This window comes from Streptomyces sp. NPDC040718, assembly GCF_055593565.1.
The window spans coordinates 331,658-386,659 of the sequence record NZ_JBVIXO010000002.1 but is presented as its reverse complement, the minus strand read 5'-3'; the positions used below and the strand labels follow the sequence as shown (position 1 = coordinate 386,659).

The following is a 55,002-nucleotide window of genomic DNA, read 5'->3' as shown; positions in this document are numbered from 1 at the left end:
CAGCTCGTAGCCCTGGCGCTGGTGGAAGGACTCCTCCTTGCAGATCCGGACCATGGCGCGGGCGTAGGGGCCGTAGGAGCAGCGGCAGATCGGCACCTGGTTGGTGATTGCCGCGCCGTCCACGAGCCAGCCGATGGCGCCGACGTCGGCCCAGGTCAGGGTGGGGTAGTTGAAGATCGAGGAGTACTTCTGCTTGCCCGAGTGGAGCTTGTCGAGCAGCTCGTCGCGGCTGGTGCCGAGGGTTTCGGCGGCGCTGTAGAGGTAGAGCCCGTGGCCCGCCTCGTCCTGCACCTTGGCCATGAGGATCGCCTTGCGGCGCAGGGAGGGCGCACGGGTGATCCAGTTGGCCTCGGGCTGCATGCCGATGATCTCGGAGTGGGCGTGCTGCGCCATCTGCCGGACCAGGGAGGCGCGGTACTCCTCGGGCATCCAGTCCCGGGGCTCCACGCGCTCGTCGGCCGCCACGGCGGCGTCGAAGTCCGCACGGAGCTGTGCGCCGAGGTCCGCGGACTGCCCGTCCACCGCGCCGTCCACCGTGCCTGACGTGCCCGTTTCCGGGGTCACTGCGACCATCCCGGTCCCCTGTCAGAGTGTGCCGTCCGCCCGACCGACCGATCGTTCGGTTCATCCTCTTCAATGGTGAGACGGCGGCCCGTAGGGTGTCAACCTCTGTGGGCAACCCTGTATGAGTCGGATGATCGGGGCGGGATGGATTCGAACGAGCGCGAGGCTGCGGAAGGAACCCTTCCGTCACCCGCTCCGGCGCCGCCCGCACCGCCCCGCGCGCCCGGGATCGCGGGCCTGTCCGCCCCGTACCGGCTGCTCGCGGCCCTCGCCCTGGGGGCGCTGGGCGTCGGCGCCTGCCTGCACCTCGGGCTGGTCTTCCTGCACGTCGCGCCCTCCAACACCGTCGGCAAGCAGAACGCCCGGTTCGTGGACGGCTGGATCTATCCCGAGTTCGAACAGAACTGGAAGCTCTTCGCGCCCAACCCGCTCCAGCAGAACATCTCCGTCGAGGTCCGCGCCCAGGTCCGCACCGCCGGAGGAAAGCTCGTCACCCGCGACTGGCGCGACCTGTCCGCCGAGGACGGCGCGGCGATCCGCCACGACCCCCTGCCGAGCCACACGGAGCAGAACGAGCTCCGCAGGGCCTGGGACTTCTTCACGGGCTCCCACGACGAGGACAACAAGCCCGACGGCGAGCGCGGGGAGCTCGCCGAGCAGTACCTCAAGCGGATCGCCGTGGACCGGCTGAGGGGCGGGAAGTCCGAAGAGGGAAGGATCGTACGGATCCAGCTGCGCTCGGCGACCCGCTCCGTGGCCGCGCCCTCCTGGAGCGGGGAGAAGACCGACACCCAGACGTACTACCGGGAGCTGCCGTGGTGGAACGTGTGAGGAGCGCCCTCGCGCGGGCGGTCGCGAAGGCCACCGGACAGGCGCTGGGCCCCTACCAGAGCGCCGTCGTACGCATCGGCTTCGCCGCGACCTGGCTCTTCTTCCTGCTGCGGGAGTTCCCCCACCGGCACGAGCTGTACGGCCCCGACGGGCCGTGGAGCTGGCAGCTGGCCGAGCGGCTGATCGCCTCCAACCGCGCCTTCACGGTGCTGATGTGGTCGGACTCGACGCCGTGGTTCGAGGCCGTGTACGCGCTCTCCCTCCTCGCGAGCGCGCTGCTGCTGCTGGGCTGGCGGACCCGGGCCACGTCGGTCCTCTTCATGATCGGGGTGCTGTCGCTGCAGAACCGCAGCGTGTTCATGGGCGACGGCGGGGACAACGTCATCCACCTGATGGCGGTCTACCTCGTGCTGACCCGCTGCGGGCAGGTGTGGTCGCTGGACGCCCGCCGGGCCCGGCTGCGGGGCTCGGCGACCGCCGGGGCCGCCGGGCCGGTGCTGTGGGTGGTCCTGGGCGCCGGGTTCGCCTACGGGGCGCTGAACGGGCACCTCGGCGTGCCCTGGCTCGTGGTCTTCGGGACCCTGCTCACCGGGACGGCGCTGTGGTGGCTGGCCGACCGCTACGAACCCGGGGGCGAGCAGCGGGCGGCCCTCGACGTGCTCGCGAACCTGCTGCACAACGCCGGAATGCTGGTGATCACGGCCGAGGTGTGCCTGATCTACGCCACCGCCGGCTGGTACAAGATCCAAGGCTCGCGGTGGCAGGACGGGACCGCCCTGTACTACCCGCTGAGCCTGGACTACTTCACCCCGTGGCCCTGGCTGTCGGATCTGGTGGCGTCCAGCGGGCCGGTGGTGATGCTGCTGACCTACGGGACGGTGCTGGTGCAGGTGGCGTTCCCGTTCACGCTGTTCAACCGGCGGGTCAAGAACGTGCTGCTGGCGGTGATGATGCTGGAGCACGCCGGGATCGCGGTGCTGCTGGGGCTGCCGTTCTTCTCCCTGGCGATGATCGCCGCCGATGCGGTGTTCCTGCCGACCGGGTTGCTGGTGTGGGTGGGGGCGCGGGTCGCCGCCGCCGCGGCGGGTGCGGGTGGCCTGCGGCGCCGGTCCCCTGCCCTCCCCCAGACTCCGTCCGGGGGGACCCCCACTTCCTCCGTTCCCCGGGGCTGCGCCCCGGACCCCCTGGGGGCTCCGCCCCCAGACCTCCGCGCCTCAAACGCCGGCGGGGCTGGGGTTGCCGGTGGGGCTGGAATCGCCCCTTAGGGTCGGGGCATGAGTGAGCAGCTGAGCGGATGGGCCGAGATCGCCGGGCGGGATGACGTGGTGCTGCTCGACGGGTTCCACGCGCTGAAGCACGCCCTGCGCTTCGGGGCGGAGGTGCTGGCGGTCGTCGCCGACGAGCCCGGGCGCGTACGGGGGCTGGCCGCCGAGCTGGCGCCCGACGTGGAGGAGCGGGTGGCCCGCCTCGTGCGGCAGGCACCGCTCAAGCAGCTGCTGCCCCGCGTGCACCCCACCGGGGTCGCCGCGCTCGCCGTACGCCCCGGCCGGGAGGCCGGACGGGCCGCGCTGGCGAGCACGCCCCGGCCCTCCCCCATCGTGCTGCTCGACAATCCGCGCAACCTCGGCAACGTCGGCGCCGTGGTGCGCCTCGCCGCCGGCTTCGGTGCCACCGGTGTGGTCACCCGGGGCGACCTCGACCCCTGGCACCCCAACGTGGTCCGCGCCGGCGCCGGGCTGCACTACGCGACGACCGTGGCCCGGCTGGAGCTGGAGGAGCTCCCGCCGGGCCCGCTGTACGCGCTCGACCCGGAGGGCGAGGACATCCGTGCCCTCGTCCTCCCGGACGACGCCCTGCTCGCCTTCGGCTCCGAGCGGCACGGGATCTCGCCCGAGCTGCGTGCCCGGGCGGACCATCTCGTGTCGCTGCCGATGCGGCCGCAGGTGTCCAGCTACAACCTGGCCACCAGCGTGGCCATGACCCTCTTCCACTGGGGCGGGCCCAAGGGCACTCCCTAGCCCTGGCGGCGGACCTCCACCACGCGGAAGCGGTTGGCGACGAACGCCCCGTCGCACAGCGCGGCGTTGGCGGCCGGGTTTCCGCCGGAGCCGTGGAAGTCGGAGAAGGCCGCGGTCTGGTTGACGAAGACCCCGCCCGTCAGGTTCAGCGACAGCTGCGCCGACTCCTCCAGGCAGACCTCCTCGACGGCCCGCTCGGTGTCACCGGAGGTGGTGTACGCGCCCACGGTCATGGCGCCCTTCTCCCGCACCGTGCGGCGCAGCAGGTCGAGGGCGTCCGCCGTGGAGTCCACCGCCACCGCGAAGGAGACCGGGCCGAAGCACTCGGACAGGTAGGCCGCCTCCGGGTCCGGCTTGCCGGCGTCCAGCTTCACGATCACCGGGGTGCGCACGACCGCGTCGGGGAACTCGGGGTTGGCCACCTCGCGGGAGGCCAGCGCGACCTCGCCGAGGCCGGCCGCGGCCTCCAGCCGGGTCTTGACGTCCGGGTTGACCAGCGCGCCCAGCAGGGCGTTGGCGCGGGCGTCGTCGCCCAGCAGGCCGCCGACGGAGGCGGCGAGGTCGGCGACGACCTCGTCGTACGACTTGTGGCCGGCGTCCGTCTCGATGCCGTCGCGGGGGATCAGCAGGTTCTGCGGGGTGGTGCACATCTGGCCGCTGTACAGGGACAGGGAGAAGGCCAGGTTGGACAGCATCCCCTTGTAGTTGTCGGTGGAGTCGACGACGACGGTGTTGACGCCCGCCTTCTCCGTGTAGACCTGCGCCTGGCGGGCGTTGGCCTCCAGCCAGTCGCCGAACTCGGTCGAACCGGTGTAGTCGATCAGCTTGATCTCGGGGCGGACAGCCAGGGTCTTGGCGATGCCCTCGCCCGGCCGCTCGACGGCCAGGGCCACCAGGTTCGGGTCGAAGCCCGCCTCGGCCAGGACCTCGCGGGCCACCTTCACGGTCAGCGCCAGCGGCAGCACGGCGCGCGGGTGCGGCTTGACCAGGACGGCGTTGCCGGTGGCGAGGGAGGCGAACAGGCCGGGGTAGCCGTTCCAGGTGGGGAAGGTGTTGCAGCCGATCATCAGCGCGATGCCGCGCGGTACGGCCGTGAAGGTCTTGCCGAGCTCCAGCGGGTCCTTCTTGCCCTGCGGCTTGGACCAGGCGGCCTGCCCGGGCACCCGGGTCTGCTCCTCGTACGCGTAGGCCACCGCCTCCAGGCCGCGGTCCTGCGCGTGGGGGCCGCCCGCCTGGAAGGCCATCATGAAGGCCTGGCCGCTGGTGTGCATGACCGCGTGCGCGAACTCGTGGGTGCGGGCGGAGATGCGGGCGAGGATCTCGATGGAGACCAGGGCGCGGGTCTCGGGACCGGCGTCCCGCCAGGCGGAGATGCCGGCCTTCATCGCGGGCAGCAGCACGTCCGGGTCGACGTGCGGGTACTCCACGCCCAGCTCCGGGCCGAACGGCGAGACCTCGCCGCCCGCCCAGCCGTCGGTGCCGGGCTGTCCGAGGTCGAAGCGGGTGCCGCGGACGGCCTCGAAGGCGGCGAGGCCGTCGGCCGGGGCGCTCTCCCCGTAGGCCTTGGGGTGCTCGGGGTGCGGGGACCAGTAGGCGCGGCTGCGGATGGCATCCAGCGCCTGGTCCAGGGTGGTCCGGTGCTTCTCGGAAAGCTGGGGGACGGTGAGCTCGGCGGCCATCAGGGACCAACTCCTCGTTGAGCCGGGCAGGATCAGGCTGGTTCGCAGACTGGGATCAGGCTGGAGTCAGGCTGGGATCGGGCTGGGGCGGGTGAAGAAGAGCAGACTGGAGTTAGAGTAACCGAACGATCGGTCGGTACAAGAGGGCCCGGCAGACCTGTGGACAACCGCGTGCGGGAGGATCAGGACATGACAGCAATCGAGCGGGCTCGCACTGTGGCGGTCATCGGCGCCGGAACCATGGGCCAGGGCATCGCCCAGGTCGCTCTCCTCGCAGGTCATCGCGTACGCCTCTACGACTCCGTGCCCGAGCGGGCCGACGAGGCCGTGCAGACCGTGGCCGGCCGGGTCGAACGGCTGGTCGCCAAGGGCCGGCTGGACCGGGCCGAGGCCGACGACGCCGTCAGCCGGATCGACTCCGCCGGGACCCTGGTCGGGCTCGCCCCCGCCGCCCTCGTGATCGAGGCGATCGTCGAGGACGTCGCCGTCAAGCGCGAGCTGTTCGCGGCCCTCGAAGGAGTGGTTTCGCCGGACGCGCTGCTGGCGACCAACACCTCCTCCCTCTCCGTCACCGAGCTCGCCGCCGGCCTGGCGCACCCGGGCCGCTTCCTCGGACTGCACTTCTTCAACCCGGCCCCGCTCCTCCCCCTCGTCGAGGTGGTCAGCGGCCACGCGACCGACCCGGCCGCCGCCGAGCTCGCGTACCGCACGGTCCTGGGCTGGGGGAAGACGCCGGTCCGCTGCGCCGACACCCCCGGCTTCATCGTCAACCGGATCGCCCGCCCCTTCTACGCCGAGGCCTTCGCGGTGTACGAGGAGCAGGGCGCCGACGCCGCCACCATCGACGCCGTCCTGCGCGAGAGCGGCGGCTTCAGGATGGGGCCCTTCGAGCTGACCGACCTGATCGGCCAGGACGTCAACGAGGCCGTCACCCGCTCCGTCTGGGACTCCTTCTTCCGGAGCCCCAAGTTCACCCCCTCGCTCGCCCAGCGCCGGCTGGTCCAGGCGGGCCGCCTCGGCCGCAAGTCCGGACACGGCTGGTTCCCGTACGGCGGGGACGCGCAGGCGCCCGCCCCGCACACGGCGGGTCCCGAGGACGCCCCGGAGAAGGTCACCGTCGTCGGCGACCTCGGCCCGGCCGCCGCCCTGGCGGACCTGATGGAGGAGGCCGGGATCGCGGTCACCGCCACCGAGCACGGGGGCCCGTACATCCAGCTGCCCGGCGAGGGCCAGCTGGTCCTCGCGGACGGCAAGACCTCGGTCGAGTTCGCCGACGTCGTCTACTTCGACCTCGCGCTCGACTACCGCGGCGCGACCCGGATCGCGCTGTCCGCCAGCGAGGACACCTCCGAGCGCACCCTCGCCGAGGCGATCGGCCTCTTCCAGAAGCTCGGCAAGGACGTCTCCGTCATCGGAGACGTCCCCGGCATGATCGTCGCCAGGACCGTCGCGATGCTGATCGACCTCACCGCCGACGCCGTGGCGCGCGGAGTGGCCTCCGCGGAGGACATCGACACCGCGATGCGGCTCGGCGTGAACTACCCGCTCGGGCCCGCCGAATGGCACGACCGGCTCGGCCGCGACTGGGCGTACGACCTGCTGCACCACCTGGACGAGCGCTGTCCCGGCGGGCGCTACGCGCCCTCGCTGGCACTGTTCAAGCTGGGCTACGCGGCCGGCGAGGACGAGGACGGGGAAGAGGAGGGGACCGAGTGACCACGGCCAGGCGGGACACCTACACCCCGGAGACGCTGCTGTCCGTCGCCGTGCAGGTCTTCAACGAGCGCGGCTACGACGGCACCTCGATGGAGCACCTCTCGAAGGCCGCCGGGATCTCCAAGTCCTCGATCTACCACCACGTCGCGGGCAAGGAGGAGCTGCTCCACCGGGCCGTCAGCCGGGCCCTGGACGGCCTGTTCGGGATCCTGGACGAGCCGGGCGCCGTACGGGGCCGCGCGGTCGAGCGCGTCGAGTACGTGACGCGCCGCACGGTCGAGGTCCTGGTCGCGGAACTGCCGTACGTCACCCTCCTGCTGCGGGTGCGCGGCAACACCCGCACCGAGCGGTGGGCCCTGGAGCGCCGCCGCGAGTTCGACCACCAGGTCGCCGAGCTCCTCAAGGCCGCCGCCGAAGACGGGGACCTGCGCGCCGACGTGGACATCCGGCTCGCCACCCGCCTGCTGTTCGGCATGGTGAACTCGCTGGTCGAGTGGTACCGCCCGCACCCGGGCACCACCCCCGACCAGCTCGCGGACGCGGTGGTCAGCATGGCCCTGGACGGCCTGCGCACCAAGGCCGCGTAACCCGTCCGGCCCGGCCGTCCGGCCCCGCTCAGTCCTCCGTGAGGGCGGGGCCGCCCGACGGGCCCGGGTCCAGCAGATCCGTTTCCTCGAACACCAGCAGCGTGCGCGTGGACAGCACCTCCGGGATGGCCTGGAGGCGGGTCAGGACCAGCTCCCGCAGCGTCCGGTTGTCCGGCGTGTGGACCAGCAGCAGGACGTCGAAATCTCCGCTGACCAGCGCGATGTGCGCCGCACCCGGCAGCTCGCGCAGCTTCTCGCGCACCGTCCGCCAGGAGTTCTGGACGATCTTCAGCGTGATGTACGCCGACGCGCCCTGCCCCGCGCGCTCGTGGTTCACCCGCGCCGTGAAGCCGCGGATCACCCCGTCGTCGATCAGCCGGTTGATCCGTGCATAGGCGTTGGCCCGGGAAACGTGCACCTGCTCCGCCACCGACCGTATCGACGCGCGGCCGTCCGCCTGGAGCAACCGCATGATCGATCGGTCGATGGGGTCCAGGGGGCGTGGCGGCACCGGTGGGCCCGAAGGTGCGCCCCCCGGTGTGACCGGTGCGGAACCCGCTGCGGCCATTTGTTCATCCGGCATTGCCCACTGCCTCCCTCTCCTGGACGTCCTGCACCCATCCCAGGGCCCCGGCGCCACTTTGTCCACAGCCTGGAGCCGCCTGTAGCCAAATTGCGCCAACGACCGAACAATCGGTTGGTGAGGCGCCTCACACCCGGTGGCGCCCCCAGCCCGCTTCCCACGAGGAGGTGTACGCCGCCATGACGGTCCAAGAGCTGCCCGGTGCCGGTGCGCCGCACCGTGACACCCCGCCGCCCGCCTGGAGGCCCCGTATGGAGGCCGCCCCCCTGCTGCCGGACCCCGAGCCCTACCGGGTGCTGGGCACTCCGGCGGCGGAGGAGCTCGACCCGGCGCTCATGCGCCGGTACTACGCCGAGCTCGTCCGGGGCCGCCGCTACAACGCGCAGGCCACCGCACTCACCCGCCAGGGCCGTCTCGCCGTGTACCCCTCCACCGTCGGGCAGGAGGCCGCCGAGATCGCGGCCGCCCTGGTCCTGGAGGAGCAGGACTGGCTCTTCCCGAGCTACCGCGACACCCTCGCCGCCGTGGCGCGCGGGCTGGACCCCGTACAGGCGCTGACGCTGCTGCGCGGCGACTGGCACACCGGGTACGACCCGCGCGAGTACCGCATAGCCCCCCTGTGCACCCCCCTCGCCACCCAGCTGCCGCACGCGGTGGGTCTGGCGCACGCCGCGCGGCTGCGCGGCGACGAGGTCGTCGCGCTGGCCATGGTCGGCGACGGCGGTACCAGCGAGGGCGACTTCCACGAGGCGCTGAACTTCGCGGCCGTCTGGCAGGCCCCGGTGGTCTTCCTCGTCCAGAACAACGGCTTCGCGATCTCCGTACCGCTCGCCAAGCAGACGGCCGCCCCCACCCTGGCCCACAAGGCCGTCGGGTACGGCATGCCCGGCCGGCTGGTCGACGGCAACGACGTCGCCGCCATGCACGAGGTCCTCACCGAGGCGGTGAAGCGGGCCCGCTCGGGCGGTGGACCGACCCTGATCGAGGCCGTCACCTACCGGATGGAGGCCCACACGAACGCCGACGACGCCACCCGCTACCGCACCGACGCCGAGGTCGAGGCCTGGAAGGCGCACGACCCGGTGGACCTGCTGGAGCGCGAGCTGACCGCCCGCGGGATCCTCGACGAGGCGGGCATCCAGGAGGCGCGCGACGCGGCCGAGGCGATGGCGGCGGACCTGCGCGAGCGGATGAACGCCGACCCCGTCATCGACCCGATGGACCTGTTCGCACACGTCTACGCGGAGCAGACCGGGGCGCTGCGCGAGCAGGCCGCCATGCTGCGCGCCGAGCTGGAAGCGGAGGGGGAGTGATGACGACCGTTGCAGCGAAGCCCGCGACGATGGCGCAGGCACTCACCCGTGCCATGCGCGACGCGATGGCCGAGGACCCGACCGTCCACGTGATGGGCGAGGACGTCGGAGCCCTGGGCGGGGTCTTCCGGATCACCGACGGGCTCGTGAAGGAGTTCGGCGAGGACCGCGTCACGGACACCCCCCTCGCCGAGGCCGGGATCCTGGGCACCGCCGTCGGCATGGCCATGTACGGGCTGCGGCCGGTCGTGGAGATGCAGTTCGACGCGTTCGCCTACCCCGCCTTCGAACAGCTCATCTCGCACGTCGCGAAGATGCGCAACCGCACCCGGGGCAAGATGCCGCTGCCGATCACCATCCGCGTGCCGTACGGCGGCGGGATCGGCGGGGTCGAGCACCACTGCGACTCCTCCGAGGCCTACTACACGGCCACCCCCGGGCTCACCGTCGTGACCCCGGCGACGGTCGAGGACGCGTACGGACTGCTGCGCGAGTCGATCGCGAGCGACGACCCGGTGGTCTTCCTGGAGCCGAAGCGGCTCTACTGGTCCAAGTCGCAGTGGTCGCCGGAGGCCCCCACGGCCGTCCCGGGCATCGGCAAGGCCCTGGTCCGCCGGGCCGGTACGAGCGCCACCCTGATCACGTACGGCCCCTCGCTGCCGCTCTGCCTGGAGGCCGCCGAGGCGGCCCGTGAGGAGGGCTGGGACCTGGAGGTCGTGGACCTGCGCTCCCTCGTCCCCTTCGACGAGGAGACCGTCGTCGCCTCCGTACGCCGCACCGGGCGCGCCGTGGTGGTCCACGAGTCCGGCGGCTTCGGCGGGCCGGGCGCGGAGATCGCCGCCCGGGTCACCGAGCGCTGCTTCCACCACCTGGAGGCGCCCGTGCTGCGCGTCACGGGCTTCGACATCCCGTACCCGCCGCCGATGCTGGAGAAGCACCACCTGCCCGGCGTGGAGCGCATCCTGGACGCGGTGGCCCGCCTGCAGTGGGAGAACTGATGCCGCAGGTAATGGAATTCAAGCTGCCCGACCTCGGCGAGGGCCTGACCGAGGCCGAGATCGTGCGGTGGCTGGTGGCGGTGGGTGACGTCGTCGCCATCGACCAGCCGGTCGTCGAGGTCGAGACGGCCAAGGCGATGGTGGAGGTGCCCTGCCCGTACGGCGGCGTGGTCACCGCCCGGTTCGGCGCGGAGGGCGAGGAACTGCCGGTCGGCGCCCCGCTGATCACCGTGGCGGTGGGTGCGGAGTCGGCGCCCGCCGGGGCAGCGGTCGCCGAGGCGGATGCCGAGGGATCCGGAAACGCGCCCCGGCCGCTGATCGGCTACGGCTCGGACCACTCGCGCCCGGCGCGTCGGCGGCGGGTGCGACCCGTCACCGCCGCGGTGTCGGCGCCGGTCGTGGCGGCCCCGGCCCCGGCGCCCGTCGTGGCGGCCCCGGCCGCTCCCGCGGCTCCCGCAGGGCCGGTGCCCGTCATCTCGCCGCTCGTGCGCAAGCTGGCGCGGGACAACGGGATCGACCTGAGGGCGCTGCGCGGATCGGGGCCGGAGGGCCTGATCCTGCGGGCCGACGTCGAAGCCGTGCTCCGGGCCCCCGCGCCCGTCGCCGCGCCCGTGGCGGTGGCCGTGCAGGGCGAGCGGATCCCCCTCAAGGGGCTGCGGGGCGCCGTCGCGGAGAAGCTCTCGCGCAGCCGGCGCGAGATCCCGGAGGCCACGTGCTGGGTCGACGCGGACGCCACCGAGCTGATGGCGGCGCGGGCCGCGATGAACGCCGTGGACGGGCCGAAGATCTCGGTGCTCGCGCTGCTCGCCAGGATCTGCACGGCCGCGCTCGCCAAGTACCCCGAGCTCAACTCCACGGTGGACCTCGCCGCCAACGAGATCGTCCGGCTCCCGGGCGTGCACCTGGGCTTCGCCGCGCAGACCGAGCGCGGGCTGATGGTCCCGGTGGTCCGGGACGCCCACACGCGCAGCCCGGAGTCCCTGTCGGCGGAGTTCGCCCGGCTGACCGAGCTGGCCCGGGCGGGGAAGCTCGCCCCGTCGGACCTGACCGGCGGGACGTTCACCCTGAACAACTACGGCGTGTTCGGGGTGGATGGCTCCACCCCGATCATCAACCACCCCGAGGCGGCCATGCTCGGCGTGGGCCGGATCATCCCCAAGCCGTGGGTCCACCAGGGCGAACTGGCCGTACGGAAGGTCGTACAGCTCTCGCTGACCTTCGACCACCGCGTCTGTGACGGTGGTGCGGCGGGTGGCTTCCTGCGCTACGTGGCCGACTGCGTGGAGAACCCGGCCGTGCTGCTGCGCGGGCTGTAGGGGGCCGGGGTACCGCTGTGCGGGGCTGGATTTTCCAGCCCCGCCGGCGTTCGGGGCGAGAACGGGTGAAGGGCGGGGAGGGGCAGGCTCCGCGCAGCGGCCGCCGCCCCCGGAGGTCAGAGCGTCAGCAGGAGCTTGCCCACGTGCGTGCTGGCTTCCATGACGCGGTGGGCTTCGGCCGCCTCGGCGATCGGGTACGTCGCGTGGACCACCGGGCGGACCCGGCCGGCGGCGATCAGGGGCCACACGTGCTCCCGTACGGCCGCCACGATGGCCGCCTTCTCCTCCAGCGGGCGGGCCCGCAGCGAGGTCGCCGTGATCGCCGCCCGCTTGGCCAGCAGCGTGCGCAGGTCCAGCTCCGCCTTCACCCCGCCCTGGAGGCCGATCACCGCGAGCCGGCCGTTCATGGCCAGTGCGTCCAGGTTCCGCGCGAGGTACTTCGCACCCATGATGTCCAGGATCACGTCCGCCCCGGCCCCGCCCGTCGCGGACCGCAGCTCCTCCACGAAGTCCTGCTCGCGGTAGTCGATCAGGACGTCCGCGCCCAGCTCCGCGCAGCGCGCCAGCTTCTCCTTGCCGCCCGCGGTCACGGCCACCCGCGCGCCTACGGCCTTGCCCAGCTGGATCGCCATGGTGCCGATGCCGCTGGAGCCGCCGTGCACCAGGAGGGTCTCGCCCGGACGCAGGCCCGCCACCATGAAGACGTTGGACCACACCGTCGCGACGACCTCCGGCAGCGCGGCCGCCGTCACCAGGTCCACGCCCTTCGGCACCGGCAGCAGCTGTCCCGCCGGGACGGCGACCTGCTGCGCGTACCCGCCGCCGGACAGCAGCGCGCAGACCTCGTCACCCACCGCCCAGCCGGACACGCCCGGCCCGAGCGCGGCGATCCGCCCGGAGCACTCCAGGCCGGGATACGCGGAGGCACCCGGCGGCGGGTCGTAGAAGCCCTGGCGCAGAAGGACGTCGGCGCGGTTCACGGCGCTCGCCGCGACCTCGACGAGCACCTCCCCCTCGCCCGCCACCGGATCGGGTGCTTCGGCCCAGACCAGGGCCTCGGGGCCGCCGGGCTGCTCGATCGTGATCGCATGCATGGCCCGGAATCTACCGGCCCTACTCGGCGGGGCCCAGGGTTACCTGGGGGCCGGTCGGCGGGACCGCCCGGACGATGGTGATCAGGCGGTCCGTCAGCTGGAGCGGGCTCGCGTGCGGGTCGTCGTAGGGGAGCAGCCGGTGCCCGCGCAGGACGCTGACGACGAGGTCGCCGGTGTCGCGTACGCTGCGGCCCACCTCCGACTTGTTGACGGGCCGTTCGATCAGGTCCAGGCCGCTGCCCTGCTGGATCAGGTCCTCCATCACGGTGCCCGCGCTCGGGCTGAGCACCGACAGGCCCAGCAGCCGGCCCGCCGCGCTCGCGCTCGTGATGACCGCGTCCGCGCCGGACTGCTTCAGCAGCGGCGCGTTCTCCTCCTCGCGGACCGCCGCCACGATCTTCGCGCCCCGGTTGAGCTGCCGGGCCGTCAGCGTCACCAGGACGGCGGTGTCGTCGCGCTGGGTGGCGATGATGATCTGACGGGCCTTCTGGAGTTCGGCCCGCAGCAGTACTTCGGAGCGGGTGGCGTCGCCGACGACCCCGGTGAAGCCCTCCGCGTTGGCGATGTCGATCACCTTGGCGCTGGGGTCGACGATGACGACCTGATCCCTCGGGAGGCCGGTCGCCAGCAGCGTCTGCAGGGCGGAGCGGCCCTTGGTGCCGAAGCCGACGACGACCGTGTGCTCACGCAAGGTTTTCCTCCAGCGGTTCAGCCGCCACTCTTCGCGGGTGCGTTCGGTCAGCACCTCCAGGGTGGTGCCGACCAGGATGATCAGGAACAGCACGCGCAGCGGGGTGATCAGCAGGACGTTGACCAGCCGCGCGCTGTCGCTGTAGGGGACGATGTCGCCGTAGCCCGTGGTCGACAGGGTCACGGTCGCGTAGTAGACGCAGTCGAGGAAGTCGACCTTCTCGTTGGCGTTGTCGTGGTAGCCCTCGCGGTCGAGCCAGACGATCAGCACCGTCAGGCACAGCACGAAGAGGGCCATCAGCAGTCGGCGGGTGACCTGACGCAGCGGCTTCTCGACCACCCGCTTGGGAAGTTTGATGCGGCGTGAGACGAGCTTCTCGTCGGCGCCGCGCGCCATGGCGTCCTGGCCGTGAAGTTTCACGTGAAACATCCCCCCGAGGCCCAGGGCAGGTCGAGGATCTCCAGGTCCTGCCCCGACCGCGCTCCGTGCGGCGGTACGACGGCCAGCGCGTCGGCGCCCGCCACCCCGCGCAGCATCGCCGGGCCGTTGTAGCGCAGCGGTACGGCGTGTTCGTCGGTCAGCAGCACCGGCACGAGCCGGGTGTCGTACGGGTGGCCGGGCACGTCGCCCTCCACCGGAACCGTGTAGCGGGGCCGCTGGCGGCGGCCGGCGAGCGCGCGCAGCAGCGGCTCGGCGAGGGTCAGCAGCCCGGACACGGCGGCGAGCGGGTTGCCGGGAAGGCCGACCACGTGGCGGGCCTGCTCCCGGTCGCCGATCCGGGCCAGCAGCATCGGATGCCCGGGGCGCACGGCGACCCCGTCCACGAGCAGCTCGGCCCCGGCGCGCTCCAGCACGGGGTGGACGTGGTCCACGGGCCCGGAGGCGGTGCCGCCGGTGGTGACGACGACGTCGGCGGTGGAGCCGGTGACGGCCTCCAGCAGGGCCTGGGCCCCGGCCGGGTCGTCGCCGAGCCGGCGCGTGCCGATGACGTCGGCGCCGAGCCGGGTGATCCAGGGGCCGAGCATGGGGCTGAGGGCGTCGCGGATCAGGCCGTCGTGCGGGCGGCCCTCGGTGAGCAGTTCGTCGCCGAGGACCAGGATCTCCACGCGGGGCCGGGGCCGGGTGACCAGCTCGTCGTACCCGGCGGCCGCGGCGAGGCCGAGCACGGCCGGGGTGACGAGGGAGCCCACGGGAAGCAGAAGGTCGCCGGAGCGGCACTCCTGGCCGCGCGGGCGGATGTCCTGACCGGTGTTCACGGGCCGGTCGGAGTACAGCTGGGTGCCGGACTCGCGGGCGTGCTCGCTGCGGATCACGGCGGTGGTGTCGGCCGGGACGCGGGCGCCGGTGGCGATCCGTACGGCCTCGCCGTCGCCGAGCGGCGCGGGCGGTTCGTCTCCGGCGAGGACCCCGTCGCCGGGGCGGACGCGCCAGGGGCCGGGGCCGGCGACGGCCCAGCCGTCCATGGCCGAGGTGTCGAAGGAGGGCAGGTCGCTGAGGGCTTCGAGCGGTGCGGTCAGCACCTCGCCGAGCGCGTCCGCGAAGGGAACCCGGTGGGTGCGGGCCGGCACGGCCGTACCGGCCCGGGCGGCGGTCTCGCGGGCGCGCAGCCAGGGGGCGGCGCGGTGGCCGCCGGCGCCGCCGGGGTCGGGATTGCGGCTGACCAGGGCGAGGGCCTCGTCCAGGGCGCCGTCGGCGTCGGTACGGGTCATCCGGAGCCGGCCTCCTCGGGGTGTGGGGGCTGGGCTTCGGCGGCCCAGCGCAGTGCCAGGTCGGCGGCCTTGCGGGAGGCCTCGGCGACGGCCCGGGCGGGGTCCGCGCCGGTGGCCTCGGCGCGGGCGGCCGCGTAGCCGACGAGGAACGTCGTCAGCGGGGCCGCGGGCCGGGCCACGCCGTGGGCGGCGTCACGGGCGAGGTCGAGCAGGGTCGCGACGTCGACGGGGACGTCGTCGATCCCGAGTTCGCTCTTGGCAGCGGTGATCCAATGCTCCAGCACGGTCCCATGCTCCCTGATCCGGGCGCGGGCCGCTGCCAGGTCCTCCCAGGTGTCGCAGTCGAAGGAGGCGAGTGGCTCAGCGGCGCCGATCCTGGCCAGGTCGAGCTCGCCGGTGAGGGCGCGCAGCGGGAGGCCGTGCAGGGTGCCGTGCTCGGTGGCGAGCAGGGCGATCTCGCGGCGCAGGGGCTCGGCGCGGTAGGCGGCGACGAGGGGCTGGTCGCGGCCGTCGGCGTCCCGCAGCAGGGCCCCGTCGCCGTCGGCGTTCGCGCGGGCCGCGGCGAGCAGGGCGTGGACGGTGTCCCGGTCGAGGAAGGGCAGGTCGGCGGAGAGTACGAGGACCAGCGGGGCGGTGGTCCGGCGGATCCCGGCGTCCAGCGCGGCCACCGGGCCGCCGCCGGGCGGGTCCTCGCGGGTCCAGCGGACGGGGCGGGCCGTCGCCCTGCGGGTGCCGACCACGACGGTCTCGGCGGCGTCCGGGCAGGCCGCGAGGACCCGGTCGAGGAGGGTGCGGCCGCCGACGTGGAGGGTGGGCTTGTCGGCCCCGCCGAGGCGCCGGGCGGCGCCGCCGGCGAGGACGATGGCGTCGTAGCTCATGTCCTTGAGTATGCGCGGGTCATCTCCGCTGCGCGGCCGCCCACTTAACCGTCGCTTATGCCGACCCCGGGCCGGTGCGGGCCCGTCCGGGGGCCGCCGCTGCGCGGGGCTGGTCCCCTCCCCGCCCTTCCTCCGTTCCCCGGGCTCCGCCCGGACCCGCCTGGGGGCTCCGCCCCCAGACCTCCGCGCCTCAATCGCCGGCGGGGCTGGAAGATCCCGCCCCGCCGGCGATTGAGGCGACGGGCGCGGAGCGCCCGTAGGGGACCGCCCCGCGCAGCGGGGATCACCCGCAGGCGACGGCCCACCTCGCCCACGGGAACCGGCCCCGCCCCCGTGCCGCCGGACGGAGTCCGGCGCAGCGGTGCGAAGCCGGTAAGGCGCCCCGGCGCCGCACCGTGCGAGCGGCGCGTCGGGAATTGGGCCCGGCGCAGCGGTGCGAAGCCGGTAGGGCGCTCCGGCGCCGCACCGTGCGGGCGGCGCGGAGATTAAAGGTAGGGGCCCGAGCGGACCGCGCCGTGGGGGCCGTCTTCGTCGTCGTGGGAGCCGCCCGGCGGAAGGGCGCGGCGCATCTGCTCCAGCTGGGCCCGCGCCGCCATCTGCTGCGCGAACAGGGCCGTCTGGATACCGTGGAAGAGGCCTTCCAGCCACCCCACCAACTGCGCCTGTGCGATCCGCAGTTCGGCTTCGGAGGGGACCGCCTCCTCGGTGAACGGCAGGGAGAGCCGCTCCAGTTCCTCGACCAGCTCCGGCGCCAGGCCGTCTTCGAGTTCCTTCACCGACGCAGCGTGGATGTCCTTCAGACGGACCCGGCTGGCCTCGTCCAGAGGAGCTGCGCGGACTTCTTCCAGAAGTTGCTTGATCATGCTGCCGATGCGCATGACCTTGGCGGGCTGTTCGACCATCTCCGTCACCGGGACCTCGCGCGACTCGTCATCGGTGCCGCCGACCGCCGTCCCGTCCTGGCCCACGATCAGCACGTGCGGGGGGCTGTCCTGCGACCGTTCACTCCTCGGCATCTCCATGCCGTCATTCTCTCGCACACCTGCGTACTCACACGGTGTGCCCCCGTACGGGCGTGATCCACCCTGTACGGGGGCACCGGGATCAGCCCGCCGCCCGCCGGGCCAGCGCGCCGCTCGACCTGGTGACCAGCGCGGCCAGCAGCGCCGCGCCCAGCGGGACGAGGACCAGCAGGCCGGCCAGGGTGTCCCACGGCACCGCGATCGGGACGTACAGCTCGGTGTCGCGCGCCGAGGCGTAGCCCATGTCGAGCGCGCTCTGGATGAGCCGCCGCTCCTCCCGCTCCTCGGTGAGGCGGAGTCCGACCGCCGGCAGGACGCCCGCCACCGAACCGAGGACCACGCCCATCAGGGCCACCACCCCGCACTGGAAGCCGCTCAGGGTGCGCCGCACGCGCGGGGCCGCGCCGACCGCCGCCAGGGTCTTCAGATCGGCCTCGGAGTCCGCCTGCGCCAGCCCCGTCGCGATGCCGGCGGCGCCGATGGTGACGAGCCCCGCGAAGACGCTCAGGGCGAGCAGGCCCAGGGTGTGCTGCTCCTGATAGCCCTCCTCGATCCTGACTTCGGCGTCCGTGCCCATCCGGTCGATCTCGCCGTCCAGCCGCTGCCGCTCCTCGGTGCCCGCCTTCCGGTCGAGGCTGAAGTACGCGCCCACCGGGACCGTGTCGATGCCGGCGGCCCTGGCCGCGGCGGGCGGCAGGACCAGTCCGAGTCCCCAGGCGTTGGCGGTGCCGGGCGCCTGGTGGACGGCGAGCACCTTGTCCTGGCCGGGCGGGTCGGTGTGCCGCTCGGAGGCCTTGTCAGCGGCGGCCGGGTCGGTGACGAGGCGCAGGGTGATCTTTCCGTCCTTGACCTGGTTGGCGTCGAAGGAGACGGGCTTGCCCTCCTTCAGCGCTGCCGCCGAGCCCGGGTCGGAGACGGCGAGCACCTGGAGCAGCTTCTCGTTGGCGACGACGACGTCGAACGGGATGTAGCGGCCCTTCTCCTTGCAGCGCGGGTCCTGCCGCAGTGCGCGGGCCTGGTCCGGCGGGAAGGAGCCCGGGCCGTGCTCGGCCTCGAAGAGCGGGCAGCGCTGCTCCTTGGGGACGATGACCTCGACCCGGCCGCAGCCCGGGGCCGAGGAGTGGGAGGAGCAGTTCGGGTTGCCCACGACCAGCCGGTCCACATCGGCCCGTACCGCCACCGGCAGGCTCTTCGAGAGGGTCTCGCGCAGTGCCGGCACCTCCGCGTGGCCGACGTTGTCACGGCTCGTCAGATAGCCGGCGTTGTCCGGGAGTACGGCCTCGTACTCGTGCCGGTACTGGACGTCCCGGCTGTGCTGGTACGTGGACACCGCCACCGTCCCGGCGACGGCGGCCAGTACGGCGGCCACGGCCGGGGCCGTGCGCCCCCGGTTACGGACGGCGTCGCGCAGCGCGAGCCGCGGCGACAGCGGGAGCCACCGCCCGAGCCGCCCGAACAGGCCGACCAGCAGCGGGGTGAGGGCGACGACGCCCAGCTCGGCGAGGGCGCTGCCGCCCATCACGAAGGTGGTGTTGACCCGGGACCGACTCCCGTAGAGGACGAGCGCCGCACCGCCCGCGACGGCGAGGATCCCGATGACGGGGAGCACCCGGTTGGCACGGCGCACCCCGCGCCGGCCGGTGAGGGAGGACAGCACGGTCTGCCGGGACGCGGTGACGGCGGGGGCGACCGCGGCCAGCAGGCCGGTCACCACGGCGACCAGGGCGATGCCCAGCAGCTCCAGCGGGCGGACCTCGAAGCCGCCGAAGCGGGCGCCGAGCTTCTCCTCCAGTACGGGCCGCAGCCCGATGGTGAGGGCCATGCCGATGGCCGTCCCGACGACGGCGGCCGCGGCGCCGAGCACGATGCCGCCGGAGAGGACGACGGCCCGGATGTGGCGCCGGTCGCCGCCGTTGGCGCCGACCAGGCCCAGCTGGCGGCGCGAGCGCCGGGCGCCGACCGCGAAGGCGGGTCCGGCGAGCAGGCAGATCTCCAGCATGGCGAGGCCGATGACGGTGACCAGGGTGGCCTTCTCCGTCACCAGGCCCCCGTCCCGCATGCCGAACGAGCTCTTCGGCTGCTGCTTGAACAGCGGGACGTCGGAATCGGCCGGCGGGTGCAGGGCGACGGTGCGGGAGAGCACGAGCGCGCCGTGCTTGTTGGCCTCCTTGACCATGTTCCACGTGAAACCATCGCCGCCCACTGCGACGAGGTACGTGGCCCGGGGGGCGATCCCGGGCGCTCCGGCGGACTTGAGCGCCTTGTCGAGGGGGTCGAGCAGCTTGCCCGGCAGGGCGAGGAGTTCGGGGCGTGCGAGCCTGTCGGGCACTTCGTACGCGCCCACGATCCGGTACGGGGCCGTGGTGCCGCGCGGGGTGGCGGAGGAGCCCACGTACAGGCCGGACGCCTTCAGGAAGGCGTTGGTGGCGACGACCTCGCCCGGCCCCTGGGGCATGCGCCCGCGGTCGAGCGTGACCAGGCCCCGGGTCAGCGGGTCGTTCACGTCGAGCTCGCGCAGGTCCGTGCCCAGCAGCCCGTGCGCGGTGTGCACCTTGGCGAAGCCGCGGCGGTCCTCGGTGGACCGGATCCCGGGCGGGAGCGCGGACTTCAGCGGCTTGCGGTCCGCCTCCGTGCCGGGGCGGTACTTGTCGTAGCCGCCGACCGGCGCGTACTGCTCGCCGTTGGGGTGCTGGTAGATCGGCGCGTCCAGGCCCGCCGGGCTGATCCGGGCGTCCGCGGTGCCGAGTTCGCGGGTCATCCGCTGGTCGGTGGAGAGTTCGGCGCTGCGGAAGGTGAGGTCGACGGCGCTCATCCCGATGATGGGCAGGGCGAGCATCGCGAGGACCAGTGCGCTGCGGCCCTTGGCGCGCCACGCGTCGCGGCGGGCGATGCGCAGGGCGGCGATCCAGGAGTGGTACCAGGCGGTGAGCGGGGAGGTCACAGGCCGGCCGCCCGCCCGTGGAGCAGCGAGTCGGCCTGGCTGCGCAGGGTTTCGTCGACGACGCTGCCGTCGCGCAGGAAGACGACCCGGTCCGCCCAGGCGGCGAAGCGGGGTTCGTGCGTGACGAGGATGCCGGCGGCCCCGCCGTCGCAGCGGGTGCGCAGCAGCGCGAGCACGGACTCGCCCGTCTCCGAGTCGAGGGCGCCGGTGGGCTCGTCGGCCAGGACCAGGCGGCGTTCGCCGACCAGGGCGCGGGCGATGGCCACGCGCTGCTGCTGGCCGCCGGACATCTCGTCGGGGAAGCGGTCGGCGAGCTGCGGCAGGCGTATCTCCTCCAGTGCGGCGAGGGCCGCGCGGCGGGCCTTGCGGGCGGAGGTCCCGTCGAGTTCGAGGGGCAGGGCCACGTTCTCGGCGGCGGTGAGGGCCGGGATCAGGTTGTAGTCCTGGAAGACGTAGCCGATGCTGCGCCGGCGCAGCGCGGCCAGCTGACGGCGGGAGGCGGTGGTGATGTCGACGCCTTCGACCAGGACGCTGCCGCTGGTGGGGGTGTCGAGTCCGCCCGCCAGGGTGAGCAGCGTGGACTTGCCGGAGCCGGACGGGCCCATGACGGCGACGAGTTCGCCGGGGTGGACGCTGAGGTCGATCCCGCGCAGGGCGTGGACCTCGGTGGCGCCGCTGCCGTGGGTGCGGACGAGACGGTCGAGCCGGAGTACGGGGTGTGAGCCGTGCTGGCCGGAGTTGTGCTGGACGGGCATGAGGGATCCCCCCTGGAGCGTTCGTTCAGCCGCGCCGCGGGCGGGCGGCGGGGCCGGTGGTGCTGGTGTTGCCGGTGGCGGGCGCGGCTGCCGCTCCCGGCGCGGCTGCCGGGCCGGGTCCGGCTGCCGCGCCGGGCGGGTCGGCCGGGCCGAGCGCGGCGAGCCTGACGAGCCGGGACTCCGAGTGGTCGAGCCAGCGCGCCTCGGCCTCGGTCTGGAAGATCAGCTGTTCCAGGACCAGCAGCCAGGCCAGGTCGTCGCGTTCGCGCGACTTGCCGCTCTCGACGGCGGCGAGGGCCCCGGCCTTGAGCCGGGTGTAGTCCTGCATCGCCTTGAGCGTGGCGTGCCGCTGGGCCTGGATGACGGCGCGGATGTCCACGCCGGGTGCGCCGACGGCCATGGCGAGCTTGATGGACAGCTCGTCGCGGGGCGGGTTGGCGCGGTCGACGGGCCGCTCGTACCAGTCGCGCAGTTCGGCGCGGCCGTCGTCGGTGATGGCGTAGAGGGTGTGGCCGGCGTGGTCCTCGCCCCCGGGGGCGACGAGTCCGTCGCGCTCCAGGCGGGCGAGCGTGGTGTACACCTGCCCGACGTTGAGCGGCCAGGTGGAGCCGGTGCGGGATTCGAACTCGGTGCGCAGCTGGGAGCCGTAGCGGGGGCCCCGTTCGAGCAGTGCGAGAAGACCGTGGCGGATCGACATACTCAGTATGTATACCGAGTATGCTCGTCTCCGCAAACACCCGCCCCCGGAGGCGCCCTCCTACCGGCCCCGCCGCAGCCGCACGCCCATGTAGCCGATCCCCAGCCCCATCAGGGCCAGTCCGGTGCCCAGCGGGAGCAGGTGCGCGGCCAGGTCGGCGGCCCGTTCGTTGGGCTCGGTGCCGAGTGCGGTGACGGGCGCGGTGGTGGGCGCGGTGACCGGCGCCTGCGGGCTCGGCACGTCCTCCGGCCGCGGCGGGACGGGCTCCGGCCGCTCCTGCGCCGGCTGGAGCGGATGCGCCGGGCGCACCGGGCGCACCGGGTGCACCGGGCGCACCGGCAGGGTCGCGGCGATGCCGGGGGCGGCCGGCGCGTCGGCGGGCCGCCCGGGGTGCTCCCGCGCGACGCCCGCGGCGCTGCCGGCGAGCTCCTGGTACGCCTCTTGCGGCACTCCGGCTACCGCCGGGAGGTGCCCCCAGGCCACCCGGCCGGGGGGCGCGGGCGCGGCGGCGGCCGGGGTGCGGGCGGGGGTCGCGCTCGCGGGCGCGGCGGCCAGCAGCGCGGCGGCGGCCAGCGAGGCCCCGGCGGTCCAGTGCGGCGGGCGGAGGCGTCGAGTCACGGGGTGCCCCTCCCCTTCCGTGCGGCCCGGACGTCCGATGTCGGAGCGCCGCACTCAGGTTCACATACTGGGGCAAAGAGGGCACCCCGGGTCGTCCGTCAGGGTGCCCGGGGCGCCGGTCCCACCGGTCCGGCGGTACGGCGGGCGGGGAAACGAAGCGCCCCCGGCCGAGCGGAGTCGGCCGGGGGCGGGTGCCGGGGGCTGGTGCCTGCGCGGATGCCGCCGGGGCTGCCCGCTCGGGTTCCTACTGGGGGTCGCCGGTGGAGACGACCAGGGTGAACAGCGTGCTGTCCTTGGCCACATCGGTCCCGGACGCCGGCAGCTGCTCCAGGACGGTGTCCTGGCCGTAGACGGTCTCGTCGCGGTTCTGGATCTCGAACCTCCAGCCCGCGGCCTGGATGCACTCCTTCACCGAGCGCAGGTTCTTGTACCGGAAGTCCGGGGCCACGACCTTGGTGGCGTCCTTGTAGGACTTCGTCGGGCTCTTGCACTTCTCCACGTCGATGGTGCGCGACGGGTCCGGCCCCTTGTGGCCGGGCTTCGCCGAGCCGGACGCGGACGCCGAGGCCGAGGTGGCCGGGGATGCGGTGTCGTCCTTCTTGTCGTCGTCGTCCATGTTCAGGACGGCGATCAGACCGCCGATGGCCAGCAGGGCCACCGCGATCGCGCCGACCACGACGGGGGTGTTCTTCTTCCCGCCGCCCGAGGAGGCCGCCGCGGCGCGCGTCGGCGTGGGCGAGATGGTGAACGGCGGCGGGGTCTGCGGGGCGTACTGCTGCTGCGGCACCGGCGGCGGCGTGTGCGGGTACGCGTAACCGCCCTGCTGGGCCTGCTGCGGCTGGGGCTGCTGGTGCGTCTGCGGCGCGTACGGGGACGGCGGCGTCTGGGGCTGGTACGGCTGCTGGAGCGACTGCGGCGGCGGCGACTGGAAACCGGAGTCCACCGGCGGGAAGACGGCCGAGCCCACGCCCGCCCCGCTGCCGCCGGTCGCGGCGCCCGGGACGATGACCGGGGCGCCGGTCTGACCCGCCGACATCACGCGCATGATCTCGTCCCGCATGGCCGCGGCCGTGGGGAAGCGCTCGTTCGGGTTCTTCTTCAGCGCCCGCGCCACCAGCGCGTCCATGGCCGGGGTGATCGACCGGTTGACGGTCGACGGAGCCACCGGCTCCTCCTGGACGTGCGCGTACGCGATGGCCAGCGGGGAGTCCGCGTCGAAGGGGATCCGGCCCGTCAGCAGCTGGAACAGCATGATGCCGACGGAGTACAGGTCGGAACGGGCGTCCACGCCGCGCCCCAGCGCCTGCTCCGGGGAGAGGTACTGCGGGGTGCCGACGACCATGCCGGTCTGCGTCATCGAGGTGACCCCCGACTGCATGGCGCGGGCGATGCCGAAGTCCATCACCTTGACCACGCCGCGCTTGGTCATCATCACGTTGCCGGGCTTGATGTCGCGGTGGACCAGGCCCATCTCGTGGCTGGTCTCCAGCGCGGCCAGCACGTCGGCCGTCACCTTCAGCGCCTTGTCCGCCGGCATGGCGCCGTACTGGCGCACGTCCGCGTCGAGGACCGAGCCGAGCGGCTGCCCCTCGACGTACTCCATGACGATGTACGGCATGACCGCTTCGTCCCCGCTGCCGGAGCCGAAGGTGACGGTCCCCTCGCCGGTGTCGAAGACCGAAACGATGTTGGTGTGCGACAGTTTCGCAACAGCCTGCGCCTCACGCCGGAAGCGCTCGCGGAAGGATGCCTCGCGCCCGAGTTCACTGTGCAGGGTCTTGATCGCGACCTGGCGGTCGAGCGCGGAGTCGTACGCGAGGTAGACCGAGGCCATGCCCCCCTCGCCCAGCAAATCCCTTAGCTGGTAACGGCCACCGGCCAGGGAGCCGCCTGCGTACCGGCCCTGCGTGCCGTCCTGGCTCATGACTGTTGCTTCCCCTCGGGCTGTTTCCCTACGCGTCTGGCTGAGCGCATGTCGCGCCCAGTCTGCCGGAGGGCAAGCACACGTCAAGCCGGTGCCCGCTGCGTGACCGCAGGCCTACGGGGCGTCTGTAGCCGAACGGTGACGGGTTCAGAGGCTGTAGCGTTCATCGGAGCACCCGATGAGGACCCACCGCTAGAGCGGACGAGAGAGACGACGGCGAGGACTGATGGCACCCGAACCCGAGGGAAACGGCGCCGGGATGGCCGACGGTCCTGAGCACTGGGGCGCCGGCGGTCTCGTGGGGGACGGCCGCTACCGGTTGACCCACCGCCTGGGCCGCGGCGGCATGGCCGAGGTGTTCGCGGCCGAGGACGTACGGCTGGGCCGCACCGTGGCCGTGAAGCTGCTCCGCGCCGACCTCGCCGAGGACCCGGTGTCCAAGGCGCGCTTCACCCGTGAGGCCCAGTCCGTCGCCGGCCTCAACCACCACGCCGTCGTCGCCGTGTACGACTCCGGCGAGGACCGGGTCGGCCCGAACGTGGTCCCGTACATCGTGATGGAGCTGGTCGAGGGCCGGACCATCCGCGAGCTGCTGCTCAGCGCGGAGGCCCCGGGGCCCGACCAGGCGCTCATCATCGTCTCGGGCGTGCTCGAAGCGCTCGCCTACTCGCACCAGCACGGCATCGTGCACCGCGACATCAAGCCCGCCAACGTCATCATCACCAACACCGGCGCGGTGAAGGTGATGGACTTCGGCATCGCCCGCGCCCTGCACGGCGCGCAGTCGACGATGACCCAGACCGGCATGGTCATGGGCACCCCCCAGTACCTGTCGCCCGAGCAGGCCCTCGGCAAGGCCGTCGACCACCGCTCCGACCTGTACGCCACCGGCTGCCTGCTCTACGAACTCCTCGCGCTGCGGCCCCCCTTCACCGGCGAGACCCCGCTGTCGGTGGTCTACCAGCACGTCCAGGACGCGCCGGTGCCGCCGTCGCAGCTGCCCGAGGGCGGATCCATCCCGCAGGAGCTCGACGGCCTGGTGATGCGCTCCCTCGCCAAGGACCCGGACGACCGGTTCCAGAGCGCGGAGGAGATGCGCGGGCTCGTCCAGTACGCGCTCCAGATGCTCCAGGACCAGGGCCCGAACACCGGCACCTGGAACACCGGCCCCGTCACCATGGCGCTCCCGCACGGCCAGCCGGGCGGCGCGCCCACCACGGCGATGGCGCCCGCCCAGAACGGCGGCCCGCGCCCGCAGTACCCCTCGCACGCCACGACCTCGCAGTTCCAGCAGCCGATGGTCCCCCCGCTGAACCCGGACGACGGCACGGCCTTCCCGGGCGGCGGCAACCACGGCGGCGGCGGCCAGGGCGGTCACGGCGGCTACGACCACTACGACAACGGCCGGCGCGGGGGTGCGTGGAAGGCGTGGCTCTTCGCGGTGCTCGCGGTCCTCGCGATCGCCGGAGGTGTCGCGTACGCGGTCAAGACCGGCAACTTCGGCGGCGTCGGCGACAGCAAGAAGCCGAAGAGCAGCACCAGCTCGCCCGCTGCCTCGCAGAGCGGCGGCAGCACGCCGGACACCCCGTCGACCTCGCCGAGCCCGGAGACCGGCTCGCACACCGACGAGACGTACCGGCCGACTCCGAGCCGCAGCAAGTACACGCCGAGCACCACCCCGCCGGCCCCGTCCACCACGCCCTCGACGCCGAAGACCACCCCGCCGGTGGACCCGTCGCCGAAGACCACCCCGCCGGTGGACCCGCCGACCAAGCCGACGCCGCCCACCGGCGGCGGCGGAAGCCCGGCGGCCGAGGGCTGACAACCGGTCGGAAAGGGCCCGGAGGAAGTAATTCCGCCGGGCCCTTCCCCTATCCGCATCCGGTCCGCATCCGGTTCCGTTTCTGATTCCGCTTCCGATTCCGCTTCCGTGTCCGGCACCTGGTCAGAGCGCGTGCAGGTACGGGCGTTCCGCAGAGCCGTCGCGGGTCCGGGCGGCCGGGTTCCCGGGCAGCGTGTGCACGGTGACCAGCTGGGGTTCGATTCGCATGTAGACGGGGTCGAACACTTCTCCGTCCACGAAATGCGGCCCCGGACCGAATAGTTCCAGTTCTGCCGTGGCCGGTTCGACCAGCTCCGCCGTACCGGTGAACTGCACCGTCCACAACGTTGCCTCACCGGAATTGAAGTTGTCCGCCCCGTAGGCGACGACACTGCCGGCGCACGCCTGGTGGTATCCGAAACCGCCGTGCATTCTCAGCACGACCCTGCCGTCCACCACGATGTGGCGGGCGACGGCGAGGAAGGGGAGCGCGCGCATGCTGGTGGCGACCCGGCCGTAGGGCACGCGGCGCAGCAGTCCGATGGCGTGGAGTTCCTCTGGGGGCATGCGCCCACTCTCGGACACCGGTGCGGCGTCGGGAAAGAGGATCCCGCCCCGATGATCGGGGACGTTGGTCCCGAATTGAACCGTGTGCCCGGGGTACCGCACGGCCACGGGGCGTCACGCCGGAGAGCGGGTCGACGGGTGCTCGAAGCTAGCGCTTCTCCGCCTGCAGCCGTGCGACGTACGCGGCGGCCTGGGAGCGGCGCTCCATGCCCAGCTTGGACAGCAGGCTGGAGACGTAGTTCTTGATGGTCTTCTCGGCCAGGTGCAGCCGCTCGCCGATGACCCGGTTCGTCAGGCCCTCACCGATCAGGTCGAGGATCTTGCGCTCCTGCTCGGTCAGGTTGGCGAGCCGGTCGTCACCCTTGCCGTTCTTGCCGTCGCGCAGCCGTTCCAGCACGCGCGCGGTGGCCACCGGGTCCAGCAGCGACTTGCCGGCCGCCACGTCGCGCACGGCGCTGAGCAGCTCGTTCCCCCGGATCGCCTTGAGGACGTAGCCGGAGGCGCCCGCCATGATCGCGTCGAACAGCGCCTCGTCGTCGGCGAACGAGGTGAGCATCAGGCACTTGACGTCCTCGTCCTGCGAGCGCACTTCGCGGCAGACCTCGACACCGCTGCCGTCCGGCAGGCGTACGTCGAGGACCGCGACGTCGGGACGGGTGGCGGGAATGCGGACCAGGGCGTCGGCGGCGGTACCGGCCTCACCGACGATCTCGATGTCCTCTTCGACCGACAAAAGCTCATGAACGCCCCGACGTACCACTTCGTGGTCGTCCAGGAGAAATACCTTGATTTTTCCGTCTTCGCGCACAAACTCATCTTCACACACTCACCTCTTCCCTGCCGCCGTTACCCGGGATAACGTGCCGTTGTTCCGGCCCCCTGCAAGGCTGTGACCAGTGGATGTTCCCCAGGCGGCCGATTTACTTGGATATCCAATCAAAATCGCAGGTCAAACGGGGTTTCGCAGTTATGCGTCGCACTGGGTAACGTGCTGTGCGCAGGGCACTCGCCGGGGCACCTGTCACGCCTGAACCCGTTACGCGCCGTGCACCCACCCCGTGCACGGGTACGGATACAGGTGAGCCGCACTGGTCCCCGGAGAACCCGGGTGCCGGACCGACGGAGGAGCACACGTGACCGTGGAGAGCACTGCCGCGCGCAAGCCGCGACGCAGCAGCGGCACCAAGCGGACGGCCGGCGCGGCGAGCGCCCGCAAGACCGCCGCTGCCACCGCACAGCCGCACGACGCCGAGCCTCAGCTCGTACAACTGCTGACGCCCGAGGGTGAAAGGGTCGAGGTCGAGGGCAACCCCGACATCGCGGAATTCGCGCCCTTCGTCGCGGACATCACCACCGAGGACCTGCGCGCGCTGTACCGCGACATGGTCCTCACCCGCCGCTTCGACGGCGAGGCGACCGCGCTCCAGCGCCAGGGCGAGCTGGGCCTGTGGGCCTCGCTGCTGGGCCAGGAGGCCGCGCAGATCGGCTCCGGCCGGGCGCTCCGCGACGACGACTACGTCTTCCCGACCTACCGGGAGCACGGCGTGGCCTGGTGCCGCGGCGTCGACCCGACGAACCTGCTCGGCATGTTCCGCGGTGTGAACCACGGCGGATGGGACCCGAACACCAACAACTTCCACCTGTACACGATCGTCATCGGCTCGCAGACGCTGCACGCCACCGGCTACGCCATGGGCGTGGCCAAGGACGGTGCCGACTCGGCCGTGATCGCGTACTTCGGCGACGGCGCGTCCAGCCAGGGCGACGTCATGGAGGCCTTCAACTTCGCCGCCGTCTACAACTCCCCCGTGGTGTTCTTCTGCCAGAACAACCAGTGGGCGATCTCCGAGCCGACCGAGCGCCAGATGCGCGTGCCGCTCTACCAGCGCGCGCAGGGCTTCGGCTTCCAGGGCGTCCGCGTCGACGGCAACGACGTACTGGCCTGCCTCGCGGTCACCCGCTGGGCGCTGGAGCGCGCCCGCCGCGGCGAGGGCCCGGCCCTGATCGAGGCGTTCACGTACCGCATGGGCGCCCACACCACCTCCGACGACCCGACCAAGTACCGGCTCGACGAGGAGACGGCGGCCTGGGAGGCGAAGGACCCGATCCTGCGCCTGAAGGCCCACCTGCTGGCTTCCGAGGGCGCCGACGAGGCGTTCTTCGAGGAGCTGGAGGCCGAGAGCGAGGCCCTGGGCAAGCGGGTGCGCGAGGTCGTGCGCTCGATGCCCGACCCCGACACCATGGCGATCTTCGAGAACGTCTACGCGGACGGGCACGCGCTCGTCGACGAGGAGCGCGCCCAGTTCGCCGCCTACCTCGCGTCCTTCGAGGAGGGTCACTGATGGCTGTCGAGAAGATGTCGATCGCGAAGGCGCTCAACGAGTCGCTCCGCAAGGCCCTGGAGACGGACCCCAAGGTCCTGATCATGGGCGAGGACGTCGGCAAGCTGGGCGGTGTCTTCCGCATCACCGACGGGCTCCAGAAGGACTTCGGCGAGGAGCGGGTCATCGACACCCCGCTCGCCGAGTCCGGCATCGTCGGCACCGCCATCGGCCTGGCCCTGCGCGGCTACCGGCCGGTCGTGGAGATCCAGTTCGACGGTTTCGTCTTCCCCGCGTACGACCAGATCGTCACCCAGCTCGCGAAGATGCACGCCCGCGCCCTCGGCAAGATCAAGATGCCGGTCGTGGTCCGCATCCCGTACGGCGGTGCCATCGGCGCCGTCGAGCACCACAGCGAGTCCCCCGAGGCGCTCTTCGCGCACGTCGCGGGCCTGAAGGTGGTCTCCCCGTCGAACGCCGGCGACGCCTACTGGATGCTCCAGCAGGCCATCCTCAGCGACGACCCGGTGATCTTCTTCGAGCCGAAGCGCCGCTACTGGGACAAGGGTGAGGTCGACACCGACGCCATCCCCGGCGAGCTGCACAAGTCGCGCGTCGCCCGCTCCGGCACGGACGTCACCCTGGCCGCGTACGGCCCGATGGTGAAGGTCTGCCTGGAAGCCGCCGCCGCGGCCGCGGAGGAGGGCAAGTCGGTGGAGGTCCTCGACCTGCGCTCGATGTCCCCGATCGACTTCGACGGGATCCAGGCGTCGGTGGAGAGGACCCGCCGCCTGGTCGTGGTCCACGAGGCCCCGGTCTTCCTCGGTACCGGCTCGGAGATCGCCGCCCGCATCACGGAGCGGTGCTTCTACCACCTGGAGGCCCCGGTGCTGCGCGTCGGCGGCTTCCACGCCCCGTACCCGCCGGCCCGCCTGGAGGACGAGTACCTGCCGGGCCTGGACAGGGTGCTCGACGCCGTCGACCGCTCGCTGGCGTACTGAGGAGATCAGCGCGATGACGATCCGCGAATTCAAGATGCCCGACGTGGGCGAGGGCCTGACCGAGGCCGAGATCCTCAAGTGGTACGTCCAGCCGGGTGACACGGTCACCGACGGGCAGGTCGTCTGCGAGGTGGAGACCGCGAAGGCGGCCGTGGAGCTGCCGATCCCCTTCGACGGGGTGGTGCACGCGCTGCTCTTCGAGGAGGGCGTGACGGTCGACGTCGGCCAGGTCATCATCTCCGTGGAGACCGCCGGCGGCGGGGCCGAGGCCCCGGCCGCCGCCGCTGCCGCCCCGGCGGGCTCGGAGGCCGCCGACGCGTCCGGCGCTCCGGCCGAGGAGCCGGCCGCCGAGGCCCGGCAGCCCGTGCTGGTGGGCTACGGGGTATCCCAGGCCTCCAGCAAGCGCCGCCCGCGCAAGGCCCCTGCGGCCGCCGTCGCCGCCCCGGTGGCGGCCGTCCCGGCCCCGGCCGCACCGGTCGCGGCCGTCGTGCCCGCTCCCGCGGCGCAGAACGGCACCGCGTACGCCAACGGCAACGGCGGCGGCGTCGCCACCGCCGAGCGGCCGCTGGCCAAGCCGCCCGTGCGCAAGCTCGCCAAGGACCTCGGCATCGACCTGGCCGCGGTGGTCCCCACCGGTGACGGCGGGGTCGTGACCCGGGAGGACGTGCACGCCGCCGCGGCGGCCGCGCTCGCCCCGCAGGCCCCCGTCCAGGCCCCGGCCCCGGCGGCCGAGCCCGTGGCGGCGCCCGTACCGGCCCCGGCCGCGCCGGCGGTCGAGGCGGGCGCGCGGGAGACCCGTATCCCGGTCAAGGGCGTCCGCAAGGTCACCGCCCAGGCCATGGTCGGCTCCGCCTTCACCGCGCCGCACGTCACCGAGTTCATCACCCTCGACGTGACGCGCACGATGAAGCTGGTCCAGGAGCTCAAGGAGGACCCGGACCTCGCGGGCCTGCGGATCAACCCGCTCCTCCTGATCGCCAAGGCCGTCCTCATCGCCGTCCGCCGCAACCCGGAGGTCAACGCCTCCTGGGACGAGGCGGCCCAGGAGATCGTGCTCAAGCACTACGTCAACCTGGGTATCGCGGCGGCCACCCCGCGCGGCCTGATCGTCCCGAACATCAAGGACGCCCACGCCAAGAGCCTGGCGGAGCTGTCGACGGGCCTGTCCGAGCTGGTCGCCACGGCCCGCGAGGGCAAGACCTCCCCGGCCGACATGCAGAACGGCACCCTCACCATCACCAACGTCGGCGTCTTCGGCGTCGACACCGGTACGCCCATCCTGAACCCCGGTGAGTCCGCGATCCTCGCGGTCGGTGCGATCAAGCTCCAGCCGTGGGTCCACAAGGGCAAGGTGAAGCCGCGCCAGGTCACCACCCTGGCCCTGTCCTTCGACCACCGCCTCATCGACGGTGAGCTCGGCTCCAAGTTCCTCGCGGACATCGCCGCGGTACTGGAGCACCCGCGCCGGCTGATCACCTGGTCGTAGCGGAGCCCCGGGCGGCGCAAGCCCGGGCGGCAATACCCCCCGATGGCCGGTCCCTCCTCCGCGGGACCGGCCATCGGGCGTTTTCCGCGGACCCCGTCCGTGAGGAAATCCCTGGCCAAGGGGGAGGCCCGGTGTGATCATCGGCGTGATGAGATTTCGCGCTGCCACCGCAGACCCCGCAGACATCGGCCGTGCCCTGGCCGACCCGGCCGACGGCCCCGTCGCCGCCCTGACTCCCGACCGGATCCGCGAGGAGTTCGCGGGGAACCGGATGCGCCCCGAGTGGACCTGGTTCGCCGAGGACGCGGACGGCCGGATCCTGGCCCGGGCCCTGTGGTGGGGCCGCGCCGACAGCGAGCGGCCCGTCGCCCTCGACTGCCTCCAGGTCCGGTCCGAGGTCGCCGACCCGGCCGCCGTGGCCGCCGCCCTGCTGGAGGCCGGCCACACCGCCCTCGGCAAGCGCCCGGGCTACAACGTCTCCCTGCCCCGCGACTGGCGGGACCGCCCCGACCTCGCCGCGGCGGTGGCGTGGCGGCAGGAGGCCGCGCAGCGGGCCGGTCTGACGCGGGACATCGAGCGGCTGCGCTACGAGTGGACGCCGGCCGCCGGGACGGCGGAGCCGACCGGGAGGCTCGTCTTCCGCGAGGGCACCGACGAGGAGTTCCTCGACGCCTTCGCCCGGCTCTCGCGCGGCAGCCTCGACCTGAACACCCAGGACGAGCTGCGCACCATGACCGAGGAGGAGTTCGCCCGCGAGGACTTCGCGTTCTACCGCGACTGCCCCGGCGAGCGCTCCTGGTGGCGACTGGCCCACCTTCCCGACGGCACCCTCGCCGGGCTCGCGATCCCCTCGGCGACCCCCTACAACCGCAACGTCGGCTACCTGGGCGTCGTCCCCGAGCAGCGCGGCAAGGGCCTGATCGACGAGGTCCTCGGCGAGATCACCCGCTTCCACGCGGGCGAGGGCGCCGAGCGCATCACGGCGACCACCGACACCGTGAACCTCCCGATGGCAGCCGCCTTCGACCGGGCCGGCTACGAGGTCACCGAGATCCGTCTCGTCATGGAGACCCCGCCCGGCAGCTGAGGCGGTAGCCTCCCGGCCATGCCGTTCGCCGAGTTGCAGGTGTATCGCGTGGAGCAGGCCGACGTCACCGGCGGGGTGTGCCTCGTGCGGTGCGTCGGCGGGGTGGCGCGGCCCGGCCAGGTGTACGCGGCCGGGGAGTCGAGGCTCTGGCTGCGCGGGATAGAGCGCCACGGCCGCCACGCCGAGTCCTTCGGCGCCGGCCACACGGCGCGGGTCCGCCTCGCGGGCGCCGTCGTCGCGCTGCTGAGCGGGGGTCAGGTGCTGACCCGCGTACCCCCGGACGGGCACGGCGCGGCGGAGCTGGAGGCCTGGCTGGCCACCGGGCCGCCGCTGACGGACGAGCCGCACCCGCGCGCCCTGCGCGGCCTCGCGGTGGGCGGGATGCAGGACGACCTGCTGCCGGACGCGGAGCGGCTGCGCTGGGGCCGGCTGGCGGTGGCGGCGGCGTACCGCTGCGCTGCCGCGGAGGGTGCGTCCGACCTGGTCCGGGGGATCGAGCTGGCCTTCGTACGCGGCTACCTGATCCGGGAGTTCGGGCCAGGCCGCGGCGGTGACCCGGCCGCCGTGTGCCGGGAGGCGCTCGCGCTGGTGGACCTCACCCCTGCGGAGGCGGCCGCGCGGGCCCGCGTCTGGCGGGAGCTGCCGCGCGCGGAGATCGTGCACCTGCGCCACCTCAAGATCCTGCTGCGCTGGACGGCCGCCGCCCGGCCGCACCTGGTGGACGGCGACCCGTCGGCGGTGGCGCTGGACGCCTGGTCGCGGGTGCGTCCAGGGCTGCCCTAGGCGCGGTCCGGGCCAGGGGCGTCATCCGGCCCGGTAGGCGCGCGTGAATGCCGCCACCCCGCCGGTGAGGAGCCGTTCGGTCTCCCCGTCGGGCAGGGGGAGCAGGCCGTAGTGGGACTGCTGCACGATCTGGTGCGCGGTCAGTGCCGTGAAGTGGACGCCCGCCAGTTCCGCGTCTCCGTGGACGTCGATCAGCCCGGCGGCGGCGAGGCCCTCCATCGCCTCGGCGAGGGCGCGGGCGACGGGGCGCGGCCCCGCCTCCTTCCACGCCTCCAGCACCTCGGCCGGCACGTGGTTGACCTCGGCGTGGATGTGCCGGACCAGCGCGAAGTGGTCGGAGTGCTCGAACATGACGCAGACCAGCGCGCGGGCGAGGGCCGTCAGATCGCGTTCCAGGTTGTCCGGGTGCGGCGGGCGTTCGGGGTCGAACAGGGCGCGCACCTTGGCGATGTGGGTGTCGCGGACCTCCCCCGAGGTCCAGGTGACGACGGTGGCGAAGAGCTCCGCCTTGCCGCCCGGGAAGTGGTTGTAGAGCGTCCGGGTGGAGACGCCGGCGGCCTCCGCGAGCGCGTCGACGGAGGCGCGCGCGTACCCCTCGCGGCCGAATACCGCGCAGGCCGCTTTTGCCAGGGCGATCCGCTTCGCCAGCTTCCGCGGCGGGATCTCGGGCTGTACCTCTGCTGCGCGGGTGTCGTCGCTGCCGTCCACACCAGCCTCCTCAATTATTTGCAACGGTCGTTGCAGTTTCTGCAACGACCGTTGTAGTTTACCGGAGCGGAGGCCGCACAGGGCGGCCGGTCCGCACTTCAAGGGGGATCATCATGTCCGTCAACGAAACAGTCCTGGACGAGCCGCTGCGCGTCGCCGTCGTCATCGGGAGCGTCCGCGAGGGCCGCCGGGGCCCCGCCGTCACCGACTGGTTCCTGAGCGCCGCGGCCGGCCACCACACCGGCCTGGACTTCGACGTCATCGACCTCGCCGACGTGCCGCTCCCGCTGGCCATGCCCGACTGGGGCGGCTCCCCGGACCCGGCGACCGCCGCCGCGCTCGCGGAGGTCAGCCCGCGCCTGGCCGCGGCCGACGCGTTCGTCCTCGTCACCCCCGAGTACAACCACAGCTTCCCGGCCGCACTGAAGAACCTCATCGACTGGCACCGGCCGCAGTGGCACGCCAAGCCCGTCGGCTTCGTCTCGTACGGAGGGGTCGGCGGCGGCCTGCGCGCCGTCGAGCAGCTCCGGCAGATCTTCGCCGAGCTGCACGCCGTGACCGTGCGCGACTCCGTGAGCCTGCACGGCCCGTGGTCCGGGCTCGGCCAGGACGGCGCCCCGCGCGACGCGGCCGTCACCGAGAGCGCCGCCAAGAACATGCTCGGCCAGCTGGACTGGTGGGGCCGCGCGCTGCGGACGGCGCGCGCGACCCGGCCCTACGAGGGCTGAGGGAGTCGGACGCCATGACCGCAGCACCCGCCTCCGCCTCCGCGGCCCCCCGCGAGGCGGCGCCCGCCGGCTCCGGGGCGTTAGGGAGGACGATCGCCGTCGTCATCACCGGCTCGGTGATGGCAGTCCTCGACATGACGATCGTCAACGTGGCCCTCGGCCGGCTCTCCGCGGCCTTCCACGCCCCGCTGGAGACCATCCAGTGGACCGCCACCGCCTACACCCTCGCGCTCGCCGCCGTCATCCCTGCCGCGGCCTGGGCCATGGGCCGGATCGGCGCCAAGCGCACCTACCTGACCGCCCTCGTCCTCTTCACCCTGGGCTCCCTGCTCGCCGCCTGTGCCTGGAGCGCGAGCAGCCTGATCGCCTTCCGGGCCGTGCAGGGGCTGGGCGGCGGGCTGCTGATGCCGGTGGGCATGACCATGGTGATGCGGAGCGCCGACCGGGCCCGGATGGGACGGGCGATGGCGCTGCTCGGGCTGCCGGTCCTGGTCGGCCCGGTCGCCGGCCCGATGCTGGGCGGCTGGCTCGTCGACTCCGCCTCCTGGCAGTGGATCTTCCTGGTCAACCTGCCCGTCGGCGCGGCCGCCCTGGCGCTCGCGGCGAAGCTCCTCGTGCCCGACGCCCCCGCCGACCCGGCGTCGGCGCCCCGGCTGGACGTCCCCGGGCTGCTCATGCTCTCCCCGGGCCTGGCGCTGCTGCTGTTCGGGCTGTCCCGGGGCGGCGAGGGCGGCGACTTCACCGCCCCGGGCGCGCTGCTGCCCACGCTGGCCGGCGCGGCCCTCGCCGCAGCCTTCGTACGCCGTGCCCTCAGGGTGCGCGAGCCGCTGCTGGACCTGCGGCTGCTGCGGGACCGCACCTTCGCCGCCGGCATCGCCACCCTGGCCTTCTTCACCTGCGGCTACTTCGGGTCGATGCTGCTGGGCCCGATGTACTTCCAGCAGGGGCGCGGCATGAGCGCGAGCGCGGCGGGCCTCCTCGTCGCCCCCGTCGGGCTCGCCGTCGGCCTGACCATGCAGATCGCCTCGCGGCGCGTCGACAAGGTCTCGCCGCGCGGGATGATCGCGGCCGGAGCCCTGGTGGGGGCCCTCGGTATGGCGGCGTCCGCCCTGCTGACCGGCACCGAAGGGGTACCGGTCTGGCTGGTGATCGGCGCGGGCCTGGTCATGGGCGTCGGCGCCGGGATGGTGCTGATGCCGACGATGACCACCGCGAGCCGCGACCTGCCCGGCGAGCGGATGGCCGCGGCGAGCACTGCCCTGAGCATCAACTCCCAGCTGTGGGCCTCGGTCGGGACGGCGCTGCTGTCCGTCCTCCTCGGCGGGGCGGGCGTGGGCCCGGCCGGCTTCCGCCTCGCCTACGGAGTCGCGGCGGCACTCCTGGCCCTGGCCGTGATCCCGGCGCTGCGGCTGCCGGGGCGGCGCTAGGACTTGGTGGTGCTAGCCCTTCGCGGCGTTGCCGAGCACCTTGGACGGGGTGATGCGCACGACCACGCGCACCGCCCCGTCGGCGGCGTCCCGGTACTCCTTGCCGCCACCCGGGCCGAGGTACTCCTCGGCGATCCGGACGGCGACGGCCCGGCCGGTGTCCTCGGTGACGGTGGCGGTGCCGCGGATCTCCGCGTAGAGGTAGGGGTTGGCGAGGTCGAAGACGGTGAGGCCGACCCGCTCGTCACGGACGATGTTCCGCTCCTTGCGGCGGCCGCGCTCGGTGGAGACGAGCAGGTCGTCGCCGTCCCGGGACACCCAGACCACCGAACTCTGCGGACTGCCGTCGGGGTTGAGGGTCGAGAGGACTGCGGGGTGGGGGGAGTCGAGCAGCTGTCGTACGGCTTCGTTCAGAGCAATCGTCATACCGGTCACGGTAGTTCGCCGGACCGCCGGATCCACGCCCTTTCGCGGCGGCCCGCGCCTACTACCCGAAGTCGGCTCCGGGCGCGCTCAGTCCCAGGGGACGTGCCGGTACGGGCTGCCCGGATCGGTGGTGAGCGTCAGGTGCGTGGCGAGCGAGGACCCGTACCAGCGCCCGAACTCCTCCTCGTCGAAGTGCAGGCAGCGCCCCAGCGAGTACCCGGCGGAGAACTCCTCCCACGAGCGGTACGCCCCCCGGGCCGCCGCTCCCGCGCGGAGCACGGCGCGCTCGGCGTCCTCCAGGGTGCCGTAGCGGGTGGCGAGCCCCCAGCGGGCCATCTGGGAGGCGCGCCCGAGGTCCCAGGCGTGCACCGAGCGCACCCAGCCGTCCTCGGGGAGCAGCCCGTCGGCCCGGAAGCGCTGCTCGTAGCGGGCCATCCGGCCGATGAGCCGCCGCACCCCGGCGATCTCTCCCTCGACCTCCGCGACCGGCCGGGGCGCGGCGACGGTCACCCCGTCGGGCGTGAGCTGCGGCTCGGCGGCCTTCTCGGCGCCGTGGCGCAGGCTGGCCTCGGCGGCGTCGCGCCAGTGCTCGACTTCGACGGGCCCGGCGAAGTCGGAGACCAGCACCCGGCGCACGCGGAGCGCGTACTCCCAGACGGGGCTGACGATCTCGGCGTTCAGCATCCGCTGGAGCACGTCGAGCCAGCCGGCGGTGTCCGTGACGCCCCAGGACTTGCGCAGCCGGTCGCGTTCATAGGTGTAGCCGTTGCCGTGGTAGGCGAGGGCGTTCCAGAACTCCCCGTTGGAGACGGCGAGATGGGCCCCGAGGGCCAGCCCGTGCGCGACGGGCCCGTGCAGCGGACCGCCGGTGTGCAGGGCGTGCAGCGTGCCGGGGGTCAGCCCCCAGACGGGGACCGCGTCCCAGTGGGCGCGCCAGCGGGCGCGGTCGGCGGGGGTGGTGGTGAGGTACGCCTCGGCGGGCGTGCCGGGGTTCACGGCGAGGTGGGCGGGGTCCCGGTGGTCCCAGGCGTTCGCGAACCAGGCGAGGCTCTGGCGCAGGAACACGGTGTCCGGGCCGGGGGCCGGGAGCATGCCCCGGGTGTAGACGGCGAGGCCGGCGGGGCCGGGGTGGAAGCGGGCCGCGCGGGGATCGGCGTCGACGTCGGCGCGGGGCTGCGGCAGGAACAGCTCGGCGCGCGCGAGGGCGTCGAGATAGCCCGGCCAGTCGCCGCGCCGCTTCGCCTCGTACAACTCCCTCTCGATCGCGCTCGGCGCCGTCCAGCCATCCATACGGGGGACCTTATACGGGCCCCGGGAGCGCGCACTCGGCCCACACGGTCTTCCCGACCACCCGCTGTGACGCCCCCCACCGCTGGGCGACGGCCTCCACGATCCGCAGCCCGCGCCCGTACTGGTCCTCGTCGGCCACCGCTCGCGGCTCGGGCCACCGCTCGCCCTTCGGATCGGTGACCGCGATGCGGAGCACTGCTCCGTCGAGCTGCACCTCGTCCCGGATGTACCGGTCCCGGATCGCCCCGTGCAGCAGCGCGTTGGTGACGAGCTCGCTGGTCAGCAGCGCCACGTCCGAAGCCACCCGGGGCTCCCCCCCCACGCGACGGCCAGCCACGCGGCCCATCGCCTGGCGGCGGGTACGGAGTCCTGGCGGGGCGGGTAGTTCCGTACGCCGTAGCGGGTGAGGGTGGTCATGGCACCTCCTGGTCGGGCGGTGGCCTGCCGGTGCCCGTGCGGGGGCATGCCGGTGCGCTTCCGCCAACTCTGCTTGTGCGGTGAGCAGTTCGTCACCGACGGTAGGGGCGGCCCGCTGCGGGGGCAAGCTGCTCGGGGAAAATGTTCCCCGTACGGTGAGGGTGTCGACTGGCCCCCGCCGGGGGCGCGAAACTGTCGCGGTGAACGGTGGAAGGCGAACAGACCAGGGCAACCGGGTGTCGACCGTGCTGGGCCGTCGGCTGGGCGGAGAGCTGTACAAGTTCCGTATGGCGGCGCGGAAGACCCAGCAGCAGGCAGCGCAGGCGATCAGCGCCACGACGACCAAAGTCACCAAGATGGAGAGCGGTTGGGTCCCGATGCGGGATCCGGACATCCGGGTGCTGTGCGAGTTCTACGGCGTGACCGACGCGGAGGTCGTGGGCGGCCTGCTGGATCTGGCGCGGCTGGACCGCGAACGCCGCAAGGCCAAGGGCTGGTGGCAGCAGATGCCCATGGTGGGCGGCTTCGGCGAGTACATCGCGATGGAGGAGGTCACCACTCGTATCCGCACGTGGCAGCCGGCCCTCGTTCCCGGGCTGCTTCAGACCCCGGAGTACATCAGGGCTTTGGGCGTCACCTCGAACTGGTCGCATCCGGACGAGATCGAGGCGTTGGTGACCTCACGGATCAAGCGGCAGGCGCGCCTGCGGGGTGAGCGGCCGATGGAGTTGCACGCCGTGTTGTGGGAGGCGGCGTTGCGGCACCAGGTCGGCAGTGTCGACGTGATGCGCGCACAGCTCGACCACCTGATGGAGATGGCGCAACTCCCGCACGTCCACGTGCAGGTTCTACCGTTCCTTGCGGGCAGGCACCACGGAGCCAAGGGCTCCTTCAGCATCCTCTCGTTCGCGGAGCCCGGGGCGCTGGACGTCTCCTACGCGGAGGCCATCGGCTCTACCCTGTGGGCAGAAGGGGCGGACGCCAATGCGGCTTACGCCACCGTGTTCGAGCAGGTTTCACGACTGAGCCTTGCACCGCGAGACTCGGTGAACCTGATCGAGGCCATCCGCAAAGGTGTGTAAGACCGTGAGCCACTTCGAGTTCGTGAAGTCCAGCTACAGCGACGACCAGGCCGACTCGGAATGCGTCGAAGTGGCCGTGAACGTGCCCGGCACAGTGGCGGTCCGGGACAGCAAGAGCGCGGACGGCCCCGTCATCGAGGTCGCCCCCACCGCCTGGGCGGCCTTCGCGGGGTCGCGTTGAGCGCCGGGATAACCGTCTACTGGCGGCCCGGGTGCGTCTTCTGCATGAAGCTCTGGAGCCGGCTCCGGCTGTCCGGCACCCCCTACCGCCCCGTGAACATCTGGCGGGACGCGGACGCGGCAGCCTTCGTCCGCAGCGTGAACGACGGCAACGAGACCGTCCCGACGGTCCGCGTCGTCTCCGCCTCGGGGGAGGAATCGGTCATGACCAACCCGAGCCTGGCCCAGGTACGCGCGGCCATGGGCTAGGCGGCCGGCACGCACGTGTAGCCGTCCGGAACCCCCAGCACGGCGATGAAGACCCAGACCATCACGGCGGACCCGGCGACACCTCCCGCCAGCGCGGCCGGCACGTTCCACCGGCTGCCCACGTAGCCGAGCATCGCGCCCCACCACGCCAGGGCGAGAAGCGTGAGGAAGGCTCCGTAGAAGAGCAGGGCGAGGCTGTTGGCCGAGGCGTTGATCCCCACGTCGCAGGCCCGCCAGACGGCCCCCAGCAGCTTGATCCCGATCAGCCCGGTGGCCAGCCCGGCCACGGGTATGAGCACACAACCGCCCCACTGCCCTCGCGTCATTCCCCCAGCTTGCCCGATGGGCCCCCGGCCTCAGCCGTGCCTCGGCGGGGTCGGCTTGTGGCCCGGGTAGACGTGGTCCGGGGTGACGATCTCGGTGATGGCCTCGCCGAAGAGGGTGCTGGGCTCCTGGCCGTCGTGCAGGGCGTCGGTGTTCAGGATGACCACCAGGGTCGCCTGTTCGTCCGGGAGGTAGACGCCGAGGCTCTCGTAGCCCGGGAGGGAGCCGTTGTGGCCGATCCAGCCCTGGACGTCGAACAGGCCCAGGCCGTAGCCGGCGCCCGGGATGCCGACCGAGGTGGTCTTCAGGCGCTCTGCCTGGGTCGCGGGCTTCAGGAGGGTGCCCGTCGCCAACGTTTTGGCCCAGCTGCGCAGGTCCTCCAGGTCCGAGATCATCGCGCCCGCCGCCCACGCCCACGAGGGGTTCCAGTCCGTGGCGTTCACGATGTCGCCGGACGCCGACTGGTCGGTGTAGCCCTGGGCGTGCGGGGAGGGGAAGGCCGCGTTGGTGGGGAAGAGGGTGTGGTGCAGCCCCGCCGGGTCTATGACCTGCTGCTTCAGGACCTGCTGGAGGGGCTGTCCGGTGACCTTCTCGATGACCAGGCCCAGCAGGATCAGGTTGGTGTTGGAGTACTCGAACTTCGCGCCCGGCGCGAAGTTCACCGGGTGCTTGAACGAGTAGGCGAGCAGCTGCTGCGGGGTGAAGGGCTGCGTCCCGGACGTGGTGAGCGCCTTGTCGAAGGCGTCGTCCTCGCTGTAGTTGAACAGGCCGCTGCGCATGCCGGCCAGCTCGCGCAGGGTGATGCGGTCGCCGTTCGGGACGCCGGACACGTATGTGCCGATGGGGTCGTCCAGGCCCACCTCGCCCTGGTCGACGAGGCGGAGCAGGGCGGTGACCGTGAAGGTCTTGGTCTGGCTGCCGATGCGGGTGTAGAAGTCCGTGCGCATCCGCGCGCCGGTGTCCTTGTCGGCCACGCCGAACGTCTTCACGTAGCTGCCCTTGCCCGGCGCCCACAGCCCCACGATCACGCCCGGCACCTTCGCCTCGCGCAGGGTGTCCTGGACGGCCTTGTCGAGCTTCGCGGCCACCTCGGGGGTGAGCTGCGGGAAGTCCCCGCCCGTGTCGGGCGATGGGGCCGCGGCGGCGCGGACCGGGGCGGGCGCCCCGTACGCGGGACCGGCGGCTGCCGGGGCGAGGAGCACTCCGGCGGCGGCCACGGCGGTGCAGGCCCGGCGCAGCCGGATGCGGGCGGTCGGCGTCATGGCGCGGCCTCCTGTCGTCCCCGAGGAGCGAAGGACAAGGCGTACCCAGCGTAGGTCCGCGTCCCCGGGGCCGCCCGGCGGGCGTCAGGCTGCGTCAGGCGGGCGTCCGGGGCCGGCGGTGCGGGCCGCGCCGCGCAGCCTGCGCCAGGTGCGGCCGACGGAGGCCGGCCCCGGCCGTGCCGCGGTGTCCCAGGTCCGGGCCGCCTCCGCGAGCGGCGGCGCGGGCTCGGCCGGCCGTCGCGCCCGCGCGGCCCGTGCGGCGAGCCGCAGGTCCTCCGGGCATGCCGTGTCGAGCACCGTCCGGGCACGCCCCAGCAGGACCGCGCAGGCGTCGGTGACCGCCGCCTCGCCCAGCGGCCGCGCCGGCAGGTCCAGCCCCTCGGTGAGCAGCCTCTCCAGGGCGGTCCGCAGGTCCTGGAGGCAGACGTCGCGGATGGTCAGCGACAGGTGCGCGGACAGCCCGGCCCCGCCCACCGCCCGGTGCGCGAAGCCGCGCGGTACGTAGAGCACGCCCCCGGGTTCGAGGACGCTGTGCAGGAGCCGCGGGGAGTGCTCGTCGTGGACGTACCAGGTCTTGCTGCCCGCCACCTGGAGGACGAACACGTCGGCGTCGTCGCGGTGCACCGCGAGGCCCTGGCCGCCGACGGGCGTGACGAAGAAGAACGCCTCCACGCGCCGGTCGAGCTCCTCGGACAGCCGTGCCACCAGATCGCCCGTCGGGCGGTGCCACTGGTCGACGCAGCGCAGCAGCAGCGTCGCCCCGGCGCGCAGCTGGGCGACGACCTTCGCACGGTCGGCGAAGCCGGTGTGCGTGACGCCGTTGACCACGCGGGAGGCGGTGTAGGCGTCGGGCGGTACGACGACCTTGTGGGAGCGGACCATCTCCAGGTAGGGGGTGCGCAGCAGGCCCGAGTCGAAGGCGGCGTCCAGCTCGTCGAGGTCGAACGGCGGGGCGGCCGGCGACGGTGTGAAGACGGCCGGCTCGCGCTGCCACCGGCGCTCGGCGAAGCACGCGACGTCGCCGACCCAGCCGGCCAGCGTGGGCGAGTCCATGAGGTGTCCCCAGGGCGTGCCCCCGGTCGTGCCATCGGTGGGGGCCGTTTCCGCCATGGGGATCCTGCCTCCGGGGGGAAGGACGTGGAGCGCCGACGCGCGGGACGCGGCAGGGGGATGCCGCGTCCCGCGCTGACTGGGGTGTTCGTCGCGGAGGCCGGCTGACCTGCGGCGACCTGAGACATGCTGGTCGCAGCCGCTGACGTTCGACTCACGCGCCGCTAACGCCCGCCCGCGGCCGGTCCGCCCAGTACGGTGGTCGTCCCAGGGCAACTCGGCTTCGGCAGGGGGCGGTTATGCGCGGCGGAACGGTAGCGGTGGTCGGCGGGAGCATCGCCGGGTGCGCGTTCGCCTCCGCCGCGGTACGGGCCGGGGCCGACCACGTCGTCGTACTGGAGCGCACCCGCGGGCGGCTCGCGGACCGCGGGGTCGGGCTGTGCGTGCACGACGAGCGCGCCGCCGAACTGGCCGCCGCCGGGGCGCTGCCCGGCGGGATCCCCGCGCACCGGCTGCTGCGCCGGCGGTGGGTGGTGCGGGATGCGGAGGCCGGGCCGGGCGGACGGCTCATCTGGGAGCAGCCGTTCCCGTTCCACTCGTACCACTGGGGACTGCTGTGGCGCGGGCTGCGCGGGGCGACGCCGGAGGAGGCCGTGTACCGGCAGGGCGTGGCCGTCGCCGGGGTGGCCGGGGACGGGGGCGCGGCCGAGGTGCGGCTCGGGGACGGCTCCGTCGAGCGGTACGACCTGGCCGTCGGCGCGGACGGGTACCGGTCGGTGGTGCGGGAGGCGGTGGCCCCGGGCGCCCGGCCGCACTACGCCGGGTACGTGTGCTGGCGCGGCAACCTCGACGCGGGGCTGCTGGAGGGGGCGGAGTCGTACCCCGAGTCGGTGACCACCGTCTGCTTCCCCGGCGGGAGCTGCGTGATCTACCGGATCCCCGGCCCGGACGGGCCCCGCGTGAACTGGGTGCTGTACGCGCCGCCCCCGCCGGACGGGCGGCTGCGCTTCGACGACCCCACCAGCTTCCCGCCGGGCGCGCTGACCCCGGAACTGCTGGACCACCTGCGGGCGTTGCTGGAGCGGGAGTTCCCGCCGTACTGGGGCCGGGCGCTGGCCCTCACCGACCCGGCGGACACCTTCGTGCAGCCCATCTACGACCTGGAGACCGCGAGCACCACCGCCGGCCGGCTCCTCCTCGCCGGGGACGCCGCCACGGTGGTGCGCCCGCACAACACCAGCGGCGCCGCGAAGGCGCTCCAGGACGCCACCGCCTTCGGGGCCGCGTGGGCCGGGGCGGGCACGTGGGAGGAGCTGCTGCGCGACTACCAGGCGGCCAGGGGCGCGGCCGGCCGGGAGCTGGTCGCGCTGGCGCGGCGGCTCGGGCGGGCGCAGGTGGAACGGACCCCGGAATGGGGGCGGATGAGCGGCGCCGAGGCCGAGGCGTGGTGGCATGGGCAGTTGGGCGGCGCCGCGGGCATCGGCGGCACGGCCATGACCCCTTAGGGTGCCGAACCCGCGTACGACCCCCGTGCTACCGCGCGACCGCGCGGCCCCCCTTGACGGGGGCATGCGGCGGGGAGACGCTCCCCGGGCTCATGACCGGGGGTTGCAGCTGGGGGGCCGGGGATGCCGGAGGAGTCTGTCCAGACGGTGGGGGAGCTGCGGGCGCAGCTCGTGGCGCGCGGGGCGCGCTGGACCGTAAGCGAGCACCTGTCGGACGCGGAGCCCGTGCCGAGGCCCGCCCTCGGCCTGGAGCCCGGGGTGAACCTGACGCCCGCCGCCGAGGCGGGCGCCGTGGACCTGCGGGCGCTCGTGGGCAGGGCGAGCGGCAACCCGCACCTGACCCGGCGCCGCGCCGCGAACGGGCTGCTCCCCGACACCGGGGCGGGGCCCGGGCGGCCCGCCGCCGTCGACTGGCGCAGCCGCTGGGGCTGGCCCTGGCTGACGAAGGTCAAGGACCAGAACCCCTGCGGCTCCTGCTGGGCCTTCGGCGCGGCCGGGCTCGTCGAGTCGATGGCCCGGATCGAGCACGACGTATGGGCGAAGCGCTCCGAGGGCGACGTCCACGACGGGCTGAAGTGCACCTGCGGTCAGGGGAGCAACCCGGAGACCGCACTCGACTGGATCAAGGACAACGGCGGCCTCGCCGACCCGGACTGCTGGCCGTACGGCACCCCGCCCCCCGGCCTCCCGGCCGAGCGGCGCGACGCCTGGCGCGCCGAGTACACGCCCAGCTGGGACCGCTCGGGCCGGACCGTCCGCATCGGCGACTACGTACGCCTCGGCGACGTCGAGCAGCAGAAGGTGTGGCTGGACACGGTAGGGCCGCTGACCGCCTGCTTCGACGTCTACGACGACTTCTTCGGGCTCGGATCGGGCGTCTACCACCGCACCAGCGACCGGCTGGCCGGCGGGCACTGCGTGCTGGTCGTCGGCTACGACGACGCGGCCGGCTGCTGGCTGTTCAAGAACTCCTGGGGGCCCGGCTACCACGTGGGCGGCTACGGCCGGATCGCCTACGGCGAGGTCAACATCGACTACTGGGCCAAGTGCGGCGTACGCGGCACCAACATCGACCCCTGGAGCAAGCGGCGCCTGCACGCGGGCAGCACCTACGAGAGCGGCAACGGCCGCGCCCACCGCAACTTCGAGATGGCGGCGACCGCCGCCGGCGGCCGGCTCCAGCACTGGTGGCGCGAGGGCGACGCCCCCTTCGCCTGGGCCCGCGGCCGGACCTACGCCTCCGACGCCTCCGGCCAGCCCGCGTTCACCGGCAGCACCTACAACCGGAACATGGAGTCCCTGCACGTCACCACCGGCGGCCGGCTGCGCCACTGGTACTACGAGCAGGCCTTCGGCGTCTGGCGCGACGGCGGCGCCTTCGGCCCGGGCGACGCGGCCATCGGCTCCACCCCGGCCTTCATCCAGAGCGACTACGGCAAGCCCGGCAACTTCGAGGTGGTCGTCCGCACCGCCGACGGCCGCCTCAACCACTGGTGGCGCATCAACGGCGCCCCCTGGACCTGGAACGACGGCGGCCGCTTCGCCTCCGGCATCGCCCACTACGGCCCCGCCCTCGTCCAGACCCGCTCCCGCACCCTCGACCTGGTCGCCGCCCGCACCGACGGCCGGATGCAGCTGTGGTGGCGTGACGACCCCAACGGCTTCGTCTGGCGGGCCGGGGAGGTCTTCGGCAGCCGGATCAGCTCCGCGCCCTGCCTGATCGAGGGCCAGTACGGGGCCGCCGACGAGGACACCGCCGGGAACTACGAGCTGTGCGTCGCCGGGGCCGACGGCCGGATCGAGCACTGGTGGCGGGGGAACGCGGCCGGCGCCCCCTGGGCCCGCGGCGCGGTCTTCGGGCACGACGCGCTCGCCGTCACCGGGATGCTCCAGGGCAGCTTCGGGTTCAACCTGGAAGTCCTCGTCCTGCGCACCGACCGCCTGCTCCAGCACTACTGGCGCGACGGCGCGGGCTGGCACGAGGGGGCGGTGATCGGCCCGGCGTGAACCACGAGGGAGGCGCTGGTGGAGGTACGCGGGATCGCGCTGCGCGCCGGGGAGTCGTACGAGCTGCGGCTCACCGGGCGCGGGGCGCGCGGCTACGTCTGGACCTGGCAGGTCAGCGGGAACGCCGACGCCGTGTCCGTGGCGGAGGTGACGGACCCCGGCCCCTCTTCCGCGGAGCCCGGCGCCCCGCTGGCCCGGACGTACGTGGTGCGCGGCCGCTGCCCGGGCGGGCGGGCCCGGATCCGCTTCGCGCAGATCCGGCCGCCCTACCCGCAGGAGGCCCCCTACGACGAGTTCGTCCTGGACGTCGAGGTCACCGGCGGGGCCTGAGCGCCCAGTGCTGCACGGCCTCCAGCGGGCCCCGGTCGAAGTACCGCAGCCACAGCCGGGACGCGGCGACCAGGAACAGGCTCACCGCCGCCCACAGGCCCATCACCCACCAGGGCCCGCTCCCGCCGAACCGCTCCGCCAGCCCGAGGCCGAAGCCGTAGCAGAGCAGTACGCACAGCAGGTTCTGGCCGACGTAGCAGGACAGGGCGGTGCGCCCGACGGAGCCGAGCGCCGCCGCGCCGGGTACGGCGAACCGGTCGAGGGCCCATCCGATCAGGCCGATGTACCCGACGGAGACCAGCGGCGCGATGCCGTAGCGGCCCAGGACGAAGAAGTCGGGGCCGCCCAGCTCGGCGGCGACGCCCAGCGGCAGTCCGAGGCCGAGCCCCCAGGCGGCCATCCGGCTGCGGATCCGGCGCCCGGCGGCGGTCGGGCCGAAGGCGCCGGCGCGGTGGAGGCGGACGCCGAGGAGGAAGAGGAACACCAGCAGCCCGAAGGTGAAGACGGGCTCGATGCGCAGGGCGAGGGCGTTGTCGAGCCGGAAGCCGATCTGCTCGGCCCAGCTGCCGTGCGCGTAGAGCCGTACGGCCTCCGGGTCCGGGGTCTCGGGGGAGTCCGGGGTGACCGCGTCGCCGAGGGTCACCAGCGTGATCAGCGTCAGGTGCACTCCGCCCGCGACCCACATGGAGACCCGGCGCACCCGCTCGGAGCGGGCCAGCAGCCAGGCCACCAGCAGCGCGGTGACGGCGTACCCCATCAGCACGTCCCAGGCGAAGACCAGGACGAAGTGGACGGTCCCCTCCAGGAAGAGGAACGCGGCCCGCCGCGGATAGCGGCCGGGCCACGGCTCGCCCCGGCGGGCGGCGGAGTCGAACTGGATGGCCAGGCCCACGCCGAACAGGATCGTCAGCAGCGAGAGGAACTTGCCGTCGGCCAGGAACCGGAACGTGGTCTCGGCGATGGTGGCGGCGGAGGGGTCGGCCACCGGGTCGGGCAGGCTCAGGCCGCCCTGGAGGACGCTCCACTCGGAGCCGGGCGAGGCGAAGATCCACACGTTGGTCATGAGCGTGCCGAGAATGGCGGCGCCGCGCAGGACGTCGAGGAGGGGCAGCCGGGCTGCGGTCGTCTCCGCCCGGGGTGTGACGAGGGTGTCGGCCATGGCTCCAGACTCCCGGCGCGGACGGCCCGCTTCTTCCTGCCGGTGGAGGAACGCGGGCTACATCCTTCGATGCAGTCACGGGCACCCGGCGTCCACATCGCGGACGGGACGGATCGTTGCACCCTTCATGTATCTATCCTGTGCGCATGCCATCAGCCACCCGCGCCGCCACCACCGCCGCCGACCGCGTCTACCGGCACGTCAAGCAGGGCGTACTGGACCGCCGCTACGAAGGCGGGATCCTGCTCACCGAGGGCGAGCTCGCGGAGGCCGTCGGGGTCTCCCGCACCCCGGTGCGCGAGGCACTGCTGCGGCTGGAGACCGAGGGACTGCTGCGGCTCTACCCGAAGAAGGGCGCGCTGGTGCTGCCGGTCTCCGCACAGGAGATCGCCGACGTGGTCGAGACCCGGCTGCTGGTCGAGGAGTTCACCGTGCGCAGGGCCGTCCCGGCCCCGCCCGCGCTGCTGGAGCGGCTCGCGGAACTGATGGCGGAACTGCGGCTGTACGCGGACCGGGGCGACCTCGCCGCGATGACCACCGCCGACCGGTGCTTCCACGCCGAGATCGTCCGCCACGCCGGGAACGAGATCCTCAGCCGGCTCTACGACCAGCTCCGCGACCGACAGCTGCGGATGGGCGCGGCCCTGCTGCACGCCCACCCCGACCGGGTGGAGCGCACCCTCGACGAGCACGCGGAGATCCTGGACGCCCTGCGCGCAGGGGACGCGGAGGCGGCCGCCGCGGCCGTACGCGGCCACGTGGGCCGGGTCGGCGCGCTGGTGCGGGGCGGCACCGGTGACGGCGGCGACGCACGCGACGCCCGTGACGGCGGTGGGCTCCGGTGACCGCCGAGCCGCCCGGCGGACGCAAGGCCGTCGCCGTCTGGTCCATAGGCGTCGCCGTCTACTTCGTCGCCGTCATCTTCCGCACCAGCCTGGGCGTGGCCGGCCTGGAGGCCGCGGACCGCTTCCACGTCAACGCCTCCGCCCTGTCCGCCTTCTCCCTGCTCCAGCTGCTGGTCTACGCCGGCATGCAGGTCCCCGTCGGCCTGATGGTGGACCGGCTCGGCACCAAGAAGGTGCTGACGCTGGGCGCCGTCCTCTTCACCGCCGGGCAGATCGGCTTCGCGCTCTCCCCCTCGTACGGCATGGCCCTGGCCGCCCGCGCCCTGCTGGGCTGCGGCGACGCGATGACCTTCATCTCCGTGCTGCGGCTCGGCACCCGCTGGTTCCCCGCCCGGCGCGGACCGCTGATGGCGCAGCTGGCCGGGCTCGTGGGCATGGCCGGCAACCTGGTCTCCACCCTGGTGCTGGCGCCCGTGCTGCACGGCATCGGCTGGGTGCCGGCCTTCGCGGGCAGCGCGGTCGCGGGGCTGATCGTCCTCGTCCCCCTCGTGCTGTTCCTGCGAGACCACCCCGAGGGGCACGGGCCGACGCCCGTCCCCCGGGGTGCGGGAGGCTTCGTACGCCGCCAGATCCGGGACTCCTGGCGCGAGCCCGGCACCCGGCTCGGCCTGTGGGTGCACTTCACCACCCAGTTCCCCGCGATGGTCTTCCTGCTGCTGTGGGGCATGCCGTTCCTCGTCGAGGCGCAGGGGCTGTCGCGGACCACCGCGGGCGGGCTGCTGACCCTGGTGGTCGCCGCGAACATGGGCTTCGGCCTGGTCTACGGACAGCTCATCGGCCGCCGCCCCGGCGCACGGCTGCCGCTCGCGCTGGGCACGGTCGGCGTCACGGCGCTGCTCTGGGCCTCCGTGCTGGTGTACCCCGGCGACCGGGCCCCGATGTGGCTGCTGGTCACGCTGTGCGTGGTGCTCGGCACCTGCGGGCCCGCCTCGATGATCGGCTTCGACTTCGCCCGGCCCGCGAACCCGGCCGAACGCCAGGGCACCGCGTCCGGCATCACCAACATGGGCGGCTTCCTCGCCTCCATGACCACCCTGCTGGCGGTCGGCGTCCTGCTCGACGCCACCGGGGACGACTACCGGATCGCCTTCTCGTCCGTGTTCGCGGTGGAACTCCTGGGCCTCACCCAGGTCCTGCGGCTGGCACCCCGCGCCCTGGCCCGCGAACGCGAGGCCCTCACCGTCCCCGCGGCCGCCGGGGGCAGCCCCCGGAAGGCCGCGCGGCCCGCGCCCCGCTGATCCCGCGCGCACCGGCGCCCGGGTGCGGGCGCCCGGTACTACGGGGTCACGGCGAACGCCCCGAGGATGGCGGTGGCCAGCTCGGTGTCGCCCTCCACCTTCACCCGGTCGGCGACCGTACGCGGCCGGACCCGGCCCGCGGCGAGCCGTACGTACGTCTCCCAGTCCATGGCCAGCGACACGTCCGGGCCCAGTGAGGGGGTCTTGTCGAGGGTGGCCCGGCCCGCCGCGTCCACCCGCACCGTCCGCAGGAACTCCACCGGCCCGTGCACGTCGATGACCACGGCCGAGTTCGGCGGGGCGCCCGCGCCCTTCGCGACCGCCTTCGGCAGCCCGGCGAGGAGGATGTCCCGCGCCACGAACGCGCCCGGCGAATCCCAGTTCCCCGGGACGCCCAGCGCCGTGCGCAGGTCCTGCTCGTGGATCCAGGTGTCGAAGGCGCGCAGCCGCAGCGCGAACTCCAGCGTGATCTGGTTGCCCTGCGGTCCGCGCACCATCGTGGTGGCCGGATCCCGCTTCTCGTTGCGCAGTTGGCGCTGACGCCGGATGACCGTGTACTCCAGCTCCGAGGTCATCTCCGGGGCGGTGTGGTGGCGGCGGACGTCAACCGGCACCTCCATGTACCGGGTGAACTCGTCCACCACGTGCCGCAGGTCGCGCGGGAGGGTGTGGATCGGCCGCGGGTCGCCGAGCATTTCCAGCTCAAGGCCGATGATGTGGGAGACGACATCGCGCACGGACCACCCGGGGCAGGGCGTCGGCAGGTTCCACTGGCCCTCAGGGAGGGGGAGGACCAGCTCGGTTATCGCCTCGATGGAGTGGGTCCACGCGTCGGCATAGGGCTCAAGGCTGGGATGGACGGTCAACGGGACCCCTCGCTGGCTGTTCAGTGGCGCGTTGTGGACTATTCCCAAAACTACGCTGCCGATGAGCACCCCGACAGCGCTTTCGTGTGACGATCGTAGGCCTTGAGTTGACCGGCTGACATGCCAGGACGGTGGTAAAGTGCGCGCCTCGCTGATCCAAATCGCGGTGCATGAAGGGGAGTCGGTGGCTTCCCGGCGGCAGCGGGCCGCCGAACTCGTCAGGGAGCAGAGCGGCTCCGATCTCGTCGTGCTGCCCGAACTCTGGACGGTGGGCGCCTTCGCCTACGAGCAGTTCGAGACGGAGGCCGAACCGCTGGACGGCCCGACCTTCGAGGTCATGTCCAAGGCGGCGTCGGACGCCGGGGTCTGGCTGCACGCCGGGTCGGTCGTGGAGCGGGCCGGCGACGGCTCGCTCTACAACACCGCCCTCGTGCTCTCCCCGTCCGGCGAGCTCGCCGCGACCTACCGCAAGATCCACCGCTTCGGCTTCGACCAGGGTGAGGCGGTGCTGATGTCCGCCGGTGACTCCCTGACCACGGTGACCCTGCCGGAACAGACCCTCGGCCTCGCCACCTGCTACGACCTGCGCTTCCCCGAGCTGTTCCGCGGGCTCGTCGACGCGGGCGCCACCACGATGGTCGTCTCCGCGGGCTGGCCGGCCCGGCGGCGCGAGCACTGGACCCTGCTGAACCGGGCGCGGGCGGTGGAGGACCAGTCGTACGTACTGGCCTGCGCGACCGCCGGCACCCACGCGGGCGTCGAACAGGCCGGGCACAGCCTGGTGGTGGACCCCTGGGGCGAGGTACTCGCGGAGGCCGGCCCGGGCGAGGCCGTCCTGACGGTGGACCTGGACCCGGCGAAGGTCGCGGAGACCCGGGAGCAGTTCCCGGCCCTGAAGGACCGCACCCTGGGCCGCCACCCGTAGCCCTCCGGGGCTCCGGCTCACCCGCCGGAGCCCCCGTCCTCCCCTTCCACCCCTTCCTCCCGCTCCTTCTCGGCCATTCTGATCACGCAGACGGCGAGCGCCACCAGCAGCGCCGCGTCCGCGTCCTCCCGGACCACGTCGACGGCGTACGTCTCGCGGAGCCGGTACCACTGCCGGGACACCAGCGCGAGCAGCTCGCCCTCGTACTCGACCTTGAACTCGCGGTCCAGGATCCGCCCGCTGACGTCGAGTTCGGTCCCCTCGGCCATGGTCACGCGGAAGTGGTTGCGCAGCAGCGAGAGCCGCTTGCGCCGGACCACCGCGAGCCGGACCCCGTCCCGCTCCAGGGTCATCGCGTCCCGCAGGGTGAAGAGCTTCTCCCGCAGGGTGAGAAGGATCCGCCCCCGCGGATCCTTCAGCTCAAGGGTGTCGCGGAAGCGCAGCGCCTTCCCGTCGGCGAGGAAGACGTGCCGGCCGTCCTCGTCCTCGATCCAGTAGTCGTCCCCGATGGCCAGCAGTTTGTCCCGAACGAGGTATTTCATGCGCTGATCGTTGCCCGGGATAGCTTTGCCCCATGCCCACGAAGCCCCGCACCCGCCTGCTCTACGTGACCGACCTCGCCTACCCCGCGCGCGGCCGCCGCTACTGCGACGAGGACATATTCCTCACCGCCCGGCTGCGCGAGCACTTCGACCTGGCCCTGTGCCACCCGCTGGACGCGCGCGCCCTCATGCCCGGCTTCGACGCCGTCGTCGTCCGCAACAGCGGCCCGGTACTCGGCTACCAGCAGGCCTACGACGACTTCCGCGCCGCCGCCCTCGCCGCCGGGACCCCCGTCTACAACCCGCTCACCGGTCGCGCCGACATGGCCGGCAAGCAGTACCTCCTCGACCTCACCGCCGCCGGGTACCCGGTGATCCCCACGGTGGACGACCCGGCGCACCTGCACCTGCTGCCGCCCGTGGACACGTACGCGGTCAAACCCAAGCAGGGCGCCGACTCCATAGGCCTCGCCTTCACCGCCACCCCGTCCGGGCCGGCGGGCGAGATCCTCATCCAGCCGCGGATCGACTTCGCGTACGAGGTGTCCTTCTACTTCGTCGACGACGCCTTCCAGTACGCCCTGTACGCCCCGGACCCCGCGCGCCGCTGGGAGCTCACCCCGTACGAGCCGACCCCCGAGGACCTGGCCTTCGCCCGCCGCTTCATCGACTGGAACACCCTCGACCACGGCATCCAGCGCGTGGACGCCTGCCGCGCCCCGTCCGGCGAACTGCTGCTGGTCGAACTGGAGGACCTGAACCCGTACCTCTCCCTGGACCTCCTCCCGGACCCGGCCCGGCACGCCTTCGTGACCGCCCTGGTCCACTCGCTGCACGCGTTCACCACCGCCTCCCAGGGCCGGCTGCCGCCATCCCGCACCTGTCCCGGGGAGGCCCGTGGGGCCGGGAGGGCGGGATGGCAAGCTTGAAACATGAACGATGCTGAACACCGGAGGCAAGGAACTGACCCTCGCTGACCTGCGAGGTAAGTGCCGCGTCGTAGATTTTTTGATTTCCTGAACCAATGTGCGCACTTCTCGCTAGCGTGGGGACGTGCACCAACACACCACTGCTGACCTGTACTTGCGCCTGTCTCTGGACCGGGAGGGCAAGACAGCGATCGACCGCCAGGAAGCCGACTGTCGCGCATGGGCGGAGCGCAACGGACTGACCGTCCGCAAGGTCCACATCGACCGTGGACGTTCCGGCTACAAGAACGTCAGCCGCAAGGGTTTCGACGCGGCGATCACAGCAGCCACGGCCGGCGTCGTGGGCGTCCTGATCGTCTGGAAGCTCGACCGTCTGTCCCGCAAGGGCATCGGAGAGGTCGGCAAGGCGCTGGACGACATAGGCCGGGTCGGCGGACGGCTGGTCTCCGTCATGGACGGCCTCGACACGAAGAACGACAGCGCCCGGGTCACCATCGCGATGCTGGCTGAACTCGCGCGCAATGAGTCACGCAATCTGGGGATGCGCGTAGGCAGCGCCAAGCGGTACCTGCGACAGCGGGGGCAATGGATCGGTGGGCAGCCGCCCTACGGGCTCGTGGTGGACCCGGAGACGAAGAAGCTCGTCCACGACCCCGAGACCGCCGTATACGCTCGCCTGATCGCCGACGAGGCGCTGTCCGGGAAGGCACTCGTCCACATCGCCCGGCTGCTGAACGAGCACGGGGTGGAGTCCGCCCGTGGAGGCGAGTGGAACTCGTCCAGCGTCATGCAACTCCTTCGCTCACCAGCCTTCGCCGGTCTCATGCCGCAGACCGAGTACGAGGAGCAGCCGGATGGGACCCGCAGGTACATGAACCGGGTCTCTCCCTACCGGGACCCCGAGACGCTCGAAACCGTGAGTATCGGCGAGGGCATCATCACGGTCGGGGAGCGTGAGCTCATCCTCCGCCAGCTCGAAGCGCGCACGTTTCCTCTGGCGGGGAAGCGGCACGGTCACAAGCAAGGGAAGTCGCTGCTCACCGGGATAGCGCGTTGTGGGCTCTGTGGGGCCAGGATGAGCAAGGCCGGCACGTCGTACCAGTGCTCCAGCCACCGGATGGGGCGAGGATGCTCCGGCGTATCGGCTCGGGTGGAGAGCATCGACGACTACGTGACCCGGGCGTTCCTGTCACGCCTGCCTTCCCTGGAGCCTCACGACCCGCTGCTCGCCGTGATCGCCGATCGCTGGGTGCAGAGGGAGGACCCGGAGGTTTTCGCGAAGCGGGACGCGATCGAGGCGGAGATCGCGGACGAAGGGGCCCGTCTGGCGGACCTGGAGGAGGCCAGGTACGTCCGTGGCGAGTTTACCGGCGCAGACGCGATCGACCGGTACAACCGGCTCGCCGGACGACTTCGTACCCGGATCGAGGGGCTGCGCGCGGATCTACTGCGGATGCCGACCCCTTCCGTGGACATCTCTCCACTCCTGGACGCTGGCCTGCTACGTGAAGCTTGGGAAGCCGACGATGCGGCCGGAAGACGTGGACGCCTTGGCCTCGCAATCGATCGAGTGGAAGTCCAGCGAGGCAGGGTGGGCGTGAGGTTCAACGGTGACGAGCGCTGCCGGATCGTCTGGGCGACCAGAGACGAGGCTGGGGCGGAGTCAACGGGTGACGAAGTGACGGAATGACGGTCGAAGTCCACTACCTCTTTAAGAGATGTTCTGAGTCTCTATAAATGGAATAGAACAAAACGTCATTCCGTCACTTCGTCACTGGGCCCATCGGAGGGTCGGCGCGAAGTTGCGCTGTGGTCACCATCCCGACCCTGGCCCCAGCTCGGAGCACGCACGCTGGGTGTGACCCCGATTTTCGGGCCCATCGTGGGCTCTGACCAGCGCATATCGACCGCCGAAGGCGCGAGAGCGGCACAGTTAACGCCCTGCAAAGCCCGCCGAAGGCCCCACCCCGTGGGGTCTTCGCCCCATCAGGTGCCCCGTCGGATGTCACTCCGGCGACTGGCTGTACCTCTCCAGCGTCGCCTTGCTCGTGGACCGGTCCACGAGCCGCAGTTCCCAGGGGCCGGTATTCACGTCGAAGTCCTTGCCGAAGCCGACCCACTTTCCGGCCATGCGCCGTCCGGTCGGCTCGACCAGGAGTTGGATGGCCCCGTGGTAGCGGGCCCCGTTGTAGTAGCCGTCTGCGGCAGTCTGCTCGACCCACGTGCCCGTGACCACGTTGCGATCGACAGTGAGATCCAGCGTGAGCGGGCTGTCCGGGTTGCTGCTCGCCCCGGGCAGACTCTGAACGGTCAGCCGGTTCCCGTGCTGGACGATCACTACGTAGTGCTTGCCCTCGTACGAGTCGCCCCGGCTCGAAGAGAAGAACTCGTAGCGGCTGAGCCACACTCCCGAAAACGTCTCCTCACCCGTCTGCGCGGTCGGCTGCGCGCC

The 55,002-nt window shown here is 72.9% G+C and carries 53 protein-coding genes (2 of these 53 only partly in view); 27 read left to right on the top strand and 26 right to left on the bottom strand.

Translation table 11 applies throughout. From position 1 onward, the window contains the following. Window positions 1-573: the 5' portion of a 1,2-phenylacetyl-CoA epoxidase subunit PaaA gene (gene paaA / locus ACZ597_RS07195; RefSeq protein ID WP_125813337.1), read on the bottom strand. The gene continues 444 nt to the left of window position 1, outside the view; 573 of the gene's 1,017 nt are visible here — the first part of the coding sequence; it begins with the start codon at window positions 571-573; the stop codon falls past the left edge of the window. A 135-nt stretch (window positions 574-708) separates the two neighbouring features. Between paaA and ACZ597_RS07190 the strand changes: the two genes are divergently transcribed. The 3 genes from ACZ597_RS07190 to ACZ597_RS07180 are packed head-to-tail and all read left to right on the top strand — an operon-like array spanning window position 709 to window position 3,413. After that, window positions 709-1,395, top strand: coding sequence for a DUF5819 family protein (locus ACZ597_RS07190; RefSeq protein ID WP_471326079.1), 687 nt, complete (start codon window positions 709-711; stop codon window positions 1,393-1,395). Continuing rightward, complete coding sequence (locus ACZ597_RS07185; protein ID WP_471326076.1) at window positions 1,383-2,660, top strand: HTTM domain-containing protein; 1,278 nt, start codon at window positions 1,383-1,385, stop codon at window positions 2,658-2,660. The genes ACZ597_RS07190 and ACZ597_RS07185 overlap by 13 nt, the downstream gene beginning before the upstream one ends. A gap of 9 nt (window positions 2,661-2,669) precedes the next feature. Continuing rightward, a complete protein-coding gene (locus tag ACZ597_RS07180) occupies window positions 2,670-3,413 on the top strand; it encodes a TrmH family RNA methyltransferase (protein ID WP_471326074.1) in 744 nt (247 codons plus the stop codon). Here ACZ597_RS07180 and paaN read toward each other — a convergent pair. Beyond that, window positions 3,410-5,092, bottom strand: coding sequence for a phenylacetic acid degradation protein PaaN (paaN, locus tag ACZ597_RS07175; RefSeq protein ID WP_471326071.1), 1,683 nt, complete (start codon window positions 5,090-5,092; stop codon window positions 3,410-3,412). The two genes, ACZ597_RS07180 and paaN, sit on opposite strands and share 4 nt — an antisense overlap. A 189-nt stretch (window positions 5,093-5,281) precedes the next feature. Here paaN and ACZ597_RS07170 point away from each other — a divergent pair, with 189 nt between their 5' ends. Both ACZ597_RS07170 and ACZ597_RS07165 read left to right on the top strand, forming a co-directional pair. Further along, window positions 5,282-6,808 carry a 3-hydroxyacyl-CoA dehydrogenase gene (locus tag ACZ597_RS07170; RefSeq protein WP_471326068.1) on the top strand — a complete coding sequence of 509 codons (1,527 nt, stop codon included), beginning with the start codon at window positions 5,282-5,284 and terminating at the stop codon, window positions 6,806-6,808. Next, window positions 6,805-7,395, top strand: a complete 591-nt coding sequence (locus ACZ597_RS07165) for a TetR/AcrR family transcriptional regulator (protein WP_471326066.1) — start codon at window positions 6,805-6,807, stop codon at window positions 7,393-7,395. Before ACZ597_RS07170 ends, ACZ597_RS07165 begins: the two co-directional genes overlap by 4 nt. A 28-nt stretch (window positions 7,396-7,423) precedes the next feature. On the opposite strand, the gene ACZ597_RS07160 is transcribed toward ACZ597_RS07165, so the two are convergent. Next, window positions 7,424-7,963: an Lrp/AsnC family transcriptional regulator gene (locus ACZ597_RS07160; protein WP_471326794.1), complete on the bottom strand. Its 540-nt coding sequence runs from the start codon at window positions 7,961-7,963 to the stop codon at window positions 7,424-7,426. A 194-nt stretch (window positions 7,964-8,157) separates the two neighbouring features. Here ACZ597_RS07160 and pdhA (ACZ597_RS07155) point away from each other — a divergent pair, with 194 nt between their 5' ends. The 3 genes from pdhA (ACZ597_RS07155) to ACZ597_RS07145 are packed head-to-tail and all read left to right on the top strand — an operon-like array spanning window position 8,158 to window position 11,605. After that, window positions 8,158-9,291, top strand: coding sequence for a pyruvate dehydrogenase (acetyl-transferring) E1 component subunit alpha (gene pdhA, locus ACZ597_RS07155; RefSeq protein ID WP_471326064.1), 1,134 nt, complete (start codon window positions 8,158-8,160; stop codon window positions 9,289-9,291). Next, on the top strand, window positions 9,291-10,289 hold the full coding sequence (locus ACZ597_RS07150) for an alpha-ketoacid dehydrogenase subunit beta (RefSeq protein WP_471326062.1): 999 nt from the start codon (window positions 9,291-9,293) through the stop codon (window positions 10,287-10,289). The genes pdhA (ACZ597_RS07155) and ACZ597_RS07150 overlap by 1 nt, the downstream gene beginning before the upstream one ends. Continuing rightward, window positions 10,289-11,605 (top strand): dihydrolipoamide acetyltransferase family protein, encoded by a 1,317-nt coding sequence (locus ACZ597_RS07145; RefSeq protein WP_471326059.1) that lies wholly within the window; start codon window positions 10,289-10,291, stop codon window positions 11,603-11,605. Before ACZ597_RS07150 ends, ACZ597_RS07145 begins: the two co-directional genes overlap by 1 nt. A 116-nt stretch (window positions 11,606-11,721) precedes the next feature. On the opposite strand, the gene ACZ597_RS07140 is transcribed toward ACZ597_RS07145, so the two are convergent. From ACZ597_RS07140 to ACZ597_RS07095, 10 genes are all read right to left on the bottom strand, one after another. Next, the gene (locus ACZ597_RS07140; protein ID WP_471326056.1) at window positions 11,722-12,699 is read right to left on the bottom strand and encodes an NAD(P)H-quinone oxidoreductase; all 978 of its coding nucleotides are present in this window, start codon (window positions 12,697-12,699) and stop codon (window positions 11,722-11,724) included. 19 nt (window positions 12,700-12,718) lie between these two features. Beyond that, window positions 12,719-13,819, bottom strand: coding sequence for a potassium channel family protein (locus ACZ597_RS07135; protein ID WP_471326053.1), 1,101 nt, complete (start codon window positions 13,817-13,819; stop codon window positions 12,719-12,721). Then, window positions 13,807-15,099: a molybdopterin molybdotransferase MoeA gene (locus tag ACZ597_RS07130; protein ID WP_471326050.1), complete on the bottom strand. Its 1,293-nt coding sequence runs from the start codon at window positions 15,097-15,099 to the stop codon at window positions 13,807-13,809. Before ACZ597_RS07130 ends, ACZ597_RS07135 begins: the two co-directional genes overlap by 13 nt. Then, window positions 15,096-15,977 carry an NTP transferase domain-containing protein gene (locus ACZ597_RS07125; protein WP_471326048.1) on the bottom strand — a complete coding sequence of 294 codons (882 nt, stop codon included), beginning with the start codon at window positions 15,975-15,977 and terminating at the stop codon, window positions 15,096-15,098. The genes ACZ597_RS07130 and ACZ597_RS07125 overlap by 4 nt, the downstream gene beginning before the upstream one ends. Window positions 15,978-16,462: 485 nt before the next feature. Continuing rightward, window positions 16,463-16,999, bottom strand: a complete 537-nt coding sequence (locus ACZ597_RS07120; protein ID WP_471326045.1) for a bacterial proteasome activator family protein — start codon at window positions 16,997-16,999, stop codon at window positions 16,463-16,465. 82 nt (window positions 17,000-17,081) lie between these two features. Then, a complete protein-coding gene (locus ACZ597_RS07115; protein ID WP_471326791.1) occupies window positions 17,082-19,835 on the bottom strand; it encodes an FtsX-like permease family protein in 2,754 nt (917 codons plus the stop codon). 101 nt (window positions 19,836-19,936) lie between these two features. Continuing rightward, window positions 19,937-20,695 (bottom strand): ABC transporter ATP-binding protein, encoded by a 759-nt coding sequence (locus ACZ597_RS07110; RefSeq protein ID WP_471326042.1) that lies wholly within the window; start codon window positions 20,693-20,695, stop codon window positions 19,937-19,939. A 25-nt stretch (window positions 20,696-20,720) separates the two neighbouring features. Then, a complete protein-coding gene (locus tag ACZ597_RS07105) occupies window positions 20,721-21,392 on the bottom strand; it encodes a PadR family transcriptional regulator (protein WP_471326039.1) in 672 nt (223 codons plus the stop codon). Window positions 21,393-21,452: 60 nt separating this feature from the next. Continuing rightward, a complete protein-coding gene (locus tag ACZ597_RS07100; RefSeq protein ID WP_471326036.1) occupies window positions 21,453-22,010 on the bottom strand; it encodes a hypothetical protein in 558 nt (185 codons plus the stop codon). A 244-nt stretch (window positions 22,011-22,254) separates the two neighbouring features. Next, entirely contained in the window at window positions 22,255-23,934 is a 1,680-nt protein-coding gene (locus ACZ597_RS07095) for a protein kinase domain-containing protein (RefSeq protein WP_471326034.1), read from the bottom strand. Between the two features lie 226 nt (window positions 23,935-24,160). Between ACZ597_RS07095 and ACZ597_RS07090 the strand changes: the two genes are divergently transcribed. Beyond that, window positions 24,161-25,756, top strand: a complete 1,596-nt coding sequence (locus tag ACZ597_RS07090; RefSeq protein WP_471326032.1) for a protein kinase domain-containing protein — start codon at window positions 24,161-24,163, stop codon at window positions 25,754-25,756. Between the two features lie 123 nt (window positions 25,757-25,879). Here the strand turns inward: ACZ597_RS07090 and ACZ597_RS07085 are convergent, their stop codons facing one another. Together ACZ597_RS07085 and ACZ597_RS07080 are read right to left on the bottom strand one after the other, a co-directional pair. Beyond that, complete coding sequence (locus tag ACZ597_RS07085; protein WP_471326029.1) at window positions 25,880-26,323, bottom strand: pyridoxamine 5'-phosphate oxidase family protein; 444 nt, start codon at window positions 26,321-26,323, stop codon at window positions 25,880-25,882. Between the two features lie 148 nt (window positions 26,324-26,471). Beyond that, window positions 26,472-27,131 (bottom strand): response regulator, encoded by a 660-nt coding sequence (locus ACZ597_RS07080; RefSeq protein WP_471326026.1) that lies wholly within the window; start codon window positions 27,129-27,131, stop codon window positions 26,472-26,474. A gap of 325 nt (window positions 27,132-27,456) precedes the next feature. Here ACZ597_RS07080 and pdhA (ACZ597_RS07075) point away from each other — a divergent pair, with 325 nt between their 5' ends. From pdhA (ACZ597_RS07075) to ACZ597_RS07055, 5 genes are all read left to right on the top strand, one after another. Further along, a complete protein-coding gene (gene pdhA, locus ACZ597_RS07075) occupies window positions 27,457-28,665 on the top strand; it encodes a pyruvate dehydrogenase (acetyl-transferring) E1 component subunit alpha (protein WP_471326023.1) in 1,209 nt (402 codons plus the stop codon). Next, window positions 28,665-29,645: an alpha-ketoacid dehydrogenase subunit beta gene (locus ACZ597_RS07070; protein WP_471326020.1), complete on the top strand. Its 981-nt coding sequence runs from the start codon at window positions 28,665-28,667 to the stop codon at window positions 29,643-29,645. The genes pdhA (ACZ597_RS07075) and ACZ597_RS07070 overlap by 1 nt, the downstream gene beginning before the upstream one ends. Before the next feature lie 13 nt (window positions 29,646-29,658). Beyond that, a complete protein-coding gene (locus ACZ597_RS07065; RefSeq protein WP_471326017.1) occupies window positions 29,659-31,131 on the top strand; it encodes a dihydrolipoamide acetyltransferase family protein in 1,473 nt (490 codons plus the stop codon). Between the two features lie 148 nt (window positions 31,132-31,279). Then, entirely contained in the window at window positions 31,280-32,218 is a 939-nt protein-coding gene (locus ACZ597_RS07060; protein ID WP_471326014.1) for a GNAT family N-acetyltransferase, read from the top strand. A gap of 18 nt (window positions 32,219-32,236) precedes the next feature. Then, window positions 32,237-33,001, top strand: coding sequence for a hypothetical protein (locus ACZ597_RS07055; RefSeq protein ID WP_471326011.1), 765 nt, complete (start codon window positions 32,237-32,239; stop codon window positions 32,999-33,001). A 21-nt stretch (window positions 33,002-33,022) separates the two neighbouring features. On the opposite strand, the gene ACZ597_RS07050 is transcribed toward ACZ597_RS07055, so the two are convergent. Beyond that, window positions 33,023-33,709, bottom strand: coding sequence for a TetR/AcrR family transcriptional regulator (locus ACZ597_RS07050; protein ID WP_471326008.1), 687 nt, complete (start codon window positions 33,707-33,709; stop codon window positions 33,023-33,025). A 113-nt stretch (window positions 33,710-33,822) separates the two neighbouring features. Between ACZ597_RS07050 and ACZ597_RS07045 the strand changes: the two genes are divergently transcribed. Together ACZ597_RS07045 and ACZ597_RS07040 are read left to right on the top strand one after the other, a co-directional pair. Further along, complete coding sequence (locus ACZ597_RS07045) at window positions 33,823-34,437, top strand: NADPH-dependent FMN reductase (RefSeq protein WP_471326005.1); 615 nt, start codon at window positions 33,823-33,825, stop codon at window positions 34,435-34,437. A 14-nt stretch (window positions 34,438-34,451) separates the two neighbouring features. After that, entirely contained in the window at window positions 34,452-35,864 is a 1,413-nt protein-coding gene (locus ACZ597_RS07040; RefSeq protein ID WP_471326002.1) for a DHA2 family efflux MFS transporter permease subunit, read from the top strand. A 12-nt stretch (window positions 35,865-35,876) separates the two neighbouring features. On the opposite strand, the gene ACZ597_RS07035 is transcribed toward ACZ597_RS07040, so the two are convergent. The 3 genes from ACZ597_RS07035 to ACZ597_RS07025 all read right to left on the bottom strand — a co-directional run bounded on the left by ACZ597_RS07035 (window position 35,877) and on the right by ACZ597_RS07025 (window position 37,926). Next, window positions 35,877-36,290 (bottom strand): PPOX class F420-dependent oxidoreductase, encoded by a 414-nt coding sequence (locus ACZ597_RS07035; protein WP_471326000.1) that lies wholly within the window; start codon window positions 36,288-36,290, stop codon window positions 35,877-35,879. A gap of 87 nt (window positions 36,291-36,377) precedes the next feature. After that, window positions 36,378-37,580, bottom strand: coding sequence for a DUF1266 domain-containing protein (locus ACZ597_RS07030; protein WP_471325997.1), 1,203 nt, complete (start codon window positions 37,578-37,580; stop codon window positions 36,378-36,380). A gap of 10 nt (window positions 37,581-37,590) precedes the next feature. Further along, complete coding sequence (locus tag ACZ597_RS07025; protein ID WP_471325994.1) at window positions 37,591-37,926, bottom strand: ATP-binding protein; 336 nt, start codon at window positions 37,924-37,926, stop codon at window positions 37,591-37,593. Window positions 37,927-38,233: 307 nt separating this feature from the next. On the opposite strand from ACZ597_RS07025, the gene ACZ597_RS07020 reads away from it, so the two are divergent. From ACZ597_RS07020 to ACZ597_RS07010, 3 genes are read left to right on the top strand one after another with little or no spacing between them, the layout of a single operon-like run. Beyond that, entirely contained in the window at window positions 38,234-39,079 is an 846-nt protein-coding gene (locus ACZ597_RS07020; RefSeq protein WP_471325991.1) for a DUF5753 domain-containing protein, read from the top strand. Between the two features lie 4 nt (window positions 39,080-39,083). Further along, window positions 39,084-39,260 (top strand): DUF397 domain-containing protein, encoded by a 177-nt coding sequence (locus ACZ597_RS07015; protein WP_471325988.1) that lies wholly within the window; start codon window positions 39,084-39,086, stop codon window positions 39,258-39,260. Next, window positions 39,257-39,508 carry a glutaredoxin domain-containing protein gene (locus ACZ597_RS07010; RefSeq protein ID WP_471325985.1) on the top strand — a complete coding sequence of 84 codons (252 nt, stop codon included), beginning with the start codon at window positions 39,257-39,259 and terminating at the stop codon, window positions 39,506-39,508. The genes ACZ597_RS07015 and ACZ597_RS07010 overlap by 4 nt, the downstream gene beginning before the upstream one ends. Here the strand turns inward: ACZ597_RS07010 and ACZ597_RS07005 are convergent. The 3 genes from ACZ597_RS07005 to ACZ597_RS06995 form a co-directional block, all read right to left on the bottom strand. Continuing rightward, on the bottom strand, window positions 39,505-39,807 hold the full coding sequence (locus tag ACZ597_RS07005) for a hypothetical protein (RefSeq protein ID WP_471325983.1): 303 nt from the start codon (window positions 39,805-39,807) through the stop codon (window positions 39,505-39,507). The genes ACZ597_RS07010 and ACZ597_RS07005 overlap by 4 nt on opposite strands. A 57-nt stretch (window positions 39,808-39,864) precedes the next feature. Beyond that, window positions 39,865-41,094, bottom strand: coding sequence for a serine hydrolase domain-containing protein (locus tag ACZ597_RS07000; protein WP_471325980.1), 1,230 nt, complete (start codon window positions 41,092-41,094; stop codon window positions 39,865-39,867). Window positions 41,095-41,178: 84 nt separating this feature from the next. Further along, entirely contained in the window at window positions 41,179-42,147 is a 969-nt protein-coding gene (locus ACZ597_RS06995; protein ID WP_471325977.1) for a JmjC domain-containing protein, read from the bottom strand. A 296-nt stretch (window positions 42,148-42,443) separates the two neighbouring features. On the opposite strand from ACZ597_RS06995, the gene ACZ597_RS06990 reads away from it, so the two are divergent. The 3 genes from ACZ597_RS06990 to ACZ597_RS06980 all read left to right on the top strand — a co-directional run bounded on the left by ACZ597_RS06990 (window position 42,444) and on the right by ACZ597_RS06980 (window position 45,986). Next, on the top strand, window positions 42,444-43,649 hold the full coding sequence (locus ACZ597_RS06990; RefSeq protein WP_471325974.1) for an FAD-dependent monooxygenase: 1,206 nt from the start codon (window positions 42,444-42,446) through the stop codon (window positions 43,647-43,649). 123 nt (window positions 43,650-43,772) lie between these two features. Beyond that, a complete protein-coding gene (locus tag ACZ597_RS06985) occupies window positions 43,773-45,656 on the top strand; it encodes a C1 family peptidase (protein WP_471325971.1) in 1,884 nt (627 codons plus the stop codon). An 18-nt stretch (window positions 45,657-45,674) separates the two neighbouring features. After that, window positions 45,675-45,986: a protease inhibitor I42 family protein gene (locus tag ACZ597_RS06980; protein ID WP_471325968.1), complete on the top strand. Its 312-nt coding sequence runs from the start codon at window positions 45,675-45,677 to the stop codon at window positions 45,984-45,986. Here ACZ597_RS06980 and ACZ597_RS06975 read toward each other — a convergent pair. Next, complete coding sequence (locus ACZ597_RS06975; protein WP_471325965.1) at window positions 45,970-47,145, bottom strand: DUF418 domain-containing protein; 1,176 nt, start codon at window positions 47,143-47,145, stop codon at window positions 45,970-45,972. The genes ACZ597_RS06980 and ACZ597_RS06975 overlap by 17 nt on opposite strands. Before the next feature lie 146 nt (window positions 47,146-47,291). Between ACZ597_RS06975 and ACZ597_RS06970 the strand changes: the two genes are divergently transcribed. Next, window positions 47,292-47,990: a GntR family transcriptional regulator gene (locus ACZ597_RS06970; RefSeq protein WP_471325962.1), complete on the top strand. Its 699-nt coding sequence runs from the start codon at window positions 47,292-47,294 to the stop codon at window positions 47,988-47,990. After that, window positions 47,987-49,288 (top strand): MFS transporter, encoded by a 1,302-nt coding sequence (locus ACZ597_RS06965; protein ID WP_471325959.1) that lies wholly within the window; start codon window positions 47,987-47,989, stop codon window positions 49,286-49,288. The genes ACZ597_RS06970 and ACZ597_RS06965 overlap by 4 nt, the downstream gene beginning before the upstream one ends. A gap of 38 nt (window positions 49,289-49,326) precedes the next feature. Here the strand turns inward: ACZ597_RS06965 and ACZ597_RS06960 are convergent, their stop codons facing one another. Further along, complete coding sequence (locus tag ACZ597_RS06960) at window positions 49,327-50,154, bottom strand: maleylpyruvate isomerase family mycothiol-dependent enzyme (RefSeq protein ID WP_471325957.1); 828 nt, start codon at window positions 50,152-50,154, stop codon at window positions 49,327-49,329. 139 nt (window positions 50,155-50,293) lie between these two features. Between ACZ597_RS06960 and ACZ597_RS06955 the strand changes: the two genes are divergently transcribed. Beyond that, window positions 50,294-51,079 (top strand): carbon-nitrogen family hydrolase, encoded by a 786-nt coding sequence (locus ACZ597_RS06955; RefSeq protein ID WP_471325955.1) that lies wholly within the window; start codon window positions 50,294-50,296, stop codon window positions 51,077-51,079. Window positions 51,080-51,096: 17 nt separating this feature from the next. Here the strand turns inward: ACZ597_RS06955 and ACZ597_RS06950 are convergent, their stop codons facing one another. Next, the gene (locus ACZ597_RS06950) at window positions 51,097-51,621 is read right to left on the bottom strand and encodes an LURP-one-related/scramblase family protein (protein WP_471325952.1); all 525 of its coding nucleotides are present in this window, start codon (window positions 51,619-51,621) and stop codon (window positions 51,097-51,099) included. 32 nt (window positions 51,622-51,653) lie between these two features. Between ACZ597_RS06950 and ACZ597_RS06945 the strand changes: the two genes are divergently transcribed. Continuing rightward, window positions 51,654-52,550, top strand: coding sequence for an ATP-grasp domain-containing protein (locus ACZ597_RS06945; RefSeq protein WP_471325949.1), 897 nt, complete (start codon window positions 51,654-51,656; stop codon window positions 52,548-52,550). A 124-nt stretch (window positions 52,551-52,674) separates the two neighbouring features. Next, window positions 52,675-54,240, top strand: a complete 1,566-nt coding sequence (locus ACZ597_RS06940; protein ID WP_471325946.1) for a recombinase family protein — start codon at window positions 52,675-52,677, stop codon at window positions 54,238-54,240. 315 nt (window positions 54,241-54,555) lie between these two features. Here the strand turns inward: ACZ597_RS06940 and ACZ597_RS06935 are convergent, their stop codons facing one another. Further along, window positions 54,556-55,002: the 3' portion of a helix-turn-helix domain-containing protein gene (locus tag ACZ597_RS06935; RefSeq protein WP_471325943.1), read on the bottom strand. Its footprint extends 333 nt past the window's final position; 447 of the gene's 780 nt are visible here — the last part of the coding sequence; the start codon falls outside the window, past its right edge — the gene reads right to left on this strand; its stop codon occupies window positions 54,556-54,558.

Coding starts and splice junctions, on each gene's coding strand:
- ACZ597_RS07120 (WP_471326045.1), bottom strand. CDS start 16,999: ATGGAGATGCCGAGGAGTGAACGGTCGCAGGACAGCCCCCCGCACGTG.
- ACZ597_RS06950 (WP_471325952.1), bottom strand. CDS start 51,621: ATGAAATACCTCGTTCGGGACAAACTGCTGGCCATCGGGGACGACTAC.
- ACZ597_RS07095 (WP_471326034.1), bottom strand. CDS start 23,934: ATGAGCCAGGACGGCACGCAGGGCCGGTACGCAGGCGGCTCCCTGGCC.
- ACZ597_RS07110 (WP_471326042.1), bottom strand. CDS start 20,695: ATGCCCGTCCAGCACAACTCCGGCCAGCACGGCTCACACCCCGTACTC.
- ACZ597_RS06985 (WP_471325971.1), top strand. CDS start 43,773: ATGCCGGAGGAGTCTGTCCAGACGGTGGGGGAGCTGCGGGCGCAGCTC.
- ACZ597_RS07130 (WP_471326050.1), bottom strand. CDS start 15,099: ATGACCCGTACCGACGCCGACGGCGCCCTGGACGAGGCCCTCGCCCTG.
- ACZ597_RS07085 (WP_471326029.1), bottom strand. CDS start 26,323: ATGCCCCCAGAGGAACTCCACGCCATCGGACTGCTGCGCCGCGTGCCC.
- ACZ597_RS07170 (WP_471326068.1), top strand. CDS start 5,282: ATGACAGCAATCGAGCGGGCTCGCACTGTGGCGGTCATCGGCGCCGGA.
- ACZ597_RS07065 (WP_471326017.1), top strand. CDS start 29,659: ATGACGATCCGCGAATTCAAGATGCCCGACGTGGGCGAGGGCCTGACC.
- ACZ597_RS07060 (WP_471326014.1), top strand. CDS start 31,280: ATGAGATTTCGCGCTGCCACCGCAGACCCCGCAGACATCGGCCGTGCC.
- ACZ597_RS07045 (WP_471326005.1), top strand. CDS start 33,823: ATGTCCGTCAACGAAACAGTCCTGGACGAGCCGCTGCGCGTCGCCGTC.
- ACZ597_RS07140 (WP_471326056.1), bottom strand. CDS start 12,699: ATGCATGCGATCACGATCGAGCAGCCCGGCGGCCCCGAGGCCCTGGTC.
- ACZ597_RS06970 (WP_471325962.1), top strand. CDS start 47,292: ATGCCATCAGCCACCCGCGCCGCCACCACCGCCGCCGACCGCGTCTAC.
- ACZ597_RS07030 (WP_471325997.1), bottom strand. CDS start 37,580: ATGGATGGCTGGACGGCGCCGAGCGCGATCGAGAGGGAGTTGTACGAG.
- ACZ597_RS07160 (WP_471326794.1), bottom strand. CDS start 7,963: ATGGCCGCAGCGGGTTCCGCACCGGTCACACCGGGGGGCGCACCTTCG.
- ACZ597_RS07055 (WP_471326011.1), top strand. CDS start 32,237: ATGCCGTTCGCCGAGTTGCAGGTGTATCGCGTGGAGCAGGCCGACGTC.
- ACZ597_RS07180 (WP_471326074.1), top strand. CDS start 2,670: ATGAGTGAGCAGCTGAGCGGATGGGCCGAGATCGCCGGGCGGGATGAC.
- ACZ597_RS07070 (WP_471326020.1), top strand. CDS start 28,665: ATGGCTGTCGAGAAGATGTCGATCGCGAAGGCGCTCAACGAGTCGCTC.
- ACZ597_RS07115 (WP_471326791.1), bottom strand. CDS start 19,835: ATGCTCGCCCTGCCCATCATCGGGATGAGCGCCGTCGACCTCACCTTC.
- ACZ597_RS07090 (WP_471326032.1), top strand. CDS start 24,161: ATGGCACCCGAACCCGAGGGAAACGGCGCCGGGATGGCCGACGGTCCT.
- pdhA (WP_471326064.1), top strand. CDS start 8,158: ATGACGGTCCAAGAGCTGCCCGGTGCCGGTGCGCCGCACCGTGACACC.
- ACZ597_RS07125 (WP_471326048.1), bottom strand. CDS start 15,977: ATGAGCTACGACGCCATCGTCCTCGCCGGCGGCGCCGCCCGGCGCCTC.
- ACZ597_RS07000 (WP_471325980.1), bottom strand. CDS start 41,094: ATGACGCCGACCGCCCGCATCCGGCTGCGCCGGGCCTGCACCGCCGTG.
- ACZ597_RS06990 (WP_471325974.1), top strand. CDS start 42,444: ATGCGCGGCGGAACGGTAGCGGTGGTCGGCGGGAGCATCGCCGGGTGC.
- paaN (WP_471326071.1), bottom strand. CDS start 5,092: ATGGCCGCCGAGCTCACCGTCCCCCAGCTTTCCGAGAAGCACCGGACC.
- ACZ597_RS07025 (WP_471325994.1), bottom strand. CDS start 37,926: ATGGGCCGCGTGGCTGGCCGTCGCGTGGGGGGGGAGCCCCGGGTGGCT.
- ACZ597_RS07105 (WP_471326039.1), bottom strand. CDS start 21,392: ATGTCGATCCGCCACGGTCTTCTCGCACTGCTCGAACGGGGCCCCCGC.
- ACZ597_RS07145 (WP_471326059.1), top strand. CDS start 10,289: ATGCCGCAGGTAATGGAATTCAAGCTGCCCGACCTCGGCGAGGGCCTG.
- ACZ597_RS07035 (WP_471326000.1), bottom strand. CDS start 36,290: ATGACGATTGCTCTGAACGAAGCCGTACGACAGCTGCTCGACTCCCCC.
- ACZ597_RS07135 (WP_471326053.1), bottom strand. CDS start 13,819: ATGTTTCACGTGAAACTTCACGGCCAGGACGCCATGGCGCGCGGCGCC.
- ACZ597_RS07190 (WP_471326079.1), top strand. CDS start 709: ATGGATTCGAACGAGCGCGAGGCTGCGGAAGGAACCCTTCCGTCACCC.
- ACZ597_RS06945 (WP_471325949.1), top strand. CDS start 51,654: ATGCCCACGAAGCCCCGCACCCGCCTGCTCTACGTGACCGACCTCGCC.
- ACZ597_RS06995 (WP_471325977.1), bottom strand. CDS start 42,147: ATGGACTCGCCCACGCTGGCCGGCTGGGTCGGCGACGTCGCGTGCTTC.
- ACZ597_RS07150 (WP_471326062.1), top strand. CDS start 9,291: ATGACGACCGTTGCAGCGAAGCCCGCGACGATGGCGCAGGCACTCACC.
- ACZ597_RS07040 (WP_471326002.1), top strand. CDS start 34,452: ATGACCGCAGCACCCGCCTCCGCCTCCGCGGCCCCCCGCGAGGCGGCG.
- ACZ597_RS06975 (WP_471325965.1), bottom strand. CDS start 47,145: ATGGCCGACACCCTCGTCACACCCCGGGCGGAGACGACCGCAGCCCGG.